General features: G+C 73.9%; 53 protein-coding genes, 1 tRNA gene and 1 pseudogene. 23 read left to right on the top strand and 32 right to left on the bottom strand.

Annotation, left to right across the window (positions count from 1 at the left end; all coding sequences use genetic code 11):
* Positions 1-106: 106 nt before the first annotated feature.
* The 4 genes from CUT83_RS30255 to CUT83_RS03425 all read right to left on the bottom strand — a co-directional run bounded on the left by CUT83_RS30255 (position 107) and on the right by CUT83_RS03425 (position 1611).
* Positions 107-424 (bottom strand): transposase, encoded by a 318-nt coding sequence (locus CUT83_RS30255; protein ID WP_173915017.1) that lies wholly within the window; start codon positions 422-424, stop codon positions 107-109.
* Between the two features lie 109 nt (positions 425-533).
* On the bottom strand, positions 534-785 hold the full coding sequence (locus CUT83_RS03415) for a type II toxin-antitoxin system RelE family toxin (protein WP_101254425.1): 252 nt from the start codon (positions 783-785) through the stop codon (positions 534-536).
* Between the two features lie 41 nt (positions 786-826).
* Positions 827-985 (bottom strand): hypothetical protein, encoded by a 159-nt coding sequence (locus CUT83_RS31490; RefSeq protein WP_338104123.1) that lies wholly within the window; start codon positions 983-985, stop codon positions 827-829.
* 143 nt (positions 986-1128) lie between these two features.
* Positions 1129-1611, bottom strand: coding sequence for an ATP-binding protein (locus CUT83_RS03425; RefSeq protein WP_101254388.1), 483 nt, complete (start codon positions 1609-1611; stop codon positions 1129-1131).
* Between the two features lie 146 nt (positions 1612-1757).
* Between CUT83_RS03425 and CUT83_RS03430 the strand changes: the two genes are divergently transcribed.
* Positions 1758-2663 carry a helix-turn-helix domain-containing protein gene (locus tag CUT83_RS03430; protein WP_101254389.1) on the top strand — a complete coding sequence of 302 codons (906 nt, stop codon included), beginning with the start codon at positions 1758-1760 and terminating at the stop codon, positions 2661-2663.
* On the top strand, positions 2660-2875 hold the full coding sequence (locus CUT83_RS03435) for a DUF397 domain-containing protein (protein WP_101254390.1): 216 nt from the start codon (positions 2660-2662) through the stop codon (positions 2873-2875). The genes CUT83_RS03430 and CUT83_RS03435 overlap by 4 nt, the downstream gene beginning before the upstream one ends.
* 115 nt (positions 2876-2990) lie before the next feature.
* Here the strand turns inward: CUT83_RS03435 and CUT83_RS03440 are convergent, their stop codons facing one another.
* Complete coding sequence (locus tag CUT83_RS03440) at positions 2991-3350, bottom strand: hypothetical protein (RefSeq protein ID WP_101254426.1); 360 nt, start codon at positions 3348-3350, stop codon at positions 2991-2993.
* Between the two features lie 14 nt (positions 3351-3364).
* Positions 3365-3700 carry a tetratricopeptide repeat protein gene (locus CUT83_RS03445; RefSeq protein WP_338104124.1) on the bottom strand — a complete coding sequence of 112 codons (336 nt, stop codon included), beginning with the start codon at positions 3698-3700 and terminating at the stop codon, positions 3365-3367.
* A gap of 288 nt (positions 3701-3988) precedes the next feature.
* Between CUT83_RS03445 and CUT83_RS03450 the strand changes: the two genes are divergently transcribed.
* Entirely contained in the window at positions 3989-4540 is a 552-nt protein-coding gene (locus CUT83_RS03450; RefSeq protein WP_240957576.1) for a lasso peptide biosynthesis B2 protein, read from the top strand.
* On the top strand, positions 4537-5079 hold the full coding sequence (locus CUT83_RS03455; RefSeq protein ID WP_101254393.1) for a GNAT family N-acetyltransferase: 543 nt from the start codon (positions 4537-4539) through the stop codon (positions 5077-5079). Before CUT83_RS03450 ends, CUT83_RS03455 begins: the two co-directional genes overlap by 4 nt.
* 296 nt (positions 5080-5375) lie before the next feature.
* Here the strand turns inward: CUT83_RS03455 and CUT83_RS03460 are convergent.
* From CUT83_RS03460 to CUT83_RS03480, 5 genes are all read right to left on the bottom strand, one after another.
* Positions 5376-5463 (bottom strand) — tRNA-Leu (locus CUT83_RS03460).
* 196 nt (positions 5464-5659) lie between these two features.
* Positions 5660-6457, bottom strand: coding sequence for a hypothetical protein (locus CUT83_RS03465; protein ID WP_101254394.1), 798 nt, complete (start codon positions 6455-6457; stop codon positions 5660-5662).
* Complete coding sequence (locus CUT83_RS03470; RefSeq protein WP_143688483.1) at positions 6454-7212, bottom strand: hypothetical protein; 759 nt, start codon at positions 7210-7212, stop codon at positions 6454-6456. Before CUT83_RS03470 ends, CUT83_RS03465 begins: the two co-directional genes overlap by 4 nt.
* 29 nt (positions 7213-7241) lie before the next feature.
* Entirely contained in the window at positions 7242-7988 is a 747-nt protein-coding gene (locus CUT83_RS03475; protein WP_143688484.1) for a hypothetical protein, read from the bottom strand.
* A 62-nt stretch (positions 7989-8050) separates the two neighbouring features.
* Entirely contained in the window at positions 8051-9487 is a 1437-nt protein-coding gene (locus CUT83_RS03480; RefSeq protein ID WP_158238962.1) for a M1 family metallopeptidase, read from the bottom strand.
* A 283-nt stretch (positions 9488-9770) separates the two neighbouring features.
* Between CUT83_RS03480 and CUT83_RS03485 the strand changes: the two genes are divergently transcribed.
* The 5 genes and pseudogenes from CUT83_RS03485 to CUT83_RS30700 all read left to right on the top strand — a co-directional run.
* The gene (locus tag CUT83_RS03485) at positions 9771-12026 is read left to right on the top strand and encodes an ATP-binding protein (protein WP_143688485.1); all 2256 of its coding nucleotides are present in this window, start codon (positions 9771-9773) and stop codon (positions 12024-12026) included.
* 105 nt (positions 12027-12131) lie between these two features.
* A complete protein-coding gene (gene fdhD / locus CUT83_RS03490) occupies positions 12132-12983 on the top strand; it encodes a formate dehydrogenase accessory sulfurtransferase FdhD (RefSeq protein ID WP_101254399.1) in 852 nt (283 codons plus the stop codon).
* A 260-nt stretch (positions 12984-13243) separates the two neighbouring features.
* Positions 13244-15070 carry an AMP-dependent synthetase/ligase gene (locus tag CUT83_RS03495; RefSeq protein ID WP_101254427.1) on the top strand — a complete coding sequence of 609 codons (1827 nt, stop codon included), beginning with the start codon at positions 13244-13246 and terminating at the stop codon, positions 15068-15070.
* 198 nt (positions 15071-15268) lie between these two features.
* Positions 15269-16096, top strand: coding sequence for an aldo/keto reductase (locus CUT83_RS03500; protein ID WP_101254400.1), 828 nt, complete (start codon positions 15269-15271; stop codon positions 16094-16096).
* A 12-nt stretch (positions 16097-16108) separates the two neighbouring features.
* Positions 16109-16243: pseudogene (locus tag CUT83_RS30700) on the top strand (S1 family peptidase); the annotation flags it as partial.
* 87 nt (positions 16244-16330) lie between these two features.
* On the opposite strand, the gene CUT83_RS03510 reads toward CUT83_RS30700, so the two are convergent.
* Entirely contained in the window at positions 16331-16639 is a 309-nt protein-coding gene (locus tag CUT83_RS03510; protein WP_101254401.1) for a 4a-hydroxytetrahydrobiopterin dehydratase, read from the bottom strand.
* Between the two features lie 51 nt (positions 16640-16690).
* Between CUT83_RS03510 and CUT83_RS03515 the strand changes: the two genes are divergently transcribed.
* Entirely contained in the window at positions 16691-17518 is an 828-nt protein-coding gene (locus tag CUT83_RS03515) for a helix-turn-helix domain-containing protein (RefSeq protein ID WP_101254402.1), read from the top strand.
* Positions 17519-17705: 187 nt separating this feature from the next.
* Here the strand turns inward: CUT83_RS03515 and CUT83_RS03520 are convergent, their stop codons facing one another.
* Positions 17706-19784, bottom strand: coding sequence for a phage holin family protein (locus tag CUT83_RS03520; protein ID WP_240957578.1), 2079 nt, complete (start codon positions 19782-19784; stop codon positions 17706-17708).
* Between the two features lie 339 nt (positions 19785-20123).
* On the opposite strand from CUT83_RS03520, the gene CUT83_RS03525 reads away from it, so the two are divergent.
* Together CUT83_RS03525 and CUT83_RS03530 are read left to right on the top strand one after the other, a co-directional pair.
* The gene (locus CUT83_RS03525) at positions 20124-20900 is read left to right on the top strand and encodes an MBL fold metallo-hydrolase (RefSeq protein ID WP_101254429.1); all 777 of its coding nucleotides are present in this window, start codon (positions 20124-20126) and stop codon (positions 20898-20900) included.
* Positions 20900-21532: a DedA family protein gene (locus tag CUT83_RS03530; protein WP_101254403.1), complete on the top strand. Its 633-nt coding sequence runs from the start codon at positions 20900-20902 to the stop codon at positions 21530-21532. Before CUT83_RS03525 ends, CUT83_RS03530 begins: the two co-directional genes overlap by 1 nt.
* Before the next feature lie 21 nt (positions 21533-21553).
* Here CUT83_RS03530 and CUT83_RS03535 read toward each other — a convergent pair whose 3' ends face one another.
* From CUT83_RS03535 to CUT83_RS03545, 3 genes are all read right to left on the bottom strand, one after another.
* Positions 21554-22609: an MBL fold metallo-hydrolase gene (locus CUT83_RS03535; RefSeq protein ID WP_101254404.1), complete on the bottom strand. Its 1056-nt coding sequence runs from the start codon at positions 22607-22609 to the stop codon at positions 21554-21556.
* Between the two features lie 68 nt (positions 22610-22677).
* On the bottom strand, positions 22678-24054 hold the full coding sequence (locus tag CUT83_RS03540; protein ID WP_101254405.1) for an aminotransferase class I/II-fold pyridoxal phosphate-dependent enzyme: 1377 nt from the start codon (positions 24052-24054) through the stop codon (positions 22678-22680).
* 93 nt (positions 24055-24147) lie between these two features.
* Positions 24148-24915, bottom strand: coding sequence for a GAF and ANTAR domain-containing protein (locus CUT83_RS03545; RefSeq protein ID WP_240957570.1), 768 nt, complete (start codon positions 24913-24915; stop codon positions 24148-24150).
* Positions 24916-25170: 255 nt separating this feature from the next.
* Here CUT83_RS03545 and CUT83_RS03550 point away from each other — a divergent pair, with 255 nt between their 5' ends.
* Positions 25171-26331, top strand: coding sequence for a PAS domain-containing protein (locus CUT83_RS03550; RefSeq protein WP_101254406.1), 1161 nt, complete (start codon positions 25171-25173; stop codon positions 26329-26331).
* 152 nt (positions 26332-26483) lie between these two features.
* On the opposite strand, the gene CUT83_RS03555 is transcribed toward CUT83_RS03550, so the two are convergent.
* Positions 26484-27350, bottom strand: coding sequence for a SigB/SigF/SigG family RNA polymerase sigma factor (locus CUT83_RS03555; protein ID WP_101254407.1), 867 nt, complete (start codon positions 27348-27350; stop codon positions 26484-26486).
* A 236-nt stretch (positions 27351-27586) separates the two neighbouring features.
* Between CUT83_RS03555 and CUT83_RS03560 the strand changes: the two genes are divergently transcribed.
* Complete coding sequence (locus CUT83_RS03560; RefSeq protein WP_101254408.1) at positions 27587-28558, top strand: TIGR03557 family F420-dependent LLM class oxidoreductase; 972 nt, start codon at positions 27587-27589, stop codon at positions 28556-28558.
* Positions 28559-28699: 141 nt separating this feature from the next.
* On the opposite strand, the gene CUT83_RS03565 is transcribed toward CUT83_RS03560, so the two are convergent.
* Positions 28700-29218: a ribonuclease FAU-1 family protein gene (locus CUT83_RS03565; protein ID WP_101254409.1), complete on the bottom strand. Its 519-nt coding sequence runs from the start codon at positions 29216-29218 to the stop codon at positions 28700-28702.
* 397 nt (positions 29219-29615) lie between these two features.
* The gene (locus CUT83_RS03570; protein WP_093849708.1) at positions 29616-29843 is read right to left on the bottom strand and encodes a DUF6158 family protein; all 228 of its coding nucleotides are present in this window, start codon (positions 29841-29843) and stop codon (positions 29616-29618) included.
* Positions 29844-29941: 98 nt separating this feature from the next.
* On the opposite strand from CUT83_RS03570, the gene CUT83_RS03575 reads away from it, so the two are divergent.
* From CUT83_RS03575 to CUT83_RS03585, 3 genes are all read left to right on the top strand, one after another.
* Positions 29942-31144 carry a baeRF2 domain-containing protein gene (locus CUT83_RS03575; RefSeq protein ID WP_101254410.1) on the top strand — a complete coding sequence of 401 codons (1203 nt, stop codon included), beginning with the start codon at positions 29942-29944 and terminating at the stop codon, positions 31142-31144.
* Positions 31145-31249: 105 nt separating this feature from the next.
* On the top strand, positions 31250-32059 hold the full coding sequence (locus tag CUT83_RS03580; protein WP_101254411.1) for a methyltransferase domain-containing protein: 810 nt from the start codon (positions 31250-31252) through the stop codon (positions 32057-32059).
* 90 nt (positions 32060-32149) lie between these two features.
* A complete protein-coding gene (locus CUT83_RS03585) occupies positions 32150-32512 on the top strand; it encodes a VOC family protein (protein WP_093849711.1) in 363 nt (120 codons plus the stop codon).
* A 102-nt stretch (positions 32513-32614) separates the two neighbouring features.
* Here CUT83_RS03585 and CUT83_RS03590 read toward each other — a convergent pair whose 3' ends face one another.
* From CUT83_RS03590 to CUT83_RS03610, 5 genes are all read right to left on the bottom strand, one after another.
* The gene (locus CUT83_RS03590; protein ID WP_101254412.1) at positions 32615-33538 is read right to left on the bottom strand and encodes an NADP-dependent oxidoreductase; all 924 of its coding nucleotides are present in this window, start codon (positions 33536-33538) and stop codon (positions 32615-32617) included.
* 104 nt (positions 33539-33642) lie between these two features.
* Entirely contained in the window at positions 33643-33873 is a 231-nt protein-coding gene (locus tag CUT83_RS03595) for a LapA family protein (protein WP_101254413.1), read from the bottom strand.
* A gap of 47 nt (positions 33874-33920) precedes the next feature.
* A complete protein-coding gene (locus tag CUT83_RS03600; protein ID WP_338104127.1) occupies positions 33921-34565 on the bottom strand; it encodes a 4'-phosphopantetheinyl transferase family protein in 645 nt (214 codons plus the stop codon).
* A gap of 155 nt (positions 34566-34720) precedes the next feature.
* On the bottom strand, positions 34721-35272 hold the full coding sequence (locus tag CUT83_RS03605; RefSeq protein WP_420882380.1) for a DUF6624 domain-containing protein: 552 nt from the start codon (positions 35270-35272) through the stop codon (positions 34721-34723).
* 172 nt (positions 35273-35444) lie between these two features.
* Positions 35445-36233, bottom strand: coding sequence for an SDR family NAD(P)-dependent oxidoreductase (locus tag CUT83_RS03610; RefSeq protein WP_240957572.1), 789 nt, complete (start codon positions 36231-36233; stop codon positions 35445-35447).
* A 103-nt stretch (positions 36234-36336) separates the two neighbouring features.
* Between CUT83_RS03610 and CUT83_RS03615 the strand changes: the two genes are divergently transcribed.
* Positions 36337-37281 (top strand): aminoglycoside phosphotransferase family protein, encoded by a 945-nt coding sequence (locus CUT83_RS03615; RefSeq protein ID WP_101254433.1) that lies wholly within the window; start codon positions 36337-36339, stop codon positions 37279-37281.
* Between the two features lie 44 nt (positions 37282-37325).
* On the opposite strand, the gene CUT83_RS03620 is transcribed toward CUT83_RS03615, so the two are convergent.
* The 6 genes from CUT83_RS03620 to CUT83_RS03645 all read right to left on the bottom strand — a co-directional run bounded on the left by CUT83_RS03620 (position 37326) and on the right by CUT83_RS03645 (position 44023).
* Positions 37326-38276, bottom strand: coding sequence for a S66 peptidase family protein (locus CUT83_RS03620; RefSeq protein ID WP_101254415.1), 951 nt, complete (start codon positions 38274-38276; stop codon positions 37326-37328).
* Positions 38273-40288, bottom strand: coding sequence for a prolyl oligopeptidase family serine peptidase (locus CUT83_RS03625; RefSeq protein ID WP_101254416.1), 2016 nt, complete (start codon positions 40286-40288; stop codon positions 38273-38275). Before CUT83_RS03625 ends, CUT83_RS03620 begins: the two co-directional genes overlap by 4 nt.
* A gap of 97 nt (positions 40289-40385) precedes the next feature.
* A complete protein-coding gene (locus CUT83_RS03630) occupies positions 40386-41714 on the bottom strand; it encodes a M20/M25/M40 family metallo-hydrolase (RefSeq protein ID WP_101254417.1) in 1329 nt (442 codons plus the stop codon).
* Positions 41707-42543 carry a M55 family metallopeptidase gene (locus CUT83_RS03635; protein ID WP_101254418.1) on the bottom strand — a complete coding sequence of 279 codons (837 nt, stop codon included), beginning with the start codon at positions 42541-42543 and terminating at the stop codon, positions 41707-41709. The genes CUT83_RS03630 and CUT83_RS03635 overlap by 8 nt, the downstream gene beginning before the upstream one ends.
* A gap of 85 nt (positions 42544-42628) precedes the next feature.
* Complete coding sequence (locus tag CUT83_RS03640; RefSeq protein WP_240957573.1) at positions 42629-43366, bottom strand: class I SAM-dependent methyltransferase; 738 nt, start codon at positions 43364-43366, stop codon at positions 42629-42631.
* A 180-nt stretch (positions 43367-43546) separates the two neighbouring features.
* Complete coding sequence (locus CUT83_RS03645; RefSeq protein WP_101254419.1) at positions 43547-44023, bottom strand: SRPBCC family protein; 477 nt, start codon at positions 44021-44023, stop codon at positions 43547-43549.
* Between the two features lie 185 nt (positions 44024-44208).
* Here CUT83_RS03645 and CUT83_RS03650 point away from each other — a divergent pair, with 185 nt between their 5' ends.
* A complete protein-coding gene (locus CUT83_RS03650) occupies positions 44209-45243 on the top strand; it encodes an Rv2578c family radical SAM protein (RefSeq protein ID WP_101254420.1) in 1035 nt (344 codons plus the stop codon).
* Here CUT83_RS03650 and CUT83_RS03655 read toward each other — a convergent pair.
* Positions 45230-45817, bottom strand: coding sequence for a GNAT family N-acetyltransferase (locus CUT83_RS03655; protein WP_101254421.1), 588 nt, complete (start codon positions 45815-45817; stop codon positions 45230-45232). The genes CUT83_RS03650 and CUT83_RS03655 overlap by 14 nt on opposite strands.
* A 259-nt stretch (positions 45818-46076) precedes the next feature.
* On the opposite strand from CUT83_RS03655, the gene CUT83_RS03660 reads away from it, so the two are divergent.
* Positions 46077-46316: a hypothetical protein gene (locus CUT83_RS03660; RefSeq protein WP_093849721.1), complete on the top strand. Its 240-nt coding sequence runs from the start codon at positions 46077-46079 to the stop codon at positions 46314-46316.
* A 508-nt stretch (positions 46317-46824) separates the two neighbouring features.
* Here the strand turns inward: CUT83_RS03660 and CUT83_RS03665 are convergent.
* Positions 46825-47418: a HEAT repeat domain-containing protein gene (locus CUT83_RS03665; protein WP_338104119.1), complete on the bottom strand. Its 594-nt coding sequence runs from the start codon at positions 47416-47418 to the stop codon at positions 46825-46827.
* A gap of 324 nt (positions 47419-47742) precedes the next feature.
* Here CUT83_RS03665 and CUT83_RS03670 point away from each other — a divergent pair, with 324 nt between their 5' ends.
* From CUT83_RS03670 to ccrA, 3 genes are all read left to right on the top strand, one after another.
* Positions 47743-49527, top strand: coding sequence for a 3-hydroxyacyl-CoA dehydrogenase family protein (locus tag CUT83_RS03670; RefSeq protein ID WP_101254422.1), 1785 nt, complete (start codon positions 47743-47745; stop codon positions 49525-49527).
* A gap of 107 nt (positions 49528-49634) precedes the next feature.
* Positions 49635-50444: a TetR family transcriptional regulator gene (locus CUT83_RS03675; RefSeq protein ID WP_194074695.1), complete on the top strand. Its 810-nt coding sequence runs from the start codon at positions 49635-49637 to the stop codon at positions 50442-50444.
* Positions 50445-50850: 406 nt separating this feature from the next.
* A partial coding sequence (gene ccrA / locus CUT83_RS03680) for a crotonyl-CoA carboxylase/reductase (protein WP_101254424.1) occupies positions 50851-52034 on the top strand: 1184 nt, incomplete at its 3' end.

Below are 52034 nucleotides of genomic sequence, written 5' to 3' on the forward strand. Positions count from 1 at the left end.
CCGGCCACCCACGCGTAGTACGTGGACCGCGCGGTCTTCATCACCTTGCACAGCAGCGTGACCGGGTAGTTCGCCTTCTCCGCGTGGATGAACCGGCATATCGCGCTCACCGGTCGCTCTCCTTCGCGAAGAAGGCCGTCGCTTTTTTCAGGATCTCGATCGTCTTCGCCTGCTCAGCGGTCAGCTTCCGCAGCCGCTTCAGCTCCTCGTCCCGGTCGTCGGCACTCTGCCCGGCCCGCCCGGCCACGGGACCGGATCCGGTGTCCTGAGCGGCGCGGGCCTTCTTCACCCAGCCCCGCAGGGACTCCGAGCTGACCCCGAGCTCCCGGGCGACCTCGGTCACCGTCCGGCCCGACGACCGCACGAGCTCGATCGCGTCCCGCTTGTACTCGTCCGAGTACCGCTTCGTGTACTTGCTTCCCACCTGGCACTGCTTCCTCTGGGCTCTCACGTCCCAGTTTCCAGGTGTCCAAGAACACGGGGAAGCTTCAGGAGAGCCCCGTCCGGCCCGCGCATCCCGGTAAAACATGAGTTCAGGGAATCCTGCGATAGGCGTCGCGACGATTCCCGACGGCCAGGACCCACACGATCAACTGGCCGTCCTCCACGGTGTACACGACGCGGTAGTCACCGATCCTGAGCCGCCACCTGGCGCTGTGGCCCTGCAGTGCTTTGATGTCGAACGCCATGGTGTCCCCCGAGTCCATCGCCTTCAGCAGTTCGGCGAGGCGGTGCAGAAGACGCGCGGCGTCGGCGCGCAGGGTCTTCAGCATGTCCCGCTGCATGTACGGGATGAAGGGATGAAGGGCGTTGCACACCTCATGGATCAGTCCTCGTCGGCGCGGAGCAGCGCCGCCATCTCCTGAAGTGAGACCGCCCCTTCCACGCCTTCGGACTCGGCCTCGTCGGCCAGCCGGTTGAGCCATGCATCCTCGACGTCTTCGGCGATCCGGCGCAGACGCTGATGCTCCTCGATGTCGATCACCACGCCTTCCTCTTTGCCGCGCCGGTTTGTGGTCGCCGGAGTCTCCCCCGCCGGGCACGGTTGATGATGTCGGCGAGATGGCCACGCACCTCAACCGTGGATTGCACCACCGGATCACCCGTGCAGCAGATCTACATGAGTGCTCACCGCTCCCCCAGGGCGTACTCCGCCCAGACGGTTTTGCCCGGCCCGTCCCGGCGCGGATGCCAGTCCCAGCGCGCGGCCAGCTCCGACACCAGGAGCAGGCCACGGCCCGACTCCTGCGGGCACTCGGCGTCCGGGGCGGCGGGGCGCACCGGCAGGCGTTCGGCGCGGGTGTCGGTGACCTCGACGCGCACGCACCGGCCACCGGCCGGTGCGTGCAGGCGGAGGTGGAAGTCCCGGCCGGGTACGTGCCCGTGCCGCACGGCGTTCGCGGCGAGTTCGGCGGCGATCAGCACGATCTCCTCGTGCGCGGTGGTGCCGTACGGGATCCCCCAGGCGTCGAGGCGGACGGCGACCAGGTGCCGGGCGAGACGGGCCCCTCTGGGCGTGGAGGTGAAGCGCATCCCGAAGACGCGGTCGCCGGGGCCGGCGAGGCGGGTGGGACGGGTGGCGTCAACGGGGCTGCCGGGCTTGCTCGTCATGGCCACCACGGTCCCCGTGGCGGCGCGGCGCGACCAGTGGTGACGCGGTTCGCGGGCCGCTTGTACGCGCGGTACGCGTGCGAGTACGAGGCATGCGGCGTGACCGCCTTCCGGGTAAGCGCGTTGGCCCGGTGAGGTGATGTTCGATGACTGAGCGTACGGACGGGGAGACCGCCCCGAGTGGCGGGGCGGTCGTGAACTTCGGTGACGGCTGGGAAGGCGACGACGGGCCCGGGCGGCGGCCGGAGGACGAGAGCGGACGCGGTGTCGTCACCGCGTTCGGGCGGACCATGAAGGCCCTGCGGTCCCGACAGGGCCTGGAGCGCGAGGAGTTCGGCAAGCGGATCGGTTACTCGGCCTCGACGGTCGCCTCGTTCGAGCAGGGGCGGAGGATTCCGTCGCCCCGGACGATCGAGCGGGCGGACGAAGTTCTGGACGCCGACGGGCTGCTGAGCCTGTGGAAGGAGGAGGTGGAGCGGGCTCAGTACCCGCTCTTCTTCCAGGGGATGGCGGCGCTGGAGAAGGAGGCCATCGAACTGGTCATGTACGACACGCTCGTGGTCAACGGCCTGCTCCAGACCGAGGAGTACATGCGTGCGCTGCTCGGCATGAGGCGCCCGCCGCTGGACCCGGAGACCATCGAACTGCGCGTCGCCGCGCGGCTGGCCCGCCAGGAACTCCTGGACCGGCGGCCCGCGCCGCTGCTCAGTTTCGTGATGGACGAGTCGGTGCTGCGACGCCGGTACGGCGGAAGGGACGTTCTGCGCCGACAGTTGGAGCACCTGCTCCTGACCGGCCAGAAGAGGAACGTCGAACTTCAGGTCATGCCGCTCGACTGTGAGGAGAGTTCGGGCGTGGACGGGCCGTTCACGGTCGTCACGCGCAAGGACGGCAGGAAGTTCATGTACACCGAGGCCCAGGGGACCAGCGCTCTTCAGACCGACCAGGAACGAGCGGCTCTCGCGCACGCGCGCTATGGGATCATTCGGTCTCAGGCTCTCAGTCCGCGAGAGTCGCTGGAGTTCATCGAAGGGGTGCTGGGATCGCTATGACCAACACTGAGTCCTCGACCGTCGCCTCCGGTCTCGCCTGGTTCAAGAGCAGCTACAGCGGAGCCGAGGGCGGTCAGTGCGTGGAGGTCGCGGCCGGCACGGCCGCTGTGCACGTCCGGGACTCCAAGGCCGTTGCCGGGCCGGTCCTCACGGTGTCGCGCGAGGCCTGGGCGGAGTTCGTCGGGCCGGCCTCCCCGCAGCGGGACGCCTGACACCCGACAGGCCCGTGGACGCGAGAACCCCGCTGCCTCGACGAGGCTGCGGGGTTCCGTGCTGTGTCCGGGGGCCTGTCGGGTGTCAGGCGCCCACCTCGCGAGCCTGCCCTGATCAGGACTTTTCGATGACCTCGAAGATATCGGCGTCAGTCTCCTGCTGCCATGCCGGGAGGTCGGCCCAGTCGGCGACGTACCCCGGCTTGGGGTCCGCGAAGTGCTTGAACATCTGCGCCGTCCAGCACACCGCCACGAACCGGCCCTTCTGCTCCCGGGACAGCTTGGCCGTGTGACCGCCACTGACCTCGATGAACTGGCGGACCTGTTCGTATACGGCACCCGCGGCCTCGCGCTCCCACACCGGTGTGTCCTCCCAGGGGGTGACGTACCCGGGCTTCGGCTCCCCCGGGAAGTGGCGGTGCACTCCTTCGATCCAGGCTTCCCGGAACACTCGTGCGCCTTCGACCTGCGACATGCCAACCCCTCTCGTCACGGCGTGCTCAGCGTGGCGATCTCCGCCCCCAGCTCCGCTACCCGGCGGTCCCTGTTCAGGGGGCCGAACTCATCGCACAGGGCTTGGAGTCTACGGGCGACGTACCCGGACGATGATGCTTGGGCCAACCGGATGGCCTCCCGTCCGTACGCCACGACCTGTTCGGGGTCACGCCGCTTCGCGCCCACGGCGGCCAGATCGGCCAGCACAGCGCCCCTGCGCCGGTAGGACTGCCCGGAGGCAAGGGCGGTCTGGGCCAGCGCCTTCTTCGTTGTGCGGCGTGGCTCCAAAGGGCTGTTCGCGGTGGACCACCACCACGGACTGCGAGCCAACGAGGCGAACGTCCTGGAGCTGGCTGACGGGCACCTGGCGGACCTCGGCCTTGTACGTCCGGAAGTCCTCCGCTCGCTTCTCCGGCGTGCCGTGCTCGGCGTGGACGTTCCATGGGGACTGCTCGAACCACTGCTCGGTACCGAGCTATGGCTACGTGCCGGCGACACCGCGACCGATCGAGTCCGCTGGGAGGACAGGCCGTGAACGTCCCCGCTCCGAGCCGCCACACCCGTACCGCACTGACAGGGGCGGCGGGCGTAGTCGTCAACTACCGAACCGGAACAACCATGGTCCTTACCGGCGATTCCCTCTCGCGCTGGCTCGACCGCCTGGAACGCGGCGAAGCACCCGCCCCCGTCACGGTCCGTCCCTCGGAAACCTCATGGGGGACGAGTGAGTCATCCGCTCGGCTGGACGCTCCGGCGCCGCCCCCGTGGTCGTGGCGCATCGCGGCGAGCGTGCTTCTCGCGGGCACCCTCGTAACACGTCATCTGGGACGAGGGCGCACGCGCTTCGGTCGCCTGGTACGGCTGGCGGAAGTGGGCCGCAACCTCCCTGGCCCGACCCGGGCGCACGCCGGTCTGGCGGTCCGGTCGGTCCGCTGGGCCGCGCGCCTGTTCCCCGCCCGTGTCGCATGCCTGGAAGAGTCCACGACAGCCGCGCTCCTGCTGGCGATCGGCGGCCGTGGAGGAGCCTGGCGGCACGGCGTCGCCACCGATCCGATACGCATGCACGCGTGGATCTGTGACGTTCACGGCCGGCCTGTCGAAGAACCGGACCAGACTGGTGACTACTCCCCCATCAACGGAACAGAACCAGCGTCGAAGAGGTATCGATGACCGACCCGTACATCCTGCTCCCGGGCAAGCGCGTCAGCCTGGCCATGCCGGACCGCGACCACCTGCCCGACTACCACCGCTGGGAGAACGACCCCGGCACGATCCTGGGCTTCGGCACCCAGGTCCCCCAGTCCTGGGAGGTCCGTGCCGGCGGATGGGAAGCGACCGGACGGAACCGGGACTTCCCCCAGTTCGAGGTGATCACCACCGAGGAGCGCACTCCGGTCGGTCTCACAACGCTCCAGATCGACTCAGCCGTACGGACCGCCGAGTACGTCATCCTGCTCGCACCGGAAGCCCGGGGCCAAGGGCTGGCCACAGAGGCAACGGCCCTGACGCTGCGGTGGGCGTTCGAGTACGCCGCCCTGCGGATGGTCTGGCTGAAGGTGCTGGAGCCGAATGCGGCGGGGCTCACCGCCTATGAGAAGGCCGGGTTCAAACCCGCCGGGCGCCTGCGGCAGTCCGGCTACTGGCGCGGTCGGCCCTGCGATGAACTCCTGATGGACGCGGTAGCCGAAGAATTCCCCGCTGCCCCCTGACGTGACGAACTGATCCCGGAGCCCGGTGGGCTTCCCGCTGCCGGGCTGCCGGGGGCTGGCGTCCGGCTTCCGCGCCCCTGCGTCCTTCCCAAGTGCTCTCACCGAAGTGGCACGCGACCATGAGGCAGGCGCCCTCACGTTCCGCTCCGACATGGCCATGGGACAGCTCATGGACGGGCGGCTTGCCAAGCACCGGGGCGAGGACACCACGAGGGAGGTACACGAAGAGGAGCGAAGGAGCTGGTCACGCCACAGCCGGAAGCACAGAAAAGCCCCAGATCGACTGGGGCTTCCACTGGTGTCCGAGGGGGGACTTGAACCCCCACGCCCGATAAAGGGCACTAGCACCTCAAGCTAGCGCGTCTGCCATTCCGCCACCCGGACCGGTGTGCGACCCGCGGCCTTCCGGCCGCGGCGACGGGAACACCATACCAAGTTTTCGCGGTGCCTCTCACATGCATAAGCCGTGGTCCGGCGGGGTGCGGGGAGATCGCGCGGGCTCTCACCGCAGGTGAGAAACCGCGTACGCCCGGACACCACCGGCCCGCCTCCGGGCCGGTGGTGTCCGGGCGGTGGAAGGTCAGCAGCGCGGGACCACGGGGTCGGCGGAGCCCGTGTAGACGAACGCGTCACTGATCCAGGAACCGCTGGTGAGCCTGTTCCACAGGTTCGAGCTGCCCCAGGGACCCACGTGGGTGGTGCCGAGGGAGTAGCAGCTGATCCGGACGGTGTCGGCGTCCTGGACCCGGCCGACGGCGGAGTAACCGGTCCCCGGGCCGGAGCGCAGGTTGACGTAGCCGGTGCCGTCGCCGGTGCGCACCGTGTAGGTGTTGTTGCCGGACGGGGCGTTGACGCCGGCCTCGGCCTCGCTCCAGTACGCCTGGTAGGCGCCGGTGTTGTAGGTGGTCCACGGAGTGAAGCCGCCGCTCCAGCCGTAGATCCGGTAGGCCGCGTCGGCGTTGCACTGCAGGTCGTAGGCGCACGCGTCGGAGACGTCGGAGTGGTAGCAGTCGTTGATCTGCCACGCGCCCCGGTCCGCCGATCCGTAGGGGCAGCCGGTGGTCGGGCCGTTGTATCCCGTGGCTCCCGGGGTGCAGCCGGACTCGGCCAGGGCGATCGCCACGGCGAGCACCAGCTGGTCGCCCCGCCACCCCGCCGCGCGCCCCGCCCCGGCGCAGCTGATCGAGCGGGTCGTGGCGGTGGCGCCCACCTCCCGGGCGGCCGGGCCTGCGGAGTCGGCCGGAGCGCCGACGCTGGCGGGCGCGTCCTGCCCGCCGCGGGGAGTGGCGGCGGCCGTGGAGGCAAACGCGCCGAACAGGGTCAGTGCCGCCACCGCCACCGCGGTCAGCAGCCGGCGCGGGACGGGGAGCCGGCTCATCTCTCACCGCCCTTGTCCGCGCCCTCGTCCGTCTCGGGGGCGCCCTTGACGGAGTGGACGGACGCCGAGAGGTCGGGGGCCTTCACCGTCGGGAGCAGACCGATCCCCTCGGTGAGCAGGCCCCTGCGGAACGTCTGGTCGTCCAGGTGCCCGGCACGGACGAGGACGGCGGTGGACACGGTCGCACCGCGCCGGTCCGCGTCGAACATGATCTCCGCGGGGGCGGTGGCGGCCTGGACCCCGGCGCCCAGTACGCGGTCGGCGGTCCGCTCGTCGAGGATGTGCACCCATGTGCGGTACGGGGTGGGGTCCTCGGTGACGCCGGGGCCCACGATCGTGGTGCGCTCGACGCTCTCCGGCAGCCGTACCGAGGGGCAGGTGTCGGCGGCGGCGACGGCGGCCCGCGCCGGCGGTGCGCCGAACGCCGCCTCCCAGTCGGGGTGTTTCTGCACCTGTGCGAGTCCGGAGACCAGTTCGGCGCGGGCCTGCCGGGGGTTGTCGAGCTCTCCGGTGGTGCTCACGCAGAGCCGGAAGTCCTCGCGGGTGCTGACCAGCAGTCCGCCTTCCAGGGTCAGCTCGGCGTGGGCGGGTGAGGCGCTCTGGGCGACGAAGCCGCCCGCCAGTGCGAGCACCCCGGCCATGGCCGCCAGGTGGAGGGCCGCCTTCCTCCGGCTGTTGCTCCTGGTGTTCCTCCGGCTGTTCCCCCTGTCACCGCTCTCGCTGTTCGTCCTGCTGTCGCGCAGTCGTCGAAGCATGTCGAATCCCACTTCCGCTCGGCCGGAGGTCAGACGCCGTTCATCACGGTGACGACGGAGTTGTAGTCGTAGCTGCTGGGCCACCAGTTCTGCCAGTTCGTGCAGCCGTAGGTGTAGCTGCCGTGCATGATGCTCGGGGTGTGGCAGTCACCGTCCCAGCGCGGGTCGAGCAGGCCCCAGGAGTGCCCGGTCTCGTGGTTGATGAAGGCGCGTCCGCGGTTGTCGAGCTGACCGCCGGAGCTGTCGACCAGGTAGATGACGTTCCAGCGGTAGTCGGTGTGTCCGTAGGCGGAGTTGTAGACGGGGTTCTGGTCCACGGCGCAGTTGTAGTAGCCGTAGCTGCCGCCGCACACGCTGCTCCAGTCGGCTGCGTAGTGGTACTCCATCTCGATGCCGGCCCGCTCGGCCGAGGGGTAGGAGGTGCAGGGGTTGGGGGCCAGCCACATGTCGATCCGGTAGTCGCCGGTGCCGTCCCAGTCGCGGTCGCCCTGGCCGGTGAGGGTGTTCTGCAGGAAGTTCGTGGCCTGACTGTGCGTCAGGTAGGAACTGGAGTGCACCTGGCCGCAGTACTGCTCGTCGTACGTGCCGGGTCCGCCGGAGTTCACGGTGTTGTAGTGCATGTTGTGCAGATGGCTCTGGGTGGAACCGGTGTGGTAATGGGACGCCTGCGCCGCCGGGGCGAGCAGTGCGGCCAGCAGGGCCATGACGGCCGCCCAGCCGAGTCTGGTCCACAAGGGCGCGAAGCGCCCTTTGCGGTGTGCGCGGTCAGATGTCACCTGGTCTCCTCTCGTCGTGCCTTCGGGGTTCTCCCGGGTCGTCCCGGGTGGTTCGGTCGCGGTCAGCCGCGGTCGCTGCGCCAGCGCTGCCACAGCGGGTCCAGGTCGGTGCGGCTGTGCTCCTGCACCGTCTGCCGGAACTCGGCGGGCTCGACCACGCCGTACCGGTTGCGGGCCATCAGGTCGCTCAGCGCCAGGCGCAGTCCCTCGGCGCCGACGGTGGCGCGCACGTCGTGGAGCATGCACACGCCCTGGTGGTAGACGGTGGGGACGTATTCGGCGTAATTACCGGCGAAGTAGTCCATGCCGGCGTCGACCCGGGCGGAGGCCGACGGCCAGCCGCTCACCGGGCTGCAGTCGCGCCGGCGGTTCAGGTACAGGTCGGTGGCGAACTGGGCCACCGACTCGTCGAGCCAGGGATGGTGGTACTGATCGTTTCCGGCCATGCCGTACCACCACTGGTGGGCCGTCTCGTGGGCGGCGACGGATCCGGTGGGTTCGGTGAGGACGAATCCCGGGTACTCCATGCCGCCGCCCTGCGGGGTGAACGCGCCGCTGATGACGGCGTCCAGTTCTCCGTGGGCGTAGGCGCCGTAGCTGTCGGAGAAGAAGTCGACGGCGCCGCCCACCGTCGCGGTCACCGACCGCGCCTGCGCCGAGGTGACGTCGGGCGTGGCCCAGCCGCGCACCGTGACCCCGGTGCGGGTGACCGCGGTGACCTCGCGGAACGGTCCGGCGGCGAAGGCGAAGTCTCTGACCCGGGGCGCGTGGATCCGGGTGACGGTGCGGCCGTCGGCGCTCTGGGTGCTCTGGACGGTTCCGGTGGCCGGGACGGCGAGGGCGCTGGGGTGGTCGAGGGTGACGGTGAAGTCCGCGGTCAGGGAGAAGAAGCTCTCCCCGAAGCTGCCGCCCTCGGGAACGTACGGCGGCAGGTGCCAGCCGCCGGCGTCCCTCACGGCCAGGACGGGTACGGCGTTGCCCAGGTAGGAGAAGTCGCCGACCCTGCCGAACCGCTGGTGCTGGTAGGGCACGTCGATGGCGAGGTGGAAGGAGATCTCCGTGGCGTCGCCGGGGGCCAGCGGGGCGGGCAGGTCCACGGGCAGGGCCGTGCAGTCCTGGGCGAGGGGGCCGGGCGTCCCTCCGGTCACCCGGGTGACCCGTATCGGGTCGGTCGCCGCGCAGCCGTGGATGCCGTTGCTCCACAGGCGCAGCCAGATCCGGTCCAGGGGCGTGCCCCCGGTGTTGGTGAAGGCGATGTGCTGGGTGCCGCGCCACTGGTCGCCCGCGGTGTTGCCGCTGAGTTCCAGCCAGTGGTGGGCCTGGGCCGGTGTGCGCTGGGGGCCGGGTGAGGTGGCCGGTCCCGGCTCGGGCCGCGGCGGGGGTGCGGGGGCCGGGGAGGCGGGCGCGGTCGTGGTGGCCGCGAGGGTGAGCAGCAGTCCGAGGACACCGAGGACGCGGCGGAGCCGCGGCCCTCGGGCGCGGGCGCTCGTCGCGGTCACGGCGCGTCCGGCCCGGTCGGCGGTGACGGTAACGGCGACGGTGGGAGATCTGTCACGGTGACGGCTCGCTTTCGTCGGGGAACCGGCCGCGGCCCGGGCATGCGCGGATTCGCCCTCTACGCATGGCGCGGGCACGACATCTACGCTCAGAGCGTGGCGCCCGGCGATGAAACGAGAGTGAAACCACGCGTCCGACCCGTGACCTGGGGGCAGTCCCCCGTCACAGCCGTGTCGGAGAGGGGAGCGACGCGCCGTGATCGGCTACGAGGAGACTCCGTTGGTCGTGCGTGAGACGACCCGGTGCAGGCACGCGATCGACAGTGGCGACTTCCCCGAAGCCGTCGCCCTGCTGAAGAACCTCGCCAAGCCGCTGTGCGACCGCGGCGAGGCGCACACCTTCGTCGGGCTGGTGGAGCGGATCCCGTCGCATCTCAGCGCGGACGACATCGAACTGGCGCTGCGCACCGGGGAGGCCTGGACCGAGTTGGCGCAATGGCAGCGGGCGGCGCTCTGCTACGAGCGGGCGCACCGGCTCGCCGAGCGCGCCGGCCACCCGAACGAACGCGCCCGGGTGCTGACCGCGCAGGGCGTCCTGAGCTGGTACCGCGGGGACATCCCCGGCGCCGGGCGGCTTCTCGAGGCCGCCCGGCGGCTGCTCGCGGACACCGACGAGGAGCACCGCGACTGGGACGAGTTACGGGAGGGGCTGGCGCTGGTCCACAGCGGGCAGGGGCGGCTGGACGAGGCCGAGGGGCTGTTGCGAAGGCAGCTGCGCGTGTTCCAGCTCCGAGCGGACGCCGAAGGACAGCGGCACGTGCTGGCCAACACCGCCCTTCTCGTCGCCCTGCGGCGGGGGGACTTCGACAACGCCGGGGCGCTGCTGCGCGAGGCGGTCGACATCGCCCGGCAGCACGGCCTGCGCCTGGGCCTGGCCCGTACGCACAACTGCCTGGCCTTCGTGCTCAACTGGAGCGGGCAGCACGCCGAGGCCCTGGACCACGCCCAGTGGGCGCTGCGCCACAGTGGCAGTCCGCCCGTCTCCCACATCGTCGGCTTCGCCCAGTACAACCGTGCCGTCGCCCTGCTCCACCAGGGCGACACGGAGGCCGCGCACGACGCCTGCCGGCGCTCCCTGCGGGAACTGGACTCCGGTTGCTCCTCGCTTCTGGGCGCCGACGTGCTGATGGCCCAGGCGGAAGTGGAGGCCTCCCGCAGCCTGCTGAGCGCGGCCCGCACCGCGCGCTCGGCGGTGGACGTGGCACGGATGCAGCAGGACCTGTGGACGCTGGCGGTCCATCTCGTCGCCTACGCGGGGCTCGCCGACCCGGCGAACGCGAGGGCGGCTCTGGAGGAGGCCGGCGTCCTCCTCGAACGCTACGGCGACCCGCACCAGCAGCTGCGGTGGAGGCTGGCGGCCGCCGCCCTCGCCCACGCCGAGGGCGACCGGGGCACGCTGTGCGAACACGTCGGCCACCTCCTCACCCAGATGTGCCACTATCCGGGGCTGACCGCTTCCATCACCGAACGGCTCGGGGGGCTGCTGCCCGCCGCGATCGAGCACGGGGCCGCCACCCTGCCGCTCCCGGACCCGCTGGGAACGGCCTGGGCCCAGGCGTTCGCGCCCCTGGCCGCGGATCTGCTCGCCTCACCCGACGAGCGGGTCCGCGAATGGGCGGTCAGGGCGCTCGGCAGACAGCGGGAGGCGTGGGCGTACGAGCTGCTCGCCGGCCACCGGGACCCCACCGCAAGGATCCGCGGCATGGCCGCCGAGGCGATCTCCGACGCCGGGCACCAGCCCCTGCCCGAGATCGGCCTGCGCTGCCTGGGCGGTTCCGAAGTGCGCCTGTCCGGGGTGCTCGTACTCCCCGAACGCTGGAGTTCTCTGCACGCGCAGCTCATCCTCTTCCGCCTCGCGCACACCGGCGGCGCCACCCGCGACGAACTCATCGAGCTCCTGTGGCCCGGCGAGGACCCGGCCAGGACCGAGGCCCGGCTGCGCACCACGATACGGCTCCTGCGCTCGGCGCTGCGCCCGGCCTGGCACCCCAGGGCCGACTACATCACCCACCGCGCCGGGCGCTACGGCCTCTCGCCCGGGGCACGGGTCACCAGTGACGTACAGCGATTCGAGCACTGGGTCGACCGCGCCCGCCGGCAGGAGGGGGCGCCGCGCTGGCAGTCCTGCGAGCAGGCGGTCGCCTGTTACCGCGGCCCCTTCCTGCCCGACTGGCACCAGGAGTGGGCCCACCGCGAGCGGGAACGGCTCACCGGACGGTGGCTGTGGGCGCTGGAGGAGCACGGGAGCGCGCTGCTGGCCGCGGACCGTGCCGAGGAGGCCGAGGAACGGGCCCGCCAGGTCATCGCCGTGGACGAGCTGCGCGAGCGGGCCTGGCGCGTCCTGCTGCACGCCCTCGACCGCCAGGGGCGCAGGGCCGAGGCGGTCCGCAGCTACCGGCAGTTGCAGGAACTGCTCCACGACCTCCTGGGGACGGTCCCGGCGCCGGCGACCCGCCGGCTCGCCGGACGCCTCACCGGCTGAGCCTCCCGGCGCCCGGGGGACCGTCGGCGGCGCACAATGGGACCTCGGGCCCGGCCCGAGGAGCCGCGGCCGTACAGCACCACTTCGAGACGGGACTGATCTTTCATGGGCCGAGTCACCGAACGCCGCCGCGTCGTCCGTCTGCGCGACGGTGCGGTGAGCGAGCGCCCGGACACCCTGGTGGCCGAGGAGCCGCTGGAGATCCGCCTGAACGGCAAGCCGCTGGCGGTCACCATGCGCACGCCCGGCGACGACTTCGCCCTGGCCGCCGGTTTCCTGGTCAGCGAGGGGGTGCTGGGCGGCCCGGAGGAGCTGGCGAACATCGTCTACTGCGCCGGGGCCACCGAGCAGGCCGACGGCACCACCCGCAACAGCTACAACGTCGTCGACGTGCGCCTGGCCCCCGGGGTGACCGTCCCCGACATCACCCTGGAGCGCAACGTCTACACCACCTCCTCGTGCGGGCTGTGCGGCAAGGCCAGCCTGGACGCGGTGCGCACCACCTCCCGCTGGCCCATCACGGGGGATCTCCCCCCGCTGGAGCCGGAGGTGCTGGCCGCGCTGCCCGACCGGCTGCGCGCGGCCCAGCGGGTGTTCGACCGCACCGGCGGCCTGCACGCGGCCGCGCTGTTCTCGCCGGAGGGGGAGTTGCTGGACCTGCGCGAGGACGTCGGCCGCCACAACGCCGTCGACAAGCTCGTCGGACGCGCCCTGACCGGCGGGGAGCTGCCGCTGTCGCGTACGGTGCTGCTGGTGTCGGGGCGGGCCTCGTTCGAGCTGGCGCAGAAGGCGGTGATGGCCGGGGTGCCCGTGCTGGCGGCCGTCTCCGCACCCTCCTCCCTGGCCGTCGACCTGGCCGCCGAGACGGGGCTGACCCTGGTCGGCTTCCTGCGGGGGGCGTCGATGAACGTCTACGCCGGCGAGCACCGCGTCGCGCTCGGCGCCCGGCGGGCCTGACGGCGGCGGGACGGGCGGGCGGAAGCAGTGCCCGGGAACCGCCGCCCCGGCGGCCACGTCCCACCGCACAAGAGGGGGGAACCGCACGGGAGATCCGGTGGAGAGGACCGGGATGAACGGTGACGGCCCGGCACGGGCGTCCCGAAGTGACCGTATTTACCCCGCCGGGCCGCATCACCTCCCTTCCTGGGCACCCCGCGGATCCGATACGGTCACCTCGCTGTGAGTCCCCCATGGCACAGCGCGACGAGGAGCGGCACGTGCGCGAGTTCACCGTCCCGGCCCTGGCCACGGAGCCTCAGACCGGAGGGCTGGCCGACGCCGTCTTCGACCGTGCCGACGCCGACCCGCGCCAGGTGGTGATGGCCCGCAAGGACGCCTCCGGCACCTGGCGGGACGTGACCGCCGGGGAGTTCCGCGACCAGGTGCTGGCGCTGGCCAAGGGGCTGCTCGCCGAGGGCGTGCGCTTCGGCGACCGGGTGGCGATCATGTCGCGCACCCGCTACGAGTGGACGCTGTTCGACTTCGCCCTGTGGTCGGTGGGCGCCCAGCCGGTGCCGGTCTACCCCACCTCCTCGGCCGAGCAGGTCCACTGGATGCTGCACGACGCGGAGGTGACGGCCGCCGTCGTGGAGCACGAGGACCACGCGATGACCGTCGGCTCGGTCATCGACCGGCTGCCGCGCCTGAAGCGGCTGTGGCAGCTCGACGCGGGCGCCGAGGGGGCGCTGGCCGCCGCCGGGGCGCATCTCCACGCCGACGTGGTGCACCGCCACCGGCTCGCGCTGACCCCGGACACCCCCGCCACCGTCCTGTACACCTCCGGCACCACCGGCCGCCCCAAGGGCTGTGTGCTGACCCACGGCAACTTCATGGCCGAGTGCGACAACATCGTCCGGCGCTACGAGGCCCTCTTCCCCTCCGGGGACGGGAAGCAGGCCTCCACCCTGCTCTTCCTCCCCCTCGCGCACGTCTTCGGGCGGATGATCGAGGTCGGGGCGGTGCGCGCGGGCGTCAGGCTCGGGCACCAGCCCAACATGACCGCCACCGCCCTCCTGCCCGACCTGGCGGCCTTCCGGCCCACCTTCGTGCTGGCCGTGCCCTATATCTTCGAGCGGATCTTCCACGCCGCGCGGCGCAGGGCCGAGGCGGAGGGGAGGCTGGAGGTGTTCGACAGGGCGGTGGACGTGGCAGTCCGCTACGCCGAGGCGATGGAGGAGAAGGCCTTCGGGACCGGGCGCGGCCCGGGTGCGGCCCTGCGGATGCAGCACGGCTTCTTCGACAAGGCCGTCTACTCCCGGCTGCGCGCCGCCCTCGGCGGCCGCTGCCGGTACGCGATGTCGGGCGGTTCGGCGATGGAGCGGCGCCTGGGACTGTTCTACGACGGCGCCGGCATCCGCGTCTTCGAGGGGTACGGGCTGACGGAGACCACCGCCGCGGCCACCGCCAACCCGCCCGAGCAGACCCGTTTCGGCACCGTCGGCGTCCCCATCCCGGGCACCACGGTGCACATCGCCGAGGACGGCGAGGTGTGGCTGCGCGGCGGCCAGGTCTTCGCCGGCTACCTGAACAACACGCGCGCCACCGGCGAGGTGCTGCACAACGGCTGGTTCGCCACCGGCGACCTCGGCTCGCTGGACGAGGACGGCTATCTGACGCTCACCGGCCGGAAGAAGGACGTCCTGGTGACCTCCGGCGGCAAGACCGTCTCGCCGACGCTGCTGGAGGACCGGGTGCGGGCGCACCCGCTGGTGGCGCAGTGCGTCGTGGTCGGCAACGACCGGCCCTACGTCGCCGCGCTGGTCACCCTCGACGAGGAGGCCGTGCACCACTGGCTGACCATGCGCAACAAGCCGGACCTGGGCCCGGCCGAGCTGGTGCGCGACCCCGATCTGGAGGCCGAGGTCAGACGGGCGGTGGTGGCCGCCAACACCCAGGTCTCCCAGGCCGAGTCGATCCGCACCTTCCGGATACTGGGGTCGCGGTTCACCGAGGAGGAGGGGCTGCTCACCCCCTCGTTGAAGCTGAGGCGCAAGGTCGTGGAGAAGACCTACTCGGTCGAGATCGACGCCCTCTACCAGGGCTGAGCGGGGCGGCTGGACCGGGCGGGCCGGGGAGCGGGCCGAGTCCGGAGCCGTACGGCGGGGCGCGCAGGGCTGCGGAGGGCCGCGCAGGGGTACGGCGGAGTGCGACGGGGTTCGGCGAGGCGGGAATGACAACGCTGCCATGATCGTTGGGACCCCGGGTACACGTGTCGCCAACCGACTGACAAGGACCGATCGCTCGTGAGCAACGTTCCCAACATCATCCTCAACAACGGCGTCCGGATGCCGCAGCTCGGCTTCGGCGTGTGGCAGGTGCCGGACGAGGAGGCCACCGCCACCGTCGGGCACGCACTCGCCTCGGGCTACCGCAGCATCGACACCGCCGCGATCTACCAGAACGAGAAGGGCACCGGGAAGGCCATCGCCGAGTCCGGGCTGCCACGCGAAGAGCTCTTCGTGACCACCAAGGTCTGGAACAACGACCACGGCCGCGACGCCGCGCTGCGCGCCTTCGACGCCTCGCTGGAGCGGCTGGGCCTGGACTACGTCGACCTCTACCTCATCCACTGGCCCGCGCCGGGGCAGGACCGGTACGTCGAGACGTGGAAGGCGCTGGAGGAGATCCACGCCGACGGGCGCGCCAAGGCCATCGGCGTGTCCAACTTCAAGCCCACCCACCTGCGGCGGCTGATGGAGGAGACCGAGGTCGTCCCGGCCGTCAACCAGATCGAGCTGCACCCCAACTTCCCGCAGGCCGAGTCCCGCGCCTTCCACGCCGAGCACGGCATCGCCACCGAGGCCTGGTCGCCGCTGGGCCAGGGCAAGGGGCTGCTGGAGGACCCGGTGATCGCCGAGATCGCCCGCAAGCACGGCCGCACCCCCGCCCAGGTGGTGCTGCGCTGGCACCTCCAGACGGGGAACGTGGTGATCCCCAAGTCCGCCACCCCCTCCAGGATCGAGGAGAACATCGACGTCTTCTCCTTCGTCCTGGAGGACGACGACATGACGGGCCTGTCCACCCTGGACAACGGCACCCGGCTGGGCCCCGACCCCGACGAGATGGGCTGAGGCGGCACCGGCTCCGGCGGCTCCCGCTTCTCCGGCGACCAGGCCCAGGGCGTCACCTCCGGAGGCTCCGGCAACTGCCGCACCGGCGGCACCACGTACCACCAGCCGCCGGCCGGCGAAATCCTCTCCGCCCACGGGCTGACCCTCAGGCGGTGATCCGCCACCGCGACACGAACGGAAGCCGCCGCCCGGCCGACCGGGCGGCGGCTTCCGCCGTACACGTGACACGCAGGGCTACGGGCGCGCGCCGTGCGAGGGGGCGATCTCCTCGATCCGCCGCGCCAGGCCCACGTCCAGCTCCGTCACCTTCCCGCCCACGCTGTGGGTGTTCACCGAGACCCCCACCGAGTCGTAACCCAGCAGCAGATCCGCGTGGTGGTTCGTCTCCTCCTGGATCTGCGCGGCGTGGAGCACCATCGCCGCGGCCGGGAAGTGCCCGGCGAAGGAGTACGTCCTCCTCAGCCGGTCCTCGGCGAACTCCCAGCCGGGCAGCTCCGCCAGCGCGGCGTCGATCTCCTGCGAGGTCAGCGGTCGGGGCGCCATGGCACGAAATCTCACTTCCCGTGGACGACCCTCCCAGCCTAGGGTCGCGGCATGGGATCCGCTGCGGCCGACACGGGGACGAGCACGGGGACGGGCAGGCCGGCGAACGGGGTGGGGCCACTGCTGCGGCACTGGCGGGAGCGCGCCGGGCTCAGCCAGCTCGAACTGGCCCTGCGCGCCGACTCCTCCGCCAGGCACATCAGCTTCGTCGAGACCGGGCGCACCCGCCCCAGCCCTGAGATGGTGCTCCGGCTGGCCGAACACCTCGACGTCCCCGTGCGCGAGCGCAACGCGCTGCTGCTGGCCGCCGGGCACGCCCCGCACTACCCCGAGACCCCCGTGGACGACCCCTCGCTGGCCGCCCTGCGCGAGGGCCTGGAGCGGATGCTGACGGCGTACGAGCCCTTCCCCGCCCTGGTGGTCGACGGCCGGTACGAGGTGGTGGCCGCCAACCGCGGCATCGCCGCCCTGCTGGAGGGCGTGGCCGGACACCTTCTGCGCCCGCCGCTGAACGCCATGCGCCTGACCCTCCACCCCGAGGGCCTGGCCCCCCGCATCCGCAACCTCCCCCAGTGGCGCGAGCACCTGCTGGAGCAGATGCGGCGACAGCTCGCGCTGCTGCGGTCGGCGCCGCTGCGCGAGCTGTACGAGGAGGTGGCCGCCCTTCCGGTGTCCGGGGAGGACACCGAACGGCGTGAGACCGCGAGCCCCTTCGCCCTGCCGCTGGTGATCGAGCACCAAGGACACGTGCTGTCGTTCTTCTCCACCATCACCACCTTCAACACCCCCGTGGACGTGACCGTCTCCGAGCTGGCGATGGAGACCTTCGTCCCGGCCGACCCCGAGACGGCGGCCCTGCTGCCGAAGCTGCTCGGGTAGCCGCCTGGTCCGGGGCCGGCCGGGACTCGGTTCCCGTTCTGCCGTTGGTGCGTGTGAAGGCTGATCATCGTTGATACGACAAGCCGCTTGGCACACTTTTTATTCGAATTCGGTGGCCCACTCGTACGGGCCCACTCGTACGGACCCACTCGTACGGACCCGACCGCGGCGGGTGCGAACGGCCCGGTCAGCGCAGGGGTGCGCGGGCCGGGACGAAGGGCGCGGTCACCGCCGGGGCGGCCTGTGCCTCGCGCAGCCAGCCGCGCAGCACCCGGTGGACCTGCTCGGCGCCGACCGGCTCGCCGTCCGCGTCCGGCGGGGACAGCAGGCGCGGGTAGAGGATGAACGCCCGGGACTGCTCGCCTCCCAGGCCGCCGTGGGAGCCGATCTGCTGCTCGAAGGCGTGGACGGCGCCGGTGGCCTGGTCGAGGGCCGAGTTGACCATGATGTCGGCGGCGTGCGGGAAGCGCGCGGTGCGCCGCACCAGGGCGGCGGCGCGGGGCCCGTAGGGCTTCAGGGGGTCCTCGCCGGTGATCTCGCCGGTGTCCAGGCGGTGTTCGCTGTCGCCCGGGCCGAGCACCACCGGCCCGTGGTGCTCGGTGTCCACCAGCAGGAAGCCGATGCCGGGGTGGTTGGCGAGGGTGCGCAGCAGGGCGGGGTGGCGGCGGTCGATCTCCTCGCGGGTGGCCCGCCCGGGGATGCCGGGGAAGGAGACCAGCCCGAGGTTGCCCGAGCCCAGCACCACCGGGTCGGAGGTGGGGGCGGGCCAGTGGGGTTCGGCGCCGTGCCCGTCCTCGGGCCGGTGCAGGGCGGCGCGGGCGGCGGCGCGGGCCTCGGCGCCGCTGGCCGTGTGCCGGGCCCGCCGGGAGACCGGCAGCCCGCATCCGGCGCGGACCAGGTCCTCCAGGGTGAGCCCGTAGCGGGAGTCGAAGGTCTCGCCGGGGCTCTGCCCGTGGTCGGACAGGAGCACCAGGCGGTAGGGCCGGGGGGCCTGGGCGGCGGCATTGGCGATCAGGCCGACGGACCGGTCCAGCCGCCGCAGCACCTGGTGGGTGTCGCGGCCGCGCGGCCCGGAGTGGTGGGCCACCTCGTCGTAGGCGACGAGGTCGGCGTAGACGGCGGTGCGCCCGCTGAGGACGTCGCCGAGGACGGAGGCGACCACCACGTCCCGCTGGACGACGGTGGCGAAGGCCCGGATGAACGGGTAGAGCCCGCCGCGCGGCACCCGCGGGCTGTCCCCGCGCAGCCTGGCGCGGGTGGACTGGACGATCTCGCGGACGACCTCGGCGGTGAAGGAGGCGGCCGTGCGGGTGGCGTTGGCCGGGTCGGAGAAGTACGCGAAGTACCCGGCGCGCGACCGGTTGTGCCGGCCGCGGCGGGCGGAGACGGAGAGCACCAGGGCCACCTGGGCGGCTCCGCCGCTGAAGAGGTTGCCGCGGCTGGCGCCGTCCTGGGCGAGCAGTCCGGGCTCGCCGCTGTGCTCGGCGGCGCGGCGCTGGAGCCGGGCGGCGCTGGAGGGCCGGTTGCTGATCACCACCTCGCCGGTCTCCTTCTCGTACCAGCGGAAGGCGGGCACGTCCTCGTTGGAGCCGTGCAGGATGCCGAGCTGGCTGGCGCCGGTCTGGCTGGACCAGTCGGTGTGCCAGGGGACGAGGCGGTGGGTGTCGCGGAGCATGGCGGCGACGGTGGGCATCAGCGGTTCGCCGTCGGCGGGCGCCGCGACCGCGTCGCGCAGCACGTCGTGGCCGATCCCGTCGAGTTGGAGGAAGACGGTGCCGGGGGTGGCGGGCATCCGGCGGCGCCCGGAGCGGCGCCAGCGGCGGTCGGCGAGCCGGGCCAGGCGCCGCCGGTAGGCCCGGTCGTCGCGGACGGCCAGGAAGGTGTTGGCCGCCGAGGAGGCGGCGGACATCGCGGCGGCGACGACCACGGCGGTCTGCGGGTCGGCCTCGCCCCGGTAGTCGGGCAGGAGGGCGAGTGCCAGCCACAGCAGCGAGCCGTTGAGGAAGAACACCAGCAGGCCCAGCACCAGGGCGGGCACCAGCAGCAGGGCTCTGACCAGCACGGGCCACACCAGGGCGCTGAGCAGGCCGAAGGCGCCGGCCCCGAGGGCGGCGGTGATCCCGATGCTGGTGGCGCTGTCGCCGTCGGCGGACTGGAGCCGGAAGTCGGGGAGCACGCCGGCCAGCACCAGCATGGTGAGGGTGCTCACCGCCCACACCACCAGGACGCGCAGCACCGCGCCGCCCGCCCTGCGCCAGGCCGCCATCCGCACGCCGTCCGCCTTTCCTCCTCCGGGGCCCCGGGCCGGGCCCGCGCCGGCTCCCGCCGGGCCCGGTCGGCCCCGCCGGGCCCGGTCGGCCCCGCCGGGCCCGGTCGGCCCCGCCGGGTCCTCGCGGGCCCCTGCGGTCCGCGTTCTCCGCGCCGGGGACGTCCATGCTCCCCGCGCGCCGGAGACCGCCGTACCCGGCCCGGCACATCCCACTTTTCCACAGCGCTTCCCCCTTCCGGGGGCGCGTCCGGTCACTTTGCGAAGGCTCCCGGGGGCGCGGGAGTGTGATGAGAGGATCGGTACGGGGAAGGGGCGGGCGGAGGGAAGGAGGGCCCGGTGCCTGCGGAGATCACGTGGTGGGGCCATGCCACGACGACGGTGCGCGACCGCGGCGTGACGGTGCTCACCGACCCGGTGTTCGTCCGGCGGCTGGCCCATCTGCGCAGGCGGCGCGGACAGCCGCCGCCGGAGTCGGCGGCGCGGGTGGATCTGGTGGTGGTCTCCCATCTGCACGCCGACCATCTGCATCTGCCCTCCCTGGCCCGCCTGGCTCCCGGCACCCGGGTGGTGGTGCCGCGCGGCGCGCTCGCCTCGGTGGCGGGGCTGCGGCGGCTGGCGGGGCGGCTGCGGATCGAGGAGGTCGACGTGGGCGAGCGGGTGCGGGCCGGGGATGTGACCGTCCGCGCGGTGCCCGCGGAGCACGACGGGCGGCGGCTGCCCTACGGGCCGCATCTGGCGCCCGCCCTGGGCTATGTGGTCGAGGGGGATTCCAGGACGTACTTCGCCGGTGACACGGGGCTGTTCGACTCCATGGCGGAGGCGGTCGGCCCGGTGGACGCGGCGCTGCTGCCCGTGGGCGGCTGGGGGCCGAAGCTGGGCGACGGGCACATGAACGCGCGCCGGGCCGCCGAGGCGCTGGCCCGGCTGGGGGCGCCGCTGGCGGTGCCGGTGCACTACGGCACGTACTGGCCGATCGGTCTGGACGCGGTCCGGCCGCACGAGTTCCACTCCCCCGGCGACGAGTTCGCGCGGCTGGCGGCGCGCTCGGCCCCCGCCGCGGCGGTGCACCGGCTGGGGCACGGCGAGAGCGTACGGCTGGAGGCGGCGGGGTGATGGAGGCGCTGCTGGGCGCGGTGCGGGAGATACCGGGGCAGGTGGCGCCCGGCGCGGTGGGCTATCCGTCGCTGTTCCTGCTGGTGGCCTTCGGCGCGCTGGTGCCGGTGGTGCCGACGGGGGCGCTGGTCAGCGCGGCGTCGGCGGTGGCGTTCCACCGCAGTCCTCCGGTCCTTCCGCTGCTGCTGGTGTTCGCCGTCGCGTCGCTGGCCGCATTCCTGGGCGATCTGCTGCTGTACTGGCTCGGGCGGCGCGGCGGTCACTCCAGGAGCGGGGAGCGCTGGCTGGAGCGGATGCGCGGGCGGGCCGATCCGGAGCGGCTGGAGGCCTCGCGGCGGAAGCTGGACGAGCACGGCGTGACGGTGCTGGTCCTCTCCCGGCTGGTGCCGGCCGGGCGGATCCCGGTGATGGTGGCCTGCCTGCTGTCGCGGGTGCCGGTGCGGCGGTTCGTGCGCGGCGCGGCTCCGGCCTGCCTGGTGTGGACGGCGACCTACCAGCTGATCGGGATCCTGGGCGGGTCGCTGTTCCCCGAGCCGTGGCAGGGCGTTGCCGCGGCGGTCGGCCTGACGCTGCTGGTCGGCGCGGCGCCCTCGGCGTGGCGGCGGATGCGCCCGGTGCGGGTCCCGCGCTAGGCGGGGCCGGGGCCGGCCCGGTCAGTCCAGGATCCTGGAGGCCCCGATCGGCATGTCCCACAGGTCCTCGCGCGGACGTCCCGCCGCGGCCCAGGCGGCCCGTACCCGGCTCAGCGGCTCCAGCGGCGGCTCGGCCGAGAGCAGGAAGGTGGCCCAGTGCATGGGGGCCATACGGCGGGCGCCGAGGTCCAGACAGGCCTGTACGGCCTCTTCCGGGTCGGTGTGCACCGGGCGGAGCATCCGGCGCGGCGCGTACGCGCCGATCGGCAGCAGGGCGAGGTCGATGCCGGGGTAGCGGTGGCCGATCTCGGTGAACCAGTGGCCGTAGCCGGTGTCGCCGGCGAAGTGGATCCGCCGCCCGTGGCGGTCGGTGAGCACCCAGCCGCCCCACAGCGAGCGGCAGGTGTCGGTGAGGGTGCGCCGGGACCAGTGGTGGGCGGGGACGAAGTCGAGGCGGACGGTGCCGCCGCCCGGCGAGGGCAGTTCGGCGGCCTCCCACCAGTCCAGTTCGGTGACGGACGTGAAGCGGCGCCTGCGGCACCAGGCTCCGAGCCCGGCGGGGACGAACAGCGGGGTGTCGCGCGGCAGGCGCCTGAGGGTGGGGGCGTCGAGGTGGTCGTAGTGGTTGTGGGAGATCACCACGGCGTCGACGGGCGGCAGGTCCTCCCAGGGGACTCCGACCGGGGTGACCCGTGCCGGGGTGCCCAGGATCCGGCGGGACCAGACGGGGTCGGTCAGGACGGTGAGGCCGCCGATGCGCACCACCCAGCTGGCGTGTCCGGCCCAGGTGACGGCGGCGGTGTCGGCGTCGACGGGCGGCAGGGGGGCCGGTTCGCAGGGCAGCAGGGAAACCTCGCGCAGCGTCGCGGGGTCGGGGCGCGTGCTGCCCTCCCTGGCTATGCGGGACAGGGAGCGCAGACCGGGCAGGGGTTCGGTGAGCCGGTCGGCGAAGGTGCCCGGCCAGGTGCGCCGCTCGCCCAGCGGGCGGGGCTCGGGCAGGGCGGGGGGCCGCCGGGGGGAGCCGGCGGCGGGGGCGTCGAGTACGGCCTGTGCGGGCTTGTCCGTCTGCTCGGTCATGCGGGGCTCCCATCTGTGTCCGTCCGGGGCTGTGTCCGGGGCTGTGTCCGGGGCTGTGTCCGGTGATCTCACGGGGCGGGGGCCGCCGGGCCCGCGTCCGTCAGCTCCCGCAGGACCGACTCCAGCGATGCCCGTGCCCCGGCGGAGCCGCCGTCCGGCGTGCCGCCGGACGGCACATCCGTCGACAGGCGCACCCGCAGGGCGTGCGGATCGTCGCCGAAGCGGTGGCCGCCCAGGGCGTACGGGCCCAGCCGCCGCACCAGTTCCGCCTCCAGCCGGGGGGCGTCCCCGATGCCGCGGGCGGCCAGCGCGGGGCGCAGCGCCTCGAAGTCGGGGTAGATGTAGCGGCCGGCGTGCGGTGGCCGGCAGACCGCGCCGGCGCGGGCCAGGATCCGGTGGAGCGCGGCGGCGCGGGCGGCGTGGGCGCGGTTGTCGGCGGCGCGGTGCTCGCGCAGCGGTTCCGCCTCACCCAGCGCCTCGGCGGCGGCGGTGGCGTCGCGGTCGCGGGGGCGGGCGTGCAGGGCTGCCAGGACGGCGCGGGTGCGCTCGCCCAGCTCCCGCCCGCGCGCGGTGGCGGGCAGCCGGGCCACGCCCACGGCGGTGCCCGGCCCGAAGGCGTACTCCGGGTCGGCGCCGAGGTCGACGAGGACCACGACGCAGTCGTGGTCCCCGCCCTCGTCCGCGCCGCCCTCGTCCGCGCCGCCGGGCGGGCCGTGGGAGGCGCGGGCACGGTCGTGGAGGGCGTGGGCGTGGGTGCCGGCTCCGGTGCGGCGGGCGGACCGGTGCAGGATCTCGGCGGGGCTGACGATCACCGTGTCGTGGGGGTCGTGGGAGGTGTCGCGCCAGCTCTCGTCGCTGATGATCAGCAGGTCCTCCTGGACGGCCGCCTCGCACACCTCGTGCAGCAGCTCGGGCGGCGCCGTCGTCCCGGTCAGTCCGTCGGCCACGGACAGCAGCAGCACCCGCGGGTCGCCGCCGGCGGCGCGGGCCCGGCCCACGGTCTCCAGCAGTGCGAAGGGGTCGGGCACCCCTCCGCACTCGGCCGGCACGGGTACGGGGTGCAGCGGCCGGCCGAGCAGCCGTGTCTGGTCGGCGTGCCAGGCCGGGCCCGGCCTGGGCAGCACCACCCCGCCGCCGTCCTCCGTCCCGCCCTCCCCCCGCCCGTGGACGTGTCCGTCTCCGGGCTCGGCGGCGGCGAGCAGTGCCAGCAGGAGCAGGGGGGCGGTGGGGGCCACGACGACCTGTCCGGGCTCGGTGGGCAGGCCACGCCGCCCCCAGTAGCCGCAGGCCGCCTCGGCCACGGCGCCGTGAACGCCGTACGCGCCGTACGCGCCCCCGCCGTGTCCGCCGTGTCCGCCGTGTCCGGTGTCCCGGGCGCCGCACGGATCCGGTGCGGTCACGGCCGCGGGGGTGGAGGTGGGGCCGTCGGGTCGGGTCTGCTGCATCCGTGCCTCCGCCGTGTCCGGGGGCGGCCCGCCGGCCGCTCCGTCTGGCTGTTCTGGTTCCGCCGCTGTCCTCCGGCCCTTCCGCCGGACCGGTCAGGGCCGCCGGGCCCGCTCCCGGAAGCGCTGGAGTTCCTGCTCCATGCCGTGGCCCCGGGTACGCACCAGGGCCGCGGCCAGGTCGGAGAGCTTGCGGTTGGTGTGCTGCGAGATCCCGCGCAGCAGGTCGAACGCCTCCCGCGCATCGCAGCCGAGCACGTACATCACGATCCCGCACGCCTGGTCCACGACGGGTCTGCTGCGCATCGCGTACCTGAGCTGCTCCGTCTCCGCCAGCGCCGCGCGGTGGCAAAGGTCGCGGGCCAGTCCGGTGGCGGCCAGGTCGCCCAGAAGCGCCGCCGGGCAGCGGACGGTCTCCTCCAGCGGGCGGGGGCGGAAGCCGTGGACGGTGACGGTGAGGGTGAGACCGCCCCGGCGGTACGGCAGGGCGGCGCCGGAGCGCAGCCCCATCTCCAGCGCCCTGGCACGGTAGCCGGGCCAGCGGTCGTCCAGCAGCAGGTCGTCCGAGCCGGCGGGGCGGCCGGTGCGCAGGGCCTGCGGCACGGGACCGTCCCCGTCCTCCCACTGGACGGCGACGAGTGCGGACAGGTCCGGATGGGTGACGGCGGTGGTGCCCTCGGCCGGGTCGGAGCCGGTGTGGGCGGTGGCGGTGGCGCCGCAGCAGCCGGGAGTGGAGCGGACGACCTGCTCGGCCAGCCGGGCGAGGCTCCGGGCGGGCGAGGCGGCGTCGAGCGCCGGCTCCGGCTCCGGTCCCGGCCGGGGCGGAGCGGACTCGAACGGCATCGCGTCGCATCGGTCCGGCATGGCGCTGCCCGGTCCTTTCCCTGTTCTCCGGCCGGTTCCGGCCGGCTCCCGAACGTCCGGTTCCGTGGGATCGGCTGCCCCGCGCGGCGGCCGGGAAACAGCCGGCGCGCTCAGCCGTCCCGGGCGGGCGCGGCCCGCCCGGAACCACTCCCGCGCGGCCTCTCCCACCATCATCATCCCAATAAAGAGTGATGAGTAATATTTTTTCCGCGCGATCGACAGGACCGCAGGCTGCCCGCGGGTTACGTTGATGACATGGCGCAGGCGGAGGAGTTCGGAACCGAGCTGGCGGACTTCCGCCGACGGGTGGAGGAACTGCGGTCGGCGCCTGCCCTGCCGGAGGCCGACCGGCTCCCCGCCCTGGAGGCCGCGCTCCTGGAGCTCCGCCACGCGGCCGAGGTGCTGTGGCCGCGCTACCAGGAGCTGGCCGCCGAACGGCACCGCGGCGGCCCGGAGGAGCACCACGAGCACCGGCTGCTGCGCGATCTGTTCCAGCGGCTGCCGGTGGCGGTGGCCCTGCTGGACCGGGACACGGTGGTACGGCGGTGCAACCCCGCCGCCGGGCAGGTGCTGGGAATGCGGGCCGGATACGCCACCGGGCGGGCGCTGACCGGCTCCCTGGCCCACGGCTGTCGGGGGGCCTTCCGCTCCCAGGTGGCCGCGGTCGCCCGCGGCGAGGGCGACCGCGGTCTGACCGTCCGTCTGCCGGGCCCGCCGCGGCACGGCGGCACCGCGCTGCGGACCACCCTGACGGCGCTGCGCCCCCCGCACGAGCCGGGCGCGATCGTTCTGGCCGTCTTCCAGCCGGCCGGGCCCGGCGCGCCCGGCGAAACCGGCCCCGCCGGGCCGGTCGCGGCGGTCGCGGCGGTGGAGCGCGAGGAGCGGCGCCCCGACCCGTCCGAGGCCGCCCGAGGCGCCGAACTGATGGATCTGCTGGACGGGACGACGACGGCGCTGCTCGGCGCCGACTCCCCCAAGGAGGTGCCGCAGCGGGTGGCGGAGGCGCTCTACGGCCGGTTCGCCGACTGGGTCGTCGTCGACGCCGCCGTGCCCGGCGGCGCGCTGCGCCGGGCCGCCGTCCTGGCCCCGGCCGGGCGGCTGCGCGACGCGGTCGCCGGGCAGGACCCGTCCTCCTGGCCGCCGGTGGTGGACGCGGTGCGGCACGGCGGCACGACGCTGCGGGTGCGGCCGGAGGACCCCGGGCTCCTGGGCCAAGACGGTGCCGGGGCCCCCGTTCTGGTGCGGGCCGAGGTCGGCTCGCTGCTGTGCGTGCCGCTGTCCGACGGCGCGGGAGGCCCGGCGCTCGGCGCGCTGACGCTGCTGCGCACCAGTGGCCGCCGGGCCTTCGGGCTGGCGGAGACCGGTGCCGTGGAGCGGATCGCACGGCATGTCGCCCTCGCCCTGCGCGGTCTGTGAGACGCTCCGCGGACTGATCCGCGAACCGTTCCACCGGCTGGACCGGCCGGCCCCGCCGGACACCGGGCGCGCGCCCGCCGTACCCGCGCGGCTCGCGCGGGTACGGCGGGCGCCGGGGGTGCGGAAAGGCGCCGGGGCCGGGCGGCGGCGCGTCAGGCGGCCCGGGAGCCCGCGTAGACGCGCTCGCGCTCCCGCTCCGGTACGGCGGCCTGCTCCCGCTCCAGGTCCGCCTCGACCTCGGCGTGCAGGCGGTTGCAGGTGCGGCTGATCAGCCGGGAGACGTGCATCTGGGAGATGCCGAGCTGCTCGGCGATCCGGCTCTGGGTCATGTCGCAGAAGAAACGCAGGTAGAGGATCTTGCGCTCGCGCTCGGGCAGGTTGCGCAGCCGGGGCTTGAGCGACTCGCGGTAGACGACGAGGTCGAAGCCGGGTTCGGCGCTGCCGAGGGTGTCCACCAGCGCGTAGCCGTCGTCGGCGCCGGGCAGCTCGGCGTCCAGGGAGAGGGTGCTGTAGCTCTCCAGGGCCTCGGAGCCGATGCGCACCTCCTCCTCCGTCAGCCCGCTGTGTTCCGCTATCTCCCTGACGCCGGGGGTGCGGCCGTCGAGGGAGTGGCTGAGCTGGCGGCTGGAGGCTCGTACGCGGTTGCGCAGCTCCTGCACCCGTCGCGGCACGTGCAGGCCCCACATGTGGTCGCGGAAGTGCCGCTTGATCTCGCCGACGATGGTCGGCACCGCGAAGCTCTCGAAGGCACTGCCGCGCGCCGGGTCGTAGCGGGTGACGGCCTTCACCAGGCCGAGGGCGGCCACCTGCTCCAGGTCCTCCAGGGACTCGCCACGGTTGCGGAAGTGCCGGGCCAGGCGCTCGGCCATCGGCATCCAGGCCCGCACCACCCGCTGCCGCAGCTCCTCCCGCTCCGGGCCGTCCGGAAGCTCGGCGATGCGCCGGAACTCGGCGGTGGTGTCGGGGGCGTCGTCGTGCGGGTGCCGCGCGTGCTTTGCTCGTGCTCGTACGGGGGTCATGTGCGGTCTCTCCCGAACTGTGGACTGTGGCTCTGTGGGGGTTACCGCGGGACCGGGCACAGGGGGACCGGGGCCGAAACACCCGGGGCGGGGAATGTCACCGCTCCCGCGGATGTGCCTGCGGTCCGAAGCACGAGGGTTCGGATGCCCGGGGCCCACCCCTTCAAACGATGTTTTTCACACCGGCACCCGGTTACCCGGTGCCCGCACCGCCGGACCTGTGGAGGACTGCGTCGATGACCGAGTACGGCTACTTCCTGGCCTGTGAGGACCACGGACCGAACGAGTTGGTGGAGCAGGCCCGGATGGCCGAGCAGGCGGGCTTCACCTCGCTGTGGATCTCCGACCACTACCACCCGTGGAACGGCGTCCAGGGGCACAGTCCGTTCGTGTGGTCCGTCATCGGCGCGATCTCGCAGGCTACCTCGCTGCCCGTGCAGACGGCGGTCACCTGCCCGACCGTGCGCGTCCACCCCGCGGTGGTCGCCCAGGCCGCCGCCACCGGCGCGGTGATGCTGGAGGGGCGCTTCCGGCTGGGCGTGGGCACCGGCGAGGCGCTCAACGAGCACATCCTGGGCGACCGCTGGCCCCAGGCGTCGGTGCGGATGGAGATGCTGGAGGAGGCCATCGGCGTCATTCGGCGCCTGCTGACCGGCGAGGAGGTCAGCCACCACGGCAGGCACTACACCGTGGAGAACGCCCGGCTGTACGACGTGCCCGACCGGCCGGTGCCGGTCGACGTCTCCGGCTTCGGCCCGGCCGCCATCGAACTGGCCGGACGGGTGGCCGACGGCTTCATCACCACCATGCCCGACGTGGAGGGGCTGGAGCGCTTCCGCCGCAGCGGCGGGGGCCGCGGCTCCGGGCAGGGGCCGGCCTTCGCCGGGACGAAGGTCTGCTACGGCACCGACCGCGACGAGGCCGTGCGCACCGTCCACCGCCGCTGGCCCAACATGTTCCTGCCCGGCGAGCTGGGGCAGGTCCTGCCCACCCCCGCCCACTTCGAGCAGGCCTCGCGACTGGTGACCGAGGAAGTGGTGGCCGGCTCCGGGCTGCCGTGCGGCGACGACCCCGACGAGCACGTACGCGCCCTGCGGGAGTTCGCCGACTCCGGATTCGACGTGGTGCACGTCAACCAGATCGGCCCCGACCTGCGGGGCTTCTTCGACTTCTACCGCAGTGACGTCCTGCCGCGACTGAGGGACTGAGCCGGCCGACGGGCCGTCCGGCGGCGGACGGGCCCCCTGAGCGGGGGCGCGGAGAGGGTGCGGCTCTCCGCGCCCCCTTCGCCTGCCCCGCGCCCGGCCGGGGGTTCGGGGCGGGGCCCGGGGACCCCGGGGTTCCCGGGCTCAGTCCAGCAGGGCGTCGAAACCGCCCTCGCGGGCGAGCCGTTCGAGCTCGTCCAGCGCCCGGCGGGCCCTGCCGGCCGTCTCCGGTTCACTCTCGGGCAGCCCGCTCCCGGCGAACTCGTCCTCGTCCAGGCGCAGCACGGCGGACCGGTCGGACGACACCCACAGGTCCAGTTCCAGGTCCCATGTGGTCAGCGTGTCCCGCGCGACGGCGGCGGGGCGGGTGACGTCGCAGTACCAGCCCTTGAGGGCGCCGCCCGGGCCGCGCACCTCCTTGACCGAGAACCAGCGGTCGCGCCAGTAGTGCTCGGTGAAAACGTCGCCGCTCTCGAAGCGCACGAAGCCGAAGTCCCGTACCGGCGGGCCGGCCCAGGGCGCCCGCACGACGGCGTGGACGCCGTCGTCGCGCTCCACGGTCGCCGGGTAACGGACCTGGCGGCCATGGGACTTGTGCAGGACGACGGTCACCGTGTCGTCCGGCGCCAGGGTGGTTCCGGGGAGGGGGTGCGCATCACTCATGGGCCCACCCTCCACGACGGGCGGCAGGGGCGCACCCGGTTTTCGGGTGCGCCCCTGCCGCCTCCTGCCCGCGCGCCTCGCCCGCGCCTCCGCCGTGCTCGTGTGCTCCCTCTCCCGTGCGCAGCGCGCTCCGGACCGGTGTGCCCCAACGGCCTTGCCGGCAGCCGCGGGTACCGCCCTGAGCAGGGCGGTACCCGGGTTCGGGAGCGGCTCCGGGCACGGTCCCTGACCTCCGTGCCCGGAGCCTTCTCACTCCCCCACAGGGCCGCTCGCTCGGCCGCGGTCCGGGTGCCCCCGCCTGACGGGGGCAAACACCCGCTCACCCGGCCGTCACAGCACCGCCGCCATGCCGCCACCGCCGCGCCGCCGCGCCGCCGCGTTCACCGCGCCCCTCGTCTCACTCGGTGCGCGCCCGGGCGCCCTCCCTGGTACGGCCCGCCGAGACGGCCCGGTCGGGGTGGCGCCGCAGGTACTCGCCCTCCAGTTCGGCGGTGCGCCGGGTGTGCGCGGCCAGCGCGTCCGACGAGCCGTGCAGCAGGGTGTCGTGGCGGGTCCGGTGCAGAGATTCCAGCTCCTCGATCAGCGCGGTCTCGGACAGCTTCTCCGGGTCCACTCCCATTGCCATGGTCCGGTCGCCTCCTTCGTCGGTGTTCTCCGGCGTCGCTCCGTGTCTTTTGCACCGGTTCGGGTACCCGGAAACCGGCGATTCCAAGGAGGGAGCCCATGGAACTCGGATTCCTGAGCCCGATCTTCGACCGTCCCGGCCCCTGGGCCTCGGTCTACTTCGACACCTCGTGGCTGACCGAGGACGCGGCGGCCCGTCACGAACTCGCCGCCCGGGAGGTTCACGATCTGCTGAAAAGCCAGGGAGCGGACGAGCGCACCCGCAAGGCGGTGTACGACGCTCTCATGGCGCTGCCGCGCAGCTCGGCCTCGCCGGGGCGGGCGCTGTTCGCCACCGCGGGCGAGGTGGTGCTCGATCCCGCGCTGGCCCGGGCGCCGAGCGGCGGCCCGCACGCCACCTGGGGGCCGCTGCCGCACACCGCGCCGCTGCTGGAGCTGATGGACACCGCCCCCACCTGCCTGCTGGCCCGCATCGACCGCACCGGTGCGGACCTGGAGCTGCGGGGCTCCTTCGGCAGGCGCGAGGCCGGCCAGATCCAGGGGGAGGACTGGCCGGTGCACCGCACCCCGAACGCCGACTGGTCCGAACGGCGGTTCCAGAACGCGGTGGAGAACACCTGGGAGCACAACGCCGCCCTCATCGCGGAGAGCCTGAGGGCACAGCAGGCCGAGACGGGCGCACAGGTGCTGGTCCTGGCCGGGGACACCCGCGAGTGCCACGCCGTGCACGACCGGCTGGCCCCCGACTTCCACGGGATGGCCGTCATCGCCGAGCACGGGGTGCGCGCCCCGGGCCGTAACGCGGCGGCCGGCGAGGAGAAACTGGAGAAGGAGGTGGAGGAGGCCCGCGCCTCGTATGTGCACCGCCACGCCGCCGAGGTCATGGAGCGGTTCCAGGCCGGGCGGGTGCCGACCGACGACGGCAGGGTGGGCGCCGCCGAGGGGGTGCCCGCGCTGGTGGACGCCGCCCGCGAGCACCGCATCTCCGCCCTGCTGGTCCGTCCCGACGGGCCCGATCTGCACCGCGAGGTGTGGGTGGGCGACGGGCCCGACCAGGTGTCGGTGCGCCGCACCGACATGCAGTACCTGGGCGAGACCCGTCCCGTCAGCGCCCGCGCGGACGACGCGCTGCTGCGGTCGGCGGTGGCGACCGGCGCCGAGGTGATCTCCGTGGGGCCGCTCACGGAGGAGCCCGGGACTCCCGAGGGGCTGCCCGTGGGCGGGCTCGGCGCGCTGCTGCGCTGGCCCTACGGCGGGCCGCCGGCCGAGGGGGCCACGGGTGGTTCGGCCCCGGCCGGATGACCTCGTGCACCCAGCACACCGGCCCGGCGGGCGGCGGATCCCACCTGCGTCCACATGCTGGAATCATCTTGCTCACATAGCAAGATGACGCGGTACGGTGCGCGCATGCCGAGACCGAACGCCGTGTACACCCACGGCCACCACGAGTCCGTCCTGCGCTCCCACCGGTGGCGTACCGCCGCCAACTCCGCCGCCTACCTCCTGCCCGCACTGGCCCCGGGCCTGTCGGTGCTGGACGTGGGCTGCGGCCCGGGCACCATCACCGCCGACCTGGCCGCCCTGGTCGCCCCCGGGGAGGTGGTGGGGGTGGACCGGGCCGAGGACGTCCTGGCCGAGGCCCGGTCCGCCGCCGCCGACCGCGGCCTGGGCAACGTCCGCTTCGCGCGGGCGGACGTCCTCGCCCTGGACTTCCCCGACGACTCCTTCGACGTCGTCCACGCCCATCAGGTCCTCCAGCACATCGGCGACCCGGTGGCGGCGCTGCGCGAGATGCGCCGGGTGTGCCGCCCCGGCGGGGTGGTCGCCGCCCGCGACGCCGACTACGCGTCGATGGCCTGGTACCCCCTGGTGCCCGGCCTGGACGACTGGCTCGGCCTGTACCACCGGGTGGCCCGGGCCGGCGGCGGCGAGCCGGACGCGGGCCGCCGGCTGCTCTCCTGGGCCCGCGAGGCCGGTTTCACCGACGTCACCGCGGGCGCGGACGTCTGGTGCTTCGCCACGGAGGCGGACCGCGCCTGGTGGAGCGATCTGTGGGCGGAGCGCACCACCGGCTCCGCCTACGCCCGCCTCGCCGTCGAGGGCGGGCACGCGGACCGGGCGGAACTGGAGCGGATCGCCGCCGCCTGGCGCGAGTGGGGCGGACGGCCCGACGGCTGGTTCTCGGTGCCGCACGGGGAGATCCTGTGCCGGACCTGAGCCGGTCCCCAGGCGGCTCCGAGGCGGCCCCCGGCCTGGGGCGGCGGGGCGCGCCTGACACCGTACGCGCCCCCAACTAGGCTCCTGGGCATGGAGATTCTGGGTACTGCGCTGCGTGTGTGTGTCGACGACCTGGACGCGGCGGCGGGCGTGTACGAGCGGCTCACCGGTGCCGAGGCCATGCGGTTCGCGCAGGGCCCCGTCTCGGCGGCCGCGGTCGGCCCCTTCCTGCTGATGAGCGGCCCGCCCGGACCGATGGAGGTCCTCAGCAAGGTCGCCGCCACGCTGGCGGTGGGGGACGTGGAGGAGGCGGCGGCCGATCTGCGGGCCGTCGGCGCCGAGATCATCGCCGGCCCGCAGTCCACCCCCATCGGCCGGAACCTGGTGGCCCGCCACCCCGACGGCTCGGTCTTCGAATACGTCGACCGCCGGCAGGCGGGTGCGGAGGGGTAGCCCGCCGGCAGGCGGGTGCGGAGGGCCAGCCCTCCGGCAGGCGGACCGGGGGAACTGACGCGGGGGCCCGCCGGAAGGCGGGCCCCGCCCCGGGAAGCCGCGTCAGGAGACGTCGATGACGACCTTCCCCCTGGTCCGCCCGGACTGGCTCAGCCGCCACGCCTCGGCGGCCTCGGACAGCGGCACCGCCCGGTCGACGCCGACCGTCAGCCTCCCGGCGTCGGCCAGGTCCGCCAGGGCGGCGAGGTCGGCCGGGTCGGGCCTCACGAACAGGTAGTGGCCGCCCTTGGCCATCACCTCGGCGTCGACGACCGACAGCACCCGCGAGGAGTCCTTGAGCACCTGCTGCGACACCTCGATCGACTCGCCGCCGACGAAGTCGAAGGCCGCGTCCACACCGTCGGGCGCCAGCCCGCGCACCCGGTCGGCCAGCCCCTCGCCGTAGGCGACCGGCTCGGCGCCCAGCTCCCGCAGGAAGTCGTGGTTGCGCTCGCTGGCGGTGCCGATGACCCGCGCGCCCCACGCGGCCGCGATCTGCACCGCCAGCGAGCCGACGCCGCCGGCCGCAGCGTGCACCAGCACCGTGTCGCCCTCGCCCACGTCCAGCCGCCTCAGCGACTGGTACGCGGTGAGCCCCGCCAGCGGCAGCCCCGCCGCCTGCCGCCAGCTCAGCGCGGCGGGCTTGCGGGCCAGGGTGCGCACGGGCGCGGCGACCAGCTCGGCGTAGGTGCCGTTCTGCGCCCAGTCCTTGCGGACGTACCCGATCACCTCGTCACCGGGGGCGAACTCCTTCGCGTCCGGGCCGGTGCTCTCCACCACGCCCGCCACGTCCCAGCCGGGCACCAGCGGGAAGTGGGCGTCGAGGACCGGGTCGAGGTAGCCCGCCCCGACCTTCCAGTCCACCGGGTTCACCCCGGCCGCCTTCACCCGCACCAGGACCGCGTCGGGTCCCACCTTGGGGTCGGGAAGCTCGGTGAGGGTCAGGTCGTCGGGTCCGCCGTACTCGTTCAAAGCGATTGCCTTCATACCCCGCACAACTTCCCCGCCCGAGAAGATCATTCCCCCGTCCGCCCGACAGGCGCGCGAACGGCGGCACCTCGCCGCCCGCCGTCCGCCCCGGCCCCGCCCCGCTATCTGCGCCGCACCAGATACATCCCGGACAGCAGCCCGATCACGCCCGGGATCAGCAGCGCCACCCACAGAGGCATGGTCACGATGGGGACCAGCAGCCTGATCTCGGTCTGCTCGGTGTTCTGGAAGACGAAGACCAAGGTGGCGGCCAGCAGCAGCAGGACCAGCACCCTGCCCGGGGTCAGAAAGCCGCGCGCGCCGCCGTCGCCCGTTCTCCGGTGTGTGCTCATGCCACCACCATGGGCGCGGGGGCCGCCGCCCGCCCGCCGGGCCGCCCCTACGGAACGCTCCCCTCCCCCGTACGGGTGGCGGCGACCGCCACGGCCGCCGCGTAGCCCTCGGGCGCGGCCACGTCGGTGAGCTCCCAGCCGGGGACCGCGGCGGGGGTCGCCAGACTGCCGACGTAGGTGGTGTCCGGGCTCTCGCCCAGACCGGCGCCGGTGCCCTTGAGATACGCCTCCTTCCTCGTCCAGCAGCGGGCGAAGGCGGCCGGCCGGTCGGCCGGCGCCAGCCTGCCGATCTCGGCGCGCTCGCGCGGATGGAGGGCGGAGACTGTCTCCGCGACGACGGCGGCCGTGGGACACGCCTCCACGTCGGCCCCGACGGGCGCGTCGTCGAGGGCGATCAGCACCACGTCGCCGGCGTGCGACAGCGAGAAGTGGACCGGATTGCCGGGTACGGCCGGGCGGCCGTGCGGCCCGCCGCACAGCGGGCACGGCTCGCGGGTCAGGGGAACGGCGGCGGGCTCGGTGCCCAGGACCGCGGCCAGCTCCAGGCGCAGGGCCGTGTGGGCGACCCGGTAGCGGTCGCGGTCGGCCTCCCGGACGAACGCCGCGCAGCGGGCGCGCTCCTCCTCCGACAGCACCGCGCCGTCGGTTGCGCCGGCCGCGTGCTCGGACACGCGCAACAGGTGCAGCTTCAACCCGCCTCCTAGGGTGTCGCGCCGCCCGTCAGGGACGTCTGACGCAGGTGTAGGCGCCGAAGAGGCGCCCTTCGTACTCCGCCTCCACTATCTCGAACCCGGCCCTCTCCGGCATCGGTTCCGGCCCCGCGGCCTCACCCGTCCGCCTCGGGTTTTCAGCGCGGCCCGCCGGGCGCGTGGCGGGCGGTGTGCTCGGCGAAGGGCGCGATGCCGACCTCGACGCGCAGGGCGTCCACCCGGACGGAGTCGGGGTCGGCACACGGCCAGGGGACGGGCACGCCGTCGCGCACGCCCGCGATCTGGGTGCCGTAGATCTGCGAGCGGCCCTCGTTGACCAGGACGCGGTCGCGGAGGAAGGCGAGGTGGCGCGGGCTCGCCCCGCCGTCGGCCACGGCCCGCTCCAGCAGGCGCAGCGCGCGGCGCTGGAGGCCGAGTTGGCGGTCGGCGTGCTGGGCGACGAGCCAGGCGCCGGTGGCGGCCTCCTCGCCGACGTCGGCCTCGGCCGGCCAGCCGTGCTCGTCCAGGATCCGCTCCAGGCGGTCGCCGTGTTCGGCGGTCAGTCTGCGCCAGGCGAGCTGCTCGGCGAAGTCGTCGCTGCCCGCCAGGTGCGCCGAGCGGGTCTGCTCCCGCTTCATCTCGCGCAGTTCGGCCGCCACATCCTCCGGGATGCCGCCGGAAGCCGCCGTCATGTCCTCCGCGTCCTCCATGTCCTCGCTCCCCTTCCTCCGGGCCGGGCGGGTCGGTCCCGCCGGGCCAACGGTAGGCGCGGCGGGCGGCGGGAAGATCGGCCCGGAGAACGGTGACATCGAGGGCCGGAGCGGCGAGAATGGATACACGCCCCGGCCCCCTCTGTCCCGCCCCCGCCGTCCGCCGCCCGGTTCAGGCGGTGAGGCCGCCGTCCACGGCGATGGAGGCGCCGGTGATGTACCGGCCCTGGGCGCCGGCCAGATGCGCCACCGTCGCCGCGATCTCCCCGGGCCTCCCGTAGCGCCCCAGCGCCGTCAGTCCGCTCTGGTAGTCCGCGCCCGGCCCGTCGGCGGGGTTCATCCCGGTGTCGACCGGGCCCGGATGGACGAGGTTGGCCGTGATGCCTCGCGGGCCGAGTTCCCGGGCCAGCGCCTTGGTCAGGCCGGTCAGCGCGGCCTTGCCGGTGGCGTAGAGGGAGGCACCGGGGAAGGCGACGCGCTCGGCCACGCAGCTTCCGACGGTGATGATCCGCCCGCCCTCCCCCATGTGGGCGAGGGCGGCCTGGCAGGCCAGGAAGGGGGCGCGGACGTTGACGTACAGCGTCCGGTCGACGTCCTCGGCAGCGATCTCGCCGATCGGTGCGACCAGGCCGATCCCGGCGTTGTTCACCAGGATGTCGAGCCGCCCGAACTCCGCCGCGGCCGCGTCGACGGCGGCGCGTACGGCCTCCGGGTCGGCGCTGTCGGCGCGCACCACCAGGGCGCGGCGGCCCAGCGCCTTGATCTTCTCGGCCACCCGCCGCGCGCTCTCCTCGGAGTCCCGGTGGGTCAGCGCCACATCGGCGCCGTCCCGGGCGAGGCGGAGCGCCACGGCCTCGCCGATGCCGCGGCTGCCGCCGGTCACCAGCGCCGCCCTGCCGTACAGGTCGTTCATATCCGCTGTGTCGTTCATGCCGGTCGTCTCGGTCGTTTTCGTGGACATGGCTCGATCCTGGCGCGGCGCGGTCCGGGAGTCCGGCGGCATTCGGACGTCGCGTTCGGCGGCGGGGAGGGTGCGGACCGCCGGCCCGCCTATGCTCGCCCCCATGACGTCCGCGGATCCGGTGCCGCCCGGCCTGCCCGTGGTGAGGACCGTCTCCGGCTACCCGGGCGGGCCCGAGTGGCTGGGCCGACTGCCCGCCCTGATCGGGGAGTTGGCCCAGCGGTGGGAGCTGGTGCCCGGTGAGCCGTTCGCCGGGGGCAGCGTCTCGTGGGTGGCGCCGGTGCGGCGCGCGGACGGCTCGGAGGCGGTGCTCAAGGTGAGCTGGCCGCACCGGGAGGCGGCCGGGGAGGGCCAGGCCCTGCGGCTGTGGGACGGTCGGGGCGCGGTGCGGCTGTACGAGCACGACGCCGGGCGGTACGCACTGCTGCTGGAGCGCTGTACGCCGGGCACCGAGCTGGGCCGGGCCGCCGGACTCCCCGTCGAGGAGCGGCTGCTGGCCGGGGCGGAGGTGCTGCGCGAGCTGTGGAGCGCGCCCGTTCCGCCGGACGCGGGGCTGGAGACGGTGGCGGAGGTGACCGCCGGGTGGGCGGATCTGGCCGAGGGGCGGATGGCGCGGCTGCGGCCTCCCGGCTTCGATCCGGCCCTGGTGGCGCTGGGGGTGCGGCTGCTGCGCGAGCTGCCGGGGACGGCCGCCCGCCAGGCGGTGGTGCACGGCGACCTCAATCCCGGCAACGTCCTGGCCGCCGGGCGGCGGCCCTGGCTGGCGATCGACGCCAAGCCGATGACCGGTGATCCGCTGTACGACCCCTGGCCGCTGATCGAGCAGATCGGCTACGCCTTCGGGCAGCCCGTCCCTCGTGACGTGGCCGCCGCGCGGTGCTCGCTGGTGGCCGGCGCGCTCGGCGAGGACGCGGGGCGGCTGATGGCCTGGGCGGTGGCCCGCCGCGTGGAGTCGGCGCTGTGGGCCGTGGCCGAGGGCGGCGACCTGGAGGCGGGCACGGCGATGATGGCCCAGGTGCGCACCCTGGCGGATCTGGCGGGGCTGTAGCTCCCCGAGGCTGTGAGCCGCGGCCCGGTGGGAGCCGGCGCCGCTCAGACCAGGGCGGGCTCGTCGAGCGTGAGCGTGCGCGTGTCGGCGTCCAGGGCGGCACGGACCCCCAGCGGCACGGTCAGGGTCGCCGGGCCGTGTCCGAAACCCATCTCCTCCACCACCGGCACCCCCAGCGGGGCGAGGCGGTCCAGCAGCACCTCACGGACCCTCTCGTACGGGCCGCAGTCGTGCCAGGAGCCGAACACCACGCCCGCCACCCCGTCCAGTTCGCCGGAGCGCAGCAGGTGGGTGAGGTAGCCGTCGAGGCGGTACGGCGGCTCGCCGACGTCCTCCAGCAACAGGATGCCGCCGTCCGGGCGGGCGCGGTCCCGCCCGGGGACGCCGGTCTGGCCGGCCAGCAGCGACAGGCAGCCGCCGTAGGTGGTGCCGGACGCCCGGCCGGGCACCAGCGTGCGGGCGGTCGGGGAGGTGATCCGCGTGACCGTCTCCGGGGCGAGGAGGGTGGCGCGCAGATGCTCCTGGGTGGGGCCGTCCTTGAGGAAGGAGACGGTGGCGGGCATCGGGCCGTGCAGGGTGGCCAGGCCCAGCCGGGCCGCGAACGCCTCGTGCAGCACGGTCAGGTCGCTGTAGCCGACGAAGGGCTTGGGGCCGGCCGCGCGCATCGCGTCCCAGTCGGCCAGGTCCACCATCCGCTGGACGCCGTAGCCGCCGCGGGCGGCGAGGACGGCCGCGACGGACGGGTCGCACCAGGCCTCGGTCAGGTCGCGGGCGCGGTCGGCGTCGGTGCCGGCCAGGTGGTCCAGGCGCGGATGGACGTCCAGGACGTGCGGCATGACCTGCGGGTCCAGGTCCCAGCCGCGCAGCACGTCCACTCCGGCGTCCAGCCGCTCGCGCTCCACCGGTCCGCTGGGCGCCACGATGGCCACCCGGTCGCCGGGGCGCAGCCGCCGGGGCCGGGTGAGGGCGGGGCGCGGTGGTGAGGGAGGTGTCATGTGGTCAGCTCCAGCCGGGGGACGTCCGGACGGTCGAATCCGAAGACCTGTGCGTACAGGGAGAGTTCGGCCTCCACGGCCCGGGTGATGGTCTGCGCCCTGCGGAAGCCGTGGCTCTCGCCCTCGAAGGCGAGGTAGGCGTGCGGCACTCCGCGGCCGGCGACCTCGGCCAGGAAGCGGTCGCACTGGGCGGGCGGGCAGATCACGTCGTCCAGGCCCTGGAGCAGGAGGAAGGGGGCGGTGACGCGGTCGGCGTGGTGGACGGGCGAGCGGTCGCGGTAGCGCTCGGGGTGCTCCTCGGCGCGGCCGACGAGGGAGACCAGGTACCGCGACTCGAAGTCGTGCGTCTCGCCGGTCGCCCAGCCGGCCAGGTCGAGGATGGGGTAGCTGATGGTCCCGCAGGCGTACAGGCCCTCGGTCAGCGGCGAGGTGAGGGAGACCGCGGTGGTCCAGCCGCCCGCGCTGCCGCCGCGTATGGCGAGCCGGGCGGGGTCGGCGGTGCCCTCGGCGGCCAGGGCGCGGGCGACGGCGGCGCAGTCCTCGACGTCGACCACGCCCCAGTTCTCCCGCAGCCGGTCGCGGTAGGCGCGGCCGTAGCCCGCCGAGCCGCCGTAGTTCACCTCCGCCACGCCGATGCCGCGCGAGGTGAAGTAGGCGATCTCCAGGTCCAGTACGAGGGGCGCCCGTCCGGTGGGCCCTCCGTGGGCCCACACCACGTACGGCGGCAGCTCGCCGTCGGGGGCCGCGGCGGCGGGGTGGCGCGGGGGGTACAGGTGGGCGTGGATCTCGCGGCCGTCCGGGCCGCGGAAGACGCGCTCGGCGGGGTCGGGGTAGTACGCCGGGTCGACCAGGTCGGTGTGGGCGGAGCCGACGACCAGGGTGTGGCCGGTGCGGGTGTCCAGCTCCACGACCTCGTACGCGCCGCGCGGGCTCGCGGCGACGCCGATGACGCGGGTGCCCGCGGCGGCCAGGGTCGGGGCCCACTCCGTCCACGGCCCGGGGGCGTCGGCCAGTTCGCCGGTGGCCGGGTCCAGGACGCCCAGGCGCAGGGAGCCGCGGCCGTGCAGGACGGCGACCGTGCCGTCCTCCAGCGGCTGGAACCACTGGTGGCCGATCTTCCACAGCGGCCCGCCGAACTCCTCCTCGCGCGGGCACAGGGGGGTGGGCCCGTCGGCGGCGCCGGCGGCGTCCACGTCCAGGCGGTACAGGTTCCACCAGCCGCTCGCGTCGCCGGTGTACAGCAGCGAGCCGTCCGCCGCCCAGCCGACCTGCGCCACCGACTCCCGTGTGCCGCCGGCTACGGCGCGGACACCGGCGAAGCCGCCCTCGGCGGTGACGTCGGCGAGGCGGACGACCGTGCCGTCCCAGGGCATCCGGGGGTGGTCCCAGACCAGCCACGCCGCCCTTGTGCCGTCCGGGGAGAGGCGGGGGCCGGTGGTGAACCGGTCGGCGTCACCGGTCAGTTCGCGGACCCGGGAGCGGTCGGAGGCCGCCGAGCCGTCCAGGGGCACGGCCGCGATCACCCGGCGTACGTCGGTGGGCCGCTCGCCGGTGAACTCCTCCAGCACGCACCACACCTCGCCCCGCTCCGGCAGCACCACCGGATCGGCCCAGCGCAGGCCCTCGCCGAGGGCCGAGACGGGGGTGAGGGGGCGCGGCTCGGCGCCGGGGGCGTCCGGTTCGAAGGCGTACATCCGCTGGTCGGCGTGGCGGACGAAGACGACCAGCGGTCCGCCCGCCTCGCGCGCTGCCCCGGCCCAGGGTCGCCCGCCGTACTCGATCACCCGGCTGCGGACGTTCCACGGCTCGGGCAGCACCGACTCGGCGGGGCCGGACCCGTCCGGGCGCAGCCTCATCAGCGCCCGCCGCCCGCCCTCGGCCGGGCGGGGCTCGGTCCACCACACCTCCGCGCCGACGGTGCCCGCGTACTCGGGGTGGCCGTCGTGCGCGGCGACCAGGCGGGCGTCGATCGGTGACTCCCAGGTGCCGTACGGGGCGGTGGCGTACGTCATCGTGCGCGGCTCCTCGCGGGCTCGGCGGGTTCCTCGGAAAAGGGGTGCGGCGGGGTACGGCCGGGGCGGCTCGGGGCCGCCCCGGCCGTACCGGGGCTCAGAGGGCGAACAGGGCGCGGTCCATGACCCGGACGCCGAAGTGGAGCGCGTCCACGGGGACACGCTCGTCGACGCCGTGGAACATCGCCTGGTAGTTCAGCCCCTCGGGCAGCCTCAGCGGGGTGAAGCCGTAGCCCGTGATGCCCAGTTCCGCGAACTGCTTGGCGTCGGTGCCACCGGTCATGCAGAACGGGATGACGTGGGCGTCGGGGTCGAAGTGCTCCAGGGACTCGCGCAGCACGGCGAAGGTGCGCGAGTCGACCGGCGCCTGGAGGGCCGGGCCGCGGTGGTAGAACTGCCAGTCCACGTCCGGGCCGGTGAGCTCGTCCATGGTGGCGGTGAACTCCTCCTCGGTGCCGGGGAGCATCCGCCCGTCCACATGCGCCTCGGCGGTGCCGGGGATGACGTTGATCTTGTAACCGGCCTTGAGCCCGGTGGGGTTGGTGCTGTTGCGCACGGTGGCCTCGACCAGCTTCGCGGACGGGCCCAGCTTGGCCAGCAGGGCGTCCACGTCGAAGTCGGGGGCGTCGAAGTCCGGGGCGTCCAGCCCGTGGAGGCGGGACAACTCGGTGAGGGCGGCGCGCACCGTCCTCGACAGCCGCACCGGCCAGGCGTGCTCGCCGATGCGGTGCACCGCGGCGGCCAGCCGGCTCACCGCGTTGGCGCGGTTGACCTTGGAGCCGTGCCCGGCCCGGCCGGTGGCGGTCAGCTCCATCCAGGCCGTGCCGCGCTCGCCCGCCGCGATCGGGTAGAGCTGCAGGCCGCCGCCGGCGTGGAAGGTGTAGGCGCCGGACTCGCTTATGCCCTCGGTGCAGCCCTCGAACAGCTCCGGGTGCTCGCGGGCGAGGAAGTCGGCGCCGTACTGGCCGGTGTCCTCCTCGTCGGCGGTGAAGGCGAGGACGATGTCGCGGCGGGGGCGCACCCCGGCCCTGGCCCAGGCGCGGACGACCGCGAGGACCATCGCGTCGGCGTTCTTCATGTCGACCGCGCCGCGGCCCCAGACCACGCCGTCGCGGACCTCGCCGGAGAAGGGGTGGACGGTCCAGTCGGCGGGCTCGGCGGGCACCACGTCCAGGTGGCCGTGGACGAGCAGCGCGTCGGCGGAGGGGTCGGTGCCCTCGATGCGGGCGACGACGTTGGTGCGGCCGCGGACCTTCTCCAGCACCACCGGCTCGATCCCGGCGTCGGAGAGCTTCCCGGCGACGTACTCGGCGGCCTTGCGCTCGGTGCCGTCGCCGTTGCCGAGGTTGACGGAGTCGATGCGGATCAGCTCGGAGGTGAAGGCGACCGCCTCGTCGAGTGCCCGGTTGTCGATGCGCTCAGCCATACTGCTCCTCCACTGCGGCAGAGACGACCGTGGTGACCGCCTTGAAGGTGCGGATCCCCTCGTACATGGACGGCGATGTGTACGCCACCCGGCGCTCACCCGTCTGCTCCACGCCGGGCACGACGGTGGCCGCGCCGGCCAGGTGCTCGGCGTCGAACTCGATCTCGACCGCGCGGGGCCGGGGGCCGGTGGGCTCGTGGCGCACCGCCAGCGCGGCCGCCTCCTTCGCCGCCGCGCGGATGTCGGCGGCGGTGCGGGCGGGGGTGCGGCAGACGGCGGCGTAGCGGGAGACGTAGTCCTTGACGGCGACGCCGCGCGCGGCGGGGGCGTAGCCGCGGGCGTCGTCGCAGGTGCGGTCGTCGCCGGTGACCAGGACGACGGGAACGCCGTACTCGGCCACCACCGCGGCGTTGAGGCGGCCCTCACTGGCCCGCTCGCCGTCCAGCCACACGCCGGTGAGGGAGTTGGCGAGGTAGGTGTGGGCCAGGACTCCCTCGGCTCCGGCGCCGGTGTGGTAGCCGACGAAGGCGATGCCGTCGACGTCGCCGTGCTGGACGCCCTCGACCATGCTGAGCGACTTGTGGCGGCCGGTGAGCATCTGGGCGCGGTCGTCCAGCTTCTCCAGCAGCAGGTTGCGCATCGTCCAGTGCGCCTCGTTGACCAGCACCTCGTCCGCGCCGCCGTCGAGGAAGCCGGCGATCGCCGCGTTCACGTCGGAGGTGAACATCGGGCGGCAGCGTTCCCACTGCGGGGTCCCGGGCAGGACGTCGGCGGGCCAGGTCACCCCCGTGGCGCCCTCCATGTCGGCGCTGATCAGGATCTTCGTCATGGAAGGCCACGTTACGCCCAGCCCGGGCGGCGTCAAAGACCAGGGTGGGGCGCCGGGCCGGTGTCACCGGTCCACACCTTCGGCGTCACTCGCCGCGGCCCACCACCAGCCAGTTCGACGGCAGGTCGAGGCGTGAGCCGTCCGGTTCGAAGTCGGTCGTGGACAGCGGGAGCGAGCCGCCGGCGAGCACCTTCAGCCCGGCCGCGGTGAACGGCCCGGCCTGCTCCGCCGGTTCCTCCCCGGGGATCTGCGGGGCGCCCGGCGTGTGCGGCAGGTCCGGGAGGCCGGGGGTGTCGGGGGTGTCGGGGGAGCCGGGCGGTTCGGTGGGGTGGGCGGCGCCCGCCCCCCGGGCCAGGGCCGCGTCGGCCTCGGGCGCGGGCTCCACCACGAAGGCGCGGCCGCGCTCCCCCACCAGCGCCGCGACGGACTCGGCGACACGGGCGCGGCCGGCGGGTCCGCTGCGCCGCAGGACGCCGCGCAGGTAGACGTTGGCGTCGCCCAGTTCGTCGTGCAGCCGCCGCATCGCGGCGGGGTCGGCGGCGTCGAGCTGCCGGAAGTCGGGCGCGGAGCGCCCGCCGGCCCCCTCCCCCACCGCCGTCCGGGCGCGTTCCAGGACGGCGGCCGAGCGGTCGATCCCGACGCACGGGTGGAAGCGTCCGGCCAGGAAGACCGTCTGGGCCCCGTTGCCGCAGTCGGCGTCGACCAGCGGCAGGTCCGGGGCGAAGTGCTTCTCGAAGATCGGCATGTGCACGGCGGCCGTGATCGCGGGGTCGGTGCTCCGGATGCCCTGCGAGGAGCCGCCGTCTTGGAGTGTGGCGTTCACGGGATCGCTCCCTGGTCATGTCTGCGGGCCGCGGGTACGGCCGCCGGGAGAGCCCGCCTACCCCGTCCGGCGCGGTTCGTGCATCCGGGCGCGCCCCCGTCCGGCCGGGGCGCCGCGGGGTGGAACGCGGCAGATCGGAACGGGGCGGGGGTCGTGAGTCAGTCGGGGTTCGGCGGGCTGTCAGGCGCCCGCGCGGCCCTCGGTCTCGGTCTCGGTCTCGGTCTCGGCGGCGAGGTTGGCGAGCAGCTCGTCGTAGACGCGGGCGAGCCCCTTGGGGGCGAAGGCGCGCTCGAAGAAGCCGCCGACGCCGCCCGCGCCCTTCCACTCGGTGGTGACGGTGACCCGCGAGGCCCCCTCGGCCGAGCCCGGGGTGACGGTCCAGGTGGTGACCATCGAGGAGTTGCGGTCGCGCTCGACCAGCTGCCCCTCCATGGGCTCGTCCACCTCCATCAGGCAGTCGCGGACCCGCTTGGAGGTGGCCTGGAGCCTCCAGTGGACGAGCGTGCCCTTGCCGTCGCCGCCCTCGCGCACCTCGTACTCGCTGAACTGCCCGGGCAGCAGCCTGCCCCGGGTGCCGCTGTAGTCGGCGAGCGCGTCGAACACGTCCTCCGGGCGGGCCGCGATCTCGCGCTGCGTGGTGGATTCGACCTGCGCCATGGCTGCTCCCCTGGGAGTCCTGGTGATTCCGGTGGTCCGGGTGGTCCAGCGGCTCCGCCGTGACGGCCGGCCGTCGCGGCGGCCGCTGACGCCAGCCAACCACCCGCGACGCGCCCGCCCAAATCGGGGTTACCGTCAATGGGAACAGATGTTCTATTCTTGTGCGGGCCGAACGAGGAGATCGCATGCGCTGGGACAATCTGCACCGGGAGGGACCGGACGCGAGCGGCACCGCCGCCCTCTTCGGCTCCGACGTGGTCACACGCACGGTCGACACCCCGGAGTTCAGGGGCGTCACCTTCCACGAGGTACGGGCCCGTTCGATCATCAACCGGGTGCCGGGCGCCTCCCGGATGCCGTTCGAGTGGACCGTCAACCCCTACCGGGGCTGCTCCCACGCGTGCGTGTACTGCTTCGCCCGCCGCAGCCACGGCTATCTGGACCTGGACACCGGGACCGGTTTCGACACCCAGATCGTGGTGAAGACCAACGCCGACCGGCTGCTGCGCCGGGAACTGGCCTCCCCGCGCTGGCCGGGCCACCACATAGCCATGGGCACCAACGTCGACTGCTACCAGCGCGCCGAGGGCCGCTACCGGCTGATGCCCGGCATCCTGACCGCCCTGCGCGACCACGCCAACCCGTTCTCCATCCTCACCAAGGGCACCCTGATCCTGCGCGACCTGGACCTGCTGCGCTCGGCCGGAGCGGTGGCCGAGGTGGGCGTCTCGGTGTCGGTGGCCTTCCTGGACGAGGAGCTGTGGCGCACCGTCGAGCCCGGCGCCCCCGCCCCCGAACGCCGCCTGGAGGTGGTGCGCGCCCTCACCGACCACGGCATCGGCTGCGGGGTGCTGATGGCCCCGGTGATCCCGTTCCTCTCCGACAGCCCCGACAAGCTCCGCGCGACGGTGCGGGCGATCGCGGCGGCGGGCGCGACCTCCGTCACGCCGCTGGCCCTGCACCTGCGGCCGGGCGCGCGCGAGTGGTTCACCGCCTGGCTGGCCCGGCACCACCCCGGCCTGGTGGGCCACTACGAGCGGCTGTACGCCGACGGCGCCTACGCCCCGCGCTGGTACCAGCGCCGGATCACCCGGCAGGTGCACGAACTGGCCGAGGAGTACGGCATCGGACCGTCCCGGCCGGGGGCGCACCGGGGCGTCCCCGAACCCCGGTGCGCCCCCGAGCCCGAGCCGGGCCCGACGCAGCTCACCCTGCTGTGAGGCCCGCCCCGGCCGGCTCGCGCGTGTAGCGCACCTCGGCCACGGGCGTCCCTCCGGCGTCGAAGAGCGACCTCGCCCCGTCCGGGGCGAAACCCGCCGCCGCGTAGAAGCGGCGGGCCCGCTCGTTGCCCTCCGCCACCCACAGCCGCAGCCGGGGCGTCCGGCGCGCGCCCGCCCGCCGCACCACCTCGGCCAGCAGCGCGCGCCCGATACCCGAGCCGATGCGCTCCGGCTCCACGTACAGGGCGTACAGCTCGCCGTCGCGGCAGTCCTCGCCCTCCTCGCACCCACCGCCGCCGCTGCCGCCGTCCTCCCCCCGGCACGGGCCGAGGGCGGCCCAGCCGGTGACACGGCCGCCGCCGTCCACCGCGACCAGGTCGGTGACCGTCTCCCGCGTCGCGGCGAAGGTCTCCCGGCGCCGGGCGGCGTACGCGGCGGCGTCCATTGCCTCCAGGTACTCACGGGGCATCAGACGGCGGTACGCGTACCGCCAGCCCCGCACCCGCAGCGCCGCCACGGCCTCCAGGTCCGCCTCGGCCGCCTCCCGTACACGCACCGGCTCCCGTCCGTTCACCGTCGCCCCCTCGCTTCCCTCTTCCGTTCCCCGTTCGGACGCCTCCACCGGGGCGCGAGGAAGTGATGCAACCCTCCCCCTGCGTTAGAGTAAAGCCGCTCGCCGACATGGTCGGCCTGCTTCCACGCCACCTCCGGGGCCACCGCTCCGTCGTCGTCCGGAGCCTCGGGGGTGGCCGCCCCCAATCGCACCGCAGACACCGCAAGGACCCGCGGTCCGCCGCCACCGTACGGCGGCCGCCGGGGGAAAGGCATCAGGGATGGCCGTCTTCAAACTGCAACTCACGGATGGCGGGGAGAGACTGGTCGAGGCCGGGCGCGCCGGACGCACCGCCGACGGCCAGATCGTCATCGAGGACACCGACTCCCTGGGCGTGTGGGACTGCCTGGAGGAGTACCCGGCCGACCGCGTGAGGGCGGTCTGGCGGCGCGGCCCCGCCGAGAGCGGCATCTACACCTGGATCCCGCAGCCCTCCGAGGGGAGCTGGTGGAGCTACTGACGGCTCCCGCGCCTCCGGCCGGCCGCCGGGCCGGCCGGAGGCGCGGGGCCGGAGACACGGGACCGGACCGTTCGCACCCCCGGCCGGCATGCCACCGCCCCCGCGCCGGATGCCCGGGGCGCCCGCGCACTCGCCCTGCCCCCGTCGAGGCCCCCACCTGGCTCCGCCTTGGAAGCACCGCCTCCAGACCTTCTGTGTCGTATTTCACAAGGCCGCACACGGAAACGGCCTGCGTTTCGCAGCCTGACGGCCGTTTCATCTCTTACGTCGGGAGAGAGTTTCCCGACTCTCCCCCGGGACGCCCCCGGGGACACATCGGGGAGCAGCGGACGCGCGGCGCCGTGTGTCGGCCCCGGCCGGGGCCGACGACCCCGGCCCTCCCGGGCTCCGGTCCCGCGCCGGCCGGTCCGCGCCCTCTCGGGCGCCCTGACCGGCGGTCGGCCGCCGACCGCCGCGGCCCGCCTCCACGGGGACACCGGCGGCGGCGCCCGGTACCGGCCCCGCCGGATCAGAGTCTGCACAGCGCCTCGTCGGCCGCCGCGCGCAACTCCTCGCGCTCCCGGGCGGCCAGCAGCACCAGCCGGGCCCGCGCGTCGCCCAGCGCCCCGAGCCCGTCCACGCAGGCGCGGGCCACCTGCCAGTGGTGGACGGGGCCGGCCAGCAGCCGGTCCAGGACGCGGATCAGGGTCGGCGCGGACTGCGGCGCGCGCAGGGCGGCCAGCAGCCGTACGGGGTGCAGCGCGTAGGAGGTGCGCAACTCGTTGGTCGCCAGCGCCGCCGCCGCGCGGGCGGTACGCGGATCGCCCAGACGCAGCAGGGCGCGGGCCGCGGCGGCGCAGCGGGCCGGTTCACGGTGGTTGAGCAGGAACACCAGTGTCTCGAAGGCCCGGGGATCCCCGGCCCGGCCCAGGGTGCAGGCCGCCAGTTCCCGGGCCCACAGGGGGCGGGCGGGTGCGGTGAGTTCGGCGGCCAGCGCGTCACGGGCGGCGGCCGTGTCCCGCCGGGCCAGGGCGAGCAGCCGCTCGTACTCCTCCGGATCCGCCTCGACCCGCAGCCGGTCCACCATTTCGCGGTCCATCGTGCCCGCCCTGCCCACCGGCACGTCACCTCCCTGTGGTATGTGCCACATTCCTGGAAGCGGTCTACCCTCTGGCATTCGGGTTACCCGCAGGTTAGCCTGCTCATCGGAGCGGTACCCCCGCTCAGTCGGACGGCCTGGTGACGCAGCCGTTCGCGTGCAGTCGGTTCAGCACGCACATACACGCATACACGCAGGTCGAGCACGGCCCCGGGACAGGGCCGCTCTCGCTCGTTCCACGCCTGCGCAACGCCGAGGGCCCGGCGCTCCCACGCGCCCCCGCCCGCCCTTCTCCCCTTCTCTCCACCGCAGTCGTCACCGTCTCTTCCTCTTCTCTGGAGTCCCGTGATGGACCGTCCCACCCTCACCACTGTCGCCGTGGTCGGCCTCGGCACCATGGGCACCGGCATCGCCGAGGTCCTGGCCCGCGCCGGCCGCGAGGTCATCGGCATCGACACCGACGAGAACGCCGCCCGCCGGGCCGTCGCCGCGCTGGATGCCTCCACCGCCCGCGCCGTCGAGCGCGAACGGATCACCGAACAGGAGCGGCGCGACGCCCTCGCCCGCTTCCGCACCTTCTGCGACCTCCAGGCCGCGGCCGAGGCCGATCTGGTCATCGAGGTGGTGCCGGAGGACTACGGGCTCAAGCAGCGTGTCATCACCGAGCTGGACGGCATCGTCAAACCGTCGGCCGTCATCGCCACCGGCACCAACGCCCTGTCGGTCACCCGGCTCGCGGCCGACTCCGCGCACCCCGAGCGCGTGCTGGGCATGCACTTCTTCAACCCCGCGCCCGCGATGAGGCTGGTGGAGATCGTCTCCTGTGTGCTCACCTCCCCCGAGGCGGTCGCCGCGGTCACCGATCTCGCCGTCGATCTGGGCAAGGAGCCGATCCCGGTCGGCGACCGGCCCGGCTTCGTCGCCGACGGGCTGCTGTTCGGCTACCTCAACCAGGCCGCGGCGATGTACGAGTCGAAGTACGCCACCCGCGAGGACATCGACGCCGCGATGCGCCTGGGCTGCGGTCTGCCGATGGGCCCGCTCGCCCTGCTGGACCTGATCGGCGTCGACACCGCCCGCACCGTGCTGGAGGCGATGTACGCCGAGTCCCGTGACCGGCTGCACGCCCCCGCCCCGATCCTGGGCCAGCTCAGTGCCGCCGGCCTGACGGGCCGCAAGGCCGGGCGCGGCTTCTACACCTACGAGGCGCCGGGCTCGGCGACGGTGGTGCCGGACGCGCTCACCCCGCGCGAGGGCGAGCTGCGGGGCACCCCGCGCCAGGTGCGCTCCGTCGGAGTGGCGGGCTCGGGGACGATGGCCAGTGGCATCGCCGAGGTGTTCGCCAAGGCCGGCTACGACGTGGTGCTGGTCGCGCGCAGCGAGGAGAAGGCCGAGACGGCCAGGGCACGGATCGCCTCCTCGCTGGAGCGGTCGGTGCGGAAGAGCCGGATGAGCGCCGAGTCCCGCGACGAGACGCTCGCCAGGATCACCCCGGCCGGCTCGCTGTCGGCGATGGCGGACGTGGATCTGGCGGTCGAGGCGGTGGCCGAGGACCTGGAGGTCAAGAAGGGCCTGTTCGCGACGCTGGACGAGGTGTGCAAGCCGGGTGCGGTGCTGGCCACCACCACCTCCTCGCTGCCGGTGGTCGCCTGCGCCCGCGCGACCTCGCGCCCGCAGGACGTGATCGGCATGCACTTCTTCAACCCCGCCCCCGCGATGAAGCTGGTGGAGGTGGTGAGCACCGTCCTGACCGGCGACGACGTCCACGCCACCGTGCGCGATGTGTGCGCCAGGATCCGCAAGCACCCGGTGGACTGCGGCGACCGGGCGGGCTTCATCGTCAACGCGCTGCTGTTCCCGTACCTGAACAACGCGATCAAGATGGTGCAGGAGCACTACGCCGACATGGACGCCGTCGACGCGGCCATGAAGCTCGGAGGCGGCTACCCGATGGGTCCGTTCGAGCTGCTGGACGTGGTCGGTCTGGACGTCTCCCTGGCGATCGAGAAGGTGCTGCACGAGGAGTTCCGCGAGCCGGGCCTGGCCCCGGCGCCGCTGCTGGAGCACCTGGTCGCGGCGGGCTGCCTGGGCCGCAAGAGCGGGCGCGGCTTCCGCGAGTACGCGAGGCGGTGAGCCCGGCGAACCCGGCGTTCCCGCCCCGGGCGGACTCCGGGTGGGGTGGGTTGCTGGATCCCGGCGGCCCACCCGCCGGCGGCGGCGCGCCGTGTAACGTTCCCCACATGTCGCAGTCCGTTCGGTCCGCCCGACCCAATGTGCCCAGCCAGCGTCTGAAGATGCGCCGTGAGCTGGCCGCAGCCGCGATGGAGCTCTTCGCCACCAAGGGGTACGAGGAGACCACGGTCGACGAGATCGCGGCCGCGGCGGGGGTGGCCCGGCGCACCTTCTTCCGGCACTTCCGCTCCAAGGAAGAGGCGATCTTCCCGGACCACGACGACACCCTGGAGCGTGCCAAGGCGGTGCTGGACGCGGCGCCCGCGCACGAGAACCCGCTGGACACCGTGTGCCGCGGCATCAAGGAGGTCATGCGGATGTACGCGGCCTCCCCGGCGGTGTCGGTGGAGCGCTACCGGCTCACCCGCGAGGTGCCCACGCTGCGGGAGCGGGAGATCGCGTCCGTGGCCCGCTACGAGCGGCTGTTCACCCGTTATCTGCTGGGCCACTTCGACGAGTCCGCCGTGGCCCACCGGGACGGCGACGAGGACGGCCTCGACGAGCCGCTGCTGGCCGAGGTGGCGGCGTCGGCGGTGGTCACCGCGCACAACCATGTGCTGCGGCGCTGGCTGCGCGCGGGCGGCCAGGGCGATGTGGAGGCCCAGCTGGACCGGGCCTTCGCCACCGTGCGGCGGACCTTCGGCACCGGTTTCGTCGCCGGCCGGGCCGCGGCCGACCTGCCGGCCGCGTCCGCCGGGGCGAGCGGGACGGGCTGGGCGGCCGGCCGGGAGGGCGAGGTGCTGGTGACGGTGGCGCGCGCCGACGCCCCGCTGGACCAGGTGATGCGCGCGATCGAGGAAGCCCTGCGGCGGGGCTGAGCAGCGCAGCACCGCACAGCCCTCAGCGCGAGCGAGAACCGACGCAGCCGGACATAATCAGACACAATCGGACAAGGACATACGGCCGCCTCCTCCGGGAGGCGGCCGTTTCCGTCCTCGCTCGCCGTACACCCGCTCATGCGTGCACTCGTGATGACAACTGAGAGAAATTCTTGGCACGCAGTGTCTTGTGGACTGGCACGCAGTGCCATAACGTGAGCGTTGTCCGGGCACTGTCCCCGCGGTCACTGCCGTGCGCCCGGGCGCCTGCGTCACAGGCACCTTCAGCGCTACCGCGCCGAGCCGCAGTACCACCGCCGAACCGACGGCACCAGCAGCTCACACAAAGACCGAAGAAGACCCCAGCGACCCCTCAAGCGTCCCCGAACGCTCGCCGGAGGCCACAGTGAAGGAAATCCTGGACGCGATCCTCGCGTCGGACAGCAAGCCCGCCGACTTCGCCAACCTGGCGCTGCCCGAGTCCTACCGCGCGGTCACCGTGCACAAGGACGAGGCCGACATGTTCGCCGGAATGCCCACCCGGGAAAAGGACCCCCGCAAGTCCCTGCACCTGGACGAGGTCCCCCTGCCCGAGCTGGGCCCCGGCGAGGCCCTGGTGGCGGTCATGGCCTCCTCGGTGAACTACAACTCGGTGTGGACCTCGATCTTCGAACCGGTGCCCACCTTCGGCTTCCTGGAGCGCTACGGCCGCACCTCGGAGCTGGCCAAGCGCCACGACCTGCCGTACCACATCATCGGCTCCGACCTGGCCGGCGTGGTGCTGCGCACCGGCCCCGGCGTCAACGCCTGGCAGCCCGGCGCCGAGGTCGTCGCCCACTGCCTGTCGGTGGAACTGGAGAACGCCGACGGCCACAACGACACCATGCTCGACCCCGAACAGCGCATCTGGGGCTTCGAGACCAACTTCGGCGGCCTGGCCGAGATCGCCCTGGTCAAATCCAACCAGCTCATGCCCAAGCCCGCCCACCTGTCCTGGGAGGAAGCCGCCGCCCCCGGCCTGGTCAACTCCACCGCCTACCGGCAACTGGTCTCCCGCAACGGCGCCGCCATGAAACAGGGCGACAACGTCCTCATCTGGGGCGCGAGCGGCGGCCTGGGCTCCTACGCCACCCAGATGGCCCTGGCCGGCGGCGCCCACCCCATCTGCGTGGTCTCCTCCCCTCAGAAGGCCGACATCTGCCGCGCCATGGGCGCCGAGTCGATCATCGACCGCAACGCCGAGGACTACCGCTTCTGGAAGGACGAGCACACCCAGGACCCCCGCGAATGGAAGCGCTTCGGCAAGCGCATCCGCGAACTCACCGGCGGCGAGGACGTGGACATCGTCTTCGAGCACCCGGGCCGCGAGACCTTCGGCGCCTCCGTCTACGTCACCCGCAAGGGCGGCACCATCACCACCTGCGCCTCAACTTCCGGCTACATGCACAGCTACGACAACCGCTACCTGTGGATGAGCCTCAAGCGCATCATCGGCTCCCACTTCGCCAACTACCGCGAGGCCTGGGAGGCCAACCGCCTGATCGCCAAGGGCAAGATCCACCCCACCCTGTCCAGGACGTACTCCCTGGC

Origin of the sequence: Streptomyces barkulensis (assembly GCF_002843305.1) — a bacterium.
Lineage (GTDB): Bacteria > Actinomycetota > Actinomycetes > Streptomycetales > Streptomycetaceae > Streptomyces > Streptomyces barkulensis.

Coding starts and splice junctions, on each gene's coding strand:
- CUT83_RS03560 (WP_101254408.1), top strand. CDS start 27,587: ATGACCGAGTACGGCTACTTCCTGGCCTGTGAGGACCACGGACCGAAC.
- CUT83_RS03645 (WP_101254419.1), bottom strand. CDS start 44,023: ATGGCGCAGGTCGAATCCACCACGCAGCGCGAGATCGCGGCCCGCCCG.
- CUT83_RS03465 (WP_101254394.1), bottom strand. CDS start 6,457: ATGAGCCGGCTCCCCGTCCCGCGCCGGCTGCTGACCGCGGTGGCGGTG.
- fdhD (WP_101254399.1), top strand. CDS start 12,132: ATGGGCCGAGTCACCGAACGCCGCCGCGTCGTCCGTCTGCGCGACGGT.
- CUT83_RS03605 (WP_420882380.1), bottom strand. CDS start 35,272: ATGGAGGACGCGGAGGACATGACGGCGGCTTCCGGCGGCATCCCGGAG.
- CUT83_RS03660 (WP_093849721.1), top strand. CDS start 46,077: ATGGCCGTCTTCAAACTGCAACTCACGGATGGCGGGGAGAGACTGGTC.
- CUT83_RS03635 (WP_101254418.1), bottom strand. CDS start 42,543: ATGACGAAGATCCTGATCAGCGCCGACATGGAGGGCGCCACGGGGGTG.
- CUT83_RS03670 (WP_101254422.1), top strand. CDS start 47,743: ATGGACCGTCCCACCCTCACCACTGTCGCCGTGGTCGGCCTCGGCACC.
- CUT83_RS03520 (WP_240957578.1), bottom strand. CDS start 19,784: ATGGCGGCCTGGCGCAGGGCGGGCGGCGCGGTGCTGCGCGTCCTGGTG.
- CUT83_RS03535 (WP_101254404.1), bottom strand. CDS start 22,609: ATGACCGAGCAGACGGACAAGCCCGCACAGGCCGTACTCGACGCCCCC.
- CUT83_RS03470 (WP_143688483.1), bottom strand. CDS start 7,212: ATGCTTCGACGACTGCGCGACAGCAGGACGAACAGCGAGAGCGGTGAC.
- CUT83_RS03425 (WP_101254388.1), bottom strand. CDS start 1,611: ATGACGAGCAAGCCCGGCAGCCCCGTTGACGCCACCCGTCCCACCCGC.
- CUT83_RS03455 (WP_101254393.1), top strand. CDS start 4,537: ATGACCGACCCGTACATCCTGCTCCCGGGCAAGCGCGTCAGCCTGGCC.
- CUT83_RS03435 (WP_101254390.1), top strand. CDS start 2,660: ATGACCAACACTGAGTCCTCGACCGTCGCCTCCGGTCTCGCCTGGTTC.
- CUT83_RS03585 (WP_093849711.1), top strand. CDS start 32,150: ATGGAGATTCTGGGTACTGCGCTGCGTGTGTGTGTCGACGACCTGGAC.
- CUT83_RS03620 (WP_101254415.1), bottom strand. CDS start 38,276: ATGACACCTCCCTCACCACCGCGCCCCGCCCTCACCCGGCCCCGGCGG.
- CUT83_RS03510 (WP_101254401.1), bottom strand. CDS start 16,639: ATGGCGCCCCGACCGCTGACCTCGCAGGAGATCGACGCCGCGCTGGCG.
- CUT83_RS03440 (WP_101254426.1), bottom strand. CDS start 3,350: ATGTCGCAGGTCGAAGGCGCACGAGTGTTCCGGGAAGCCTGGATCGAA.
- CUT83_RS03570 (WP_093849708.1), bottom strand. CDS start 29,843: ATGGCAATGGGAGTGGACCCGGAGAAGCTGTCCGAGACCGCGCTGATC.
- CUT83_RS03545 (WP_240957570.1), bottom strand. CDS start 24,915: ATGCCGGACCGATGCGACGCGATGCCGTTCGAGTCCGCTCCGCCCCGG.
- CUT83_RS03650 (WP_101254420.1), top strand. CDS start 44,209: ATGCGCTGGGACAATCTGCACCGGGAGGGACCGGACGCGAGCGGCACC.
- CUT83_RS03415 (WP_101254425.1), bottom strand. CDS start 785: ATGCAGCGGGACATGCTGAAGACCCTGCGCGCCGACGCCGCGCGTCTT.
- CUT83_RS03590 (WP_101254412.1), bottom strand. CDS start 33,538: ATGAAGGCAATCGCTTTGAACGAGTACGGCGGACCCGACGACCTGACC.
- CUT83_RS03430 (WP_101254389.1), top strand. CDS start 1,758: ATGACTGAGCGTACGGACGGGGAGACCGCCCCGAGTGGCGGGGCGGTC.
- CUT83_RS03675 (WP_194074695.1), top strand. CDS start 49,635: ATGTCGCAGTCCGTTCGGTCCGCCCGACCCAATGTGCCCAGCCAGCGT.
- CUT83_RS03540 (WP_101254405.1), bottom strand. CDS start 24,054: ATGCAGCAGACCCGACCCGACGGCCCCACCTCCACCCCCGCGGCCGTG.
- CUT83_RS03630 (WP_101254417.1), bottom strand. CDS start 41,714: ATGGCTGAGCGCATCGACAACCGGGCACTCGACGAGGCGGTCGCCTTC.
- CUT83_RS03555 (WP_101254407.1), bottom strand. CDS start 27,350: ATGACCCCCGTACGAGCACGAGCAAAGCACGCGCGGCACCCGCACGAC.
- CUT83_RS03450 (WP_240957576.1), top strand. CDS start 3,989: ATGGTCCTTACCGGCGATTCCCTCTCGCGCTGGCTCGACCGCCTGGAA.
- CUT83_RS03575 (WP_101254410.1), top strand. CDS start 29,942: ATGGAACTCGGATTCCTGAGCCCGATCTTCGACCGTCCCGGCCCCTGG.
- CUT83_RS03550 (WP_101254406.1), top strand. CDS start 25,171: ATGGCGCAGGCGGAGGAGTTCGGAACCGAGCTGGCGGACTTCCGCCGA.
- CUT83_RS03595 (WP_101254413.1), bottom strand. CDS start 33,873: ATGAGCACACACCGGAGAACGGGCGACGGCGGCGCGCGCGGCTTTCTG.
- CUT83_RS03625 (WP_101254416.1), bottom strand. CDS start 40,288: ATGACGTACGCCACCGCCCCGTACGGCACCTGGGAGTCACCGATCGAC.
- CUT83_RS03565 (WP_101254409.1), bottom strand. CDS start 29,218: ATGAGTGATGCGCACCCCCTCCCCGGAACCACCCTGGCGCCGGACGAC.
- CUT83_RS03530 (WP_101254403.1), top strand. CDS start 20,900: ATGGAGGCGCTGCTGGGCGCGGTGCGGGAGATACCGGGGCAGGTGGCG.
- CUT83_RS03515 (WP_101254402.1), top strand. CDS start 16,691: ATGGGATCCGCTGCGGCCGACACGGGGACGAGCACGGGGACGGGCAGG.
- CUT83_RS03615 (WP_101254433.1), top strand. CDS start 36,337: ATGACGTCCGCGGATCCGGTGCCGCCCGGCCTGCCCGTGGTGAGGACC.
- CUT83_RS03580 (WP_101254411.1), top strand. CDS start 31,250: ATGCCGAGACCGAACGCCGTGTACACCCACGGCCACCACGAGTCCGTC.
- CUT83_RS03610 (WP_240957572.1), bottom strand. CDS start 36,233: ATGTCCACGAAAACGACCGAGACGACCGGCATGAACGACACAGCGGAT.